53 protein-coding genes, 1 tRNA gene and 1 pseudogene (2 of these 55 only partly in view) are annotated in these 57,671 nt (G+C 57.1%); 17 read left to right on the top strand and 38 right to left on the bottom strand.

Annotation, left to right across the window (positions count from 1 at the left end):
- From ftsH to ruvC, 12 genes are all read right to left on the bottom strand, one after another.
- Window positions 1–1,820, bottom strand: partial view of an ATP-dependent zinc metalloprotease FtsH gene (gene ftsH / locus LKE90_RS03535; RefSeq protein ID WP_291490990.1) — the 5' portion only. Its footprint begins 103 nt before the window's first position; the window shows 1,820 of its 1,923 coding nt (coding positions 1–1,820); it begins with the start codon at window positions 1,818–1,820; its stop codon lies off the left edge, out of view.
- Between the two features lie 134 nt (window positions 1,821–1,954).
- On the bottom strand, window positions 1,955–3,256 hold the full coding sequence (gene tilS / locus LKE90_RS03530; RefSeq protein WP_291490899.1) for a tRNA lysidine(34) synthetase TilS: 1,302 nt from the start codon (window positions 3,254–3,256) through the stop codon (window positions 1,955–1,957).
- Window positions 3,257–3,269: 13 nt separating this feature from the next.
- Window positions 3,270–4,148, bottom strand: a complete 879-nt coding sequence (locus LKE90_RS03525; RefSeq protein WP_291490898.1) for a hypothetical protein — start codon at window positions 4,146–4,148, stop codon at window positions 3,270–3,272.
- Window positions 4,149–4,488: 340 nt separating this feature from the next.
- Window positions 4,489–4,968 (bottom strand): peptidoglycan-associated lipoprotein Pal, encoded by a 480-nt coding sequence (gene pal, locus LKE90_RS03520; protein ID WP_291490897.1) that lies wholly within the window; start codon window positions 4,966–4,968, stop codon window positions 4,489–4,491.
- 251 nt (window positions 4,969–5,219) lie between these two features.
- On the bottom strand, window positions 5,220–6,587 hold the full coding sequence (tolB, locus tag LKE90_RS03515; RefSeq protein ID WP_291490989.1) for a Tol-Pal system protein TolB: 1,368 nt from the start codon (window positions 6,585–6,587) through the stop codon (window positions 5,220–5,222).
- A 27-nt stretch (window positions 6,588–6,614) separates the two neighbouring features.
- Complete coding sequence (locus tag LKE90_RS03510) at window positions 6,615–7,661, bottom strand: energy transducer TonB (protein ID WP_291490896.1); 1,047 nt, start codon at window positions 7,659–7,661, stop codon at window positions 6,615–6,617.
- A gap of 126 nt (window positions 7,662–7,787) precedes the next feature.
- Window positions 7,788–8,234, bottom strand: a complete 447-nt coding sequence (gene tolR / locus LKE90_RS03505) for a protein TolR (protein WP_291490895.1) — start codon at window positions 8,232–8,234, stop codon at window positions 7,788–7,790.
- Window positions 8,235–8,237: 3 nt separating this feature from the next.
- Window positions 8,238–8,960 carry a protein TolQ gene (gene tolQ, locus LKE90_RS03500; protein ID WP_291490893.1) on the bottom strand — a complete coding sequence of 241 codons (723 nt, stop codon included), beginning with the start codon at window positions 8,958–8,960 and terminating at the stop codon, window positions 8,238–8,240.
- 167 nt (window positions 8,961–9,127) lie between these two features.
- A complete protein-coding gene (ybgC, locus tag LKE90_RS03495) occupies window positions 9,128–9,535 on the bottom strand; it encodes a tol-pal system-associated acyl-CoA thioesterase (protein WP_291490892.1) in 408 nt (135 codons plus the stop codon).
- Window positions 9,532–10,596, bottom strand: coding sequence for a Holliday junction branch migration DNA helicase RuvB (gene ruvB, locus LKE90_RS03490; RefSeq protein ID WP_291490891.1), 1,065 nt, complete (start codon window positions 10,594–10,596; stop codon window positions 9,532–9,534). Before ruvB ends, ybgC begins: the two co-directional genes overlap by 4 nt.
- Entirely contained in the window at window positions 10,593–11,210 is a 618-nt protein-coding gene (gene ruvA / locus LKE90_RS03485) for a Holliday junction branch migration protein RuvA (protein WP_291490890.1), read from the bottom strand. Before ruvA ends, ruvB begins: the two co-directional genes overlap by 4 nt.
- Window positions 11,207–11,749, bottom strand: coding sequence for a crossover junction endodeoxyribonuclease RuvC (ruvC, locus tag LKE90_RS03480; RefSeq protein WP_291490889.1), 543 nt, complete (start codon window positions 11,747–11,749; stop codon window positions 11,207–11,209). The genes ruvA and ruvC overlap by 4 nt, the downstream gene beginning before the upstream one ends.
- A gap of 197 nt (window positions 11,750–11,946) precedes the next feature.
- Between ruvC and LKE90_RS03475 the strand changes: the two genes are divergently transcribed.
- Window positions 11,947–13,089: a glycosyltransferase family 2 protein gene (locus tag LKE90_RS03475; protein WP_291490888.1), complete on the top strand. Its 1,143-nt coding sequence runs from the start codon at window positions 11,947–11,949 to the stop codon at window positions 13,087–13,089.
- Between the two features lie 237 nt (window positions 13,090–13,326).
- On the opposite strand, the gene LKE90_RS03470 is transcribed toward LKE90_RS03475, so the two are convergent.
- Window positions 13,327–14,016, bottom strand: a complete 690-nt coding sequence (locus LKE90_RS03470; RefSeq protein WP_291490887.1) for a hypothetical protein — start codon at window positions 14,014–14,016, stop codon at window positions 13,327–13,329.
- Between the two features lie 362 nt (window positions 14,017–14,378).
- Between LKE90_RS03470 and LKE90_RS03465 the strand changes: the two genes are divergently transcribed.
- Entirely contained in the window at window positions 14,379–14,738 is a 360-nt protein-coding gene (locus tag LKE90_RS03465; RefSeq protein WP_291490988.1) for an acyl-CoA thioesterase, read from the top strand.
- A 157-nt stretch (window positions 14,739–14,895) separates the two neighbouring features.
- Complete coding sequence (locus tag LKE90_RS03460; protein ID WP_291490886.1) at window positions 14,896–15,651, top strand: DUF4422 domain-containing protein; 756 nt, start codon at window positions 14,896–14,898, stop codon at window positions 15,649–15,651.
- A gap of 181 nt (window positions 15,652–15,832) precedes the next feature.
- On the opposite strand, the gene LKE90_RS03455 is transcribed toward LKE90_RS03460, so the two are convergent.
- Window positions 15,833–17,020 carry a glycerate kinase gene (locus tag LKE90_RS03455; protein WP_291490884.1) on the bottom strand — a complete coding sequence of 396 codons (1,188 nt, stop codon included), beginning with the start codon at window positions 17,018–17,020 and terminating at the stop codon, window positions 15,833–15,835.
- 200 nt (window positions 17,021–17,220) lie between these two features.
- Here LKE90_RS03455 and LKE90_RS03450 point away from each other — a divergent pair.
- Window positions 17,221–17,466: pseudogene (locus LKE90_RS03450) on the top strand (transposase); the annotation flags it as partial.
- A gap of 53 nt (window positions 17,467–17,519) precedes the next feature.
- Here the strand turns inward: LKE90_RS03450 and LKE90_RS03445 are convergent.
- Both LKE90_RS03445 and LKE90_RS03440 read right to left on the bottom strand, forming a co-directional pair.
- Window positions 17,520–18,590 (bottom strand): acyltransferase family protein, encoded by a 1,071-nt coding sequence (locus LKE90_RS03445; RefSeq protein WP_291490883.1) that lies wholly within the window; start codon window positions 18,588–18,590, stop codon window positions 17,520–17,522.
- 180 nt (window positions 18,591–18,770) lie between these two features.
- On the bottom strand, window positions 18,771–20,288 hold the full coding sequence (locus LKE90_RS03440) for a succinate CoA transferase (RefSeq protein WP_291490882.1): 1,518 nt from the start codon (window positions 20,286–20,288) through the stop codon (window positions 18,771–18,773).
- A gap of 378 nt (window positions 20,289–20,666) precedes the next feature.
- Here LKE90_RS03440 and LKE90_RS03435 point away from each other — a divergent pair, with 378 nt between their 5' ends.
- The 4 genes from LKE90_RS03435 to gltA all read left to right on the top strand — a co-directional run bounded on the left by LKE90_RS03435 (window position 20,667) and on the right by gltA (window position 23,919).
- On the top strand, window positions 20,667–21,416 hold the full coding sequence (locus LKE90_RS03435) for a metallophosphoesterase (protein ID WP_291490881.1): 750 nt from the start codon (window positions 20,667–20,669) through the stop codon (window positions 21,414–21,416).
- Window positions 21,417–21,569: 153 nt separating this feature from the next.
- Window positions 21,570–21,932: a chorismate mutase gene (locus LKE90_RS03430; RefSeq protein WP_291490880.1), complete on the top strand. Its 363-nt coding sequence runs from the start codon at window positions 21,570–21,572 to the stop codon at window positions 21,930–21,932.
- On the top strand, window positions 21,925–22,464 hold the full coding sequence (locus LKE90_RS03425; RefSeq protein WP_291490879.1) for a SixA phosphatase family protein: 540 nt from the start codon (window positions 21,925–21,927) through the stop codon (window positions 22,462–22,464). Before LKE90_RS03430 ends, LKE90_RS03425 begins: the two co-directional genes overlap by 8 nt.
- A 162-nt stretch (window positions 22,465–22,626) precedes the next feature.
- Window positions 22,627–23,919 carry a citrate synthase gene (gene gltA, locus LKE90_RS03420; RefSeq protein ID WP_291490878.1) on the top strand — a complete coding sequence of 431 codons (1,293 nt, stop codon included), beginning with the start codon at window positions 22,627–22,629 and terminating at the stop codon, window positions 23,917–23,919.
- A gap of 305 nt (window positions 23,920–24,224) precedes the next feature.
- On the opposite strand, the gene LKE90_RS03415 is transcribed toward gltA, so the two are convergent.
- Complete coding sequence (locus tag LKE90_RS03415) at window positions 24,225–24,467, bottom strand: hypothetical protein (RefSeq protein ID WP_291490877.1); 243 nt, start codon at window positions 24,465–24,467, stop codon at window positions 24,225–24,227.
- A gap of 289 nt (window positions 24,468–24,756) precedes the next feature.
- Between LKE90_RS03415 and LKE90_RS03410 the strand changes: the two genes are divergently transcribed.
- Window positions 24,757–26,076: a tetratricopeptide repeat protein gene (locus LKE90_RS03410; protein ID WP_291490875.1), complete on the top strand. Its 1,320-nt coding sequence runs from the start codon at window positions 24,757–24,759 to the stop codon at window positions 26,074–26,076.
- A 93-nt stretch (window positions 26,077–26,169) separates the two neighbouring features.
- Here LKE90_RS03410 and LKE90_RS03405 read toward each other — a convergent pair whose 3' ends face one another.
- The 4 genes from LKE90_RS03405 to LKE90_RS03390 form a co-directional block, all read right to left on the bottom strand.
- Window positions 26,170–27,954 carry an HAD-IIIC family phosphatase gene (locus LKE90_RS03405; protein ID WP_291490874.1) on the bottom strand — a complete coding sequence of 595 codons (1,785 nt, stop codon included), beginning with the start codon at window positions 27,952–27,954 and terminating at the stop codon, window positions 26,170–26,172.
- A gap of 35 nt (window positions 27,955–27,989) precedes the next feature.
- Entirely contained in the window at window positions 27,990–28,238 is a 249-nt protein-coding gene (locus tag LKE90_RS03400; RefSeq protein ID WP_291490873.1) for an acyl carrier protein, read from the bottom strand.
- 387 nt (window positions 28,239–28,625) lie between these two features.
- Window positions 28,626–30,923, bottom strand: coding sequence for a type II secretion system secretin GspD (gene gspD, locus LKE90_RS03395; protein WP_291490872.1), 2,298 nt, complete (start codon window positions 30,921–30,923; stop codon window positions 28,626–28,628).
- A 905-nt stretch (window positions 30,924–31,828) separates the two neighbouring features.
- Complete coding sequence (locus tag LKE90_RS03390; protein ID WP_291490871.1) at window positions 31,829–32,740, bottom strand: ELM1/GtrOC1 family putative glycosyltransferase; 912 nt, start codon at window positions 32,738–32,740, stop codon at window positions 31,829–31,831.
- 123 nt (window positions 32,741–32,863) lie between these two features.
- Between LKE90_RS03390 and LKE90_RS03385 the strand changes: the two genes are divergently transcribed.
- Window positions 32,864–33,619 carry an orotate phosphoribosyltransferase gene (locus LKE90_RS03385; protein WP_291490870.1) on the top strand — a complete coding sequence of 252 codons (756 nt, stop codon included), beginning with the start codon at window positions 32,864–32,866 and terminating at the stop codon, window positions 33,617–33,619.
- An 18-nt stretch (window positions 33,620–33,637) separates the two neighbouring features.
- Entirely contained in the window at window positions 33,638–34,519 is an 882-nt protein-coding gene (gene murI / locus LKE90_RS03380) for a glutamate racemase (protein WP_291490869.1), read from the top strand.
- 219 nt (window positions 34,520–34,738) lie between these two features.
- On the opposite strand, the gene LKE90_RS03375 is transcribed toward murI, so the two are convergent.
- The 3 genes from LKE90_RS03375 to LKE90_RS03365 all read right to left on the bottom strand — a co-directional run bounded on the left by LKE90_RS03375 (window position 34,739) and on the right by LKE90_RS03365 (window position 36,969).
- Window positions 34,739–35,224 (bottom strand): hypothetical protein, encoded by a 486-nt coding sequence (locus tag LKE90_RS03375; RefSeq protein ID WP_291490868.1) that lies wholly within the window; start codon window positions 35,222–35,224, stop codon window positions 34,739–34,741.
- Window positions 35,215–35,604: a transglycosylase SLT domain-containing protein gene (locus LKE90_RS03370; RefSeq protein ID WP_291490867.1), complete on the bottom strand. Its 390-nt coding sequence runs from the start codon at window positions 35,602–35,604 to the stop codon at window positions 35,215–35,217. Before LKE90_RS03370 ends, LKE90_RS03375 begins: the two co-directional genes overlap by 10 nt.
- 225 nt (window positions 35,605–35,829) lie before the next feature.
- A complete protein-coding gene (locus LKE90_RS03365; RefSeq protein WP_291490866.1) occupies window positions 35,830–36,969 on the bottom strand; it encodes a polyprenyl synthetase family protein in 1,140 nt (379 codons plus the stop codon).
- Between the two features lie 31 nt (window positions 36,970–37,000).
- On the opposite strand from LKE90_RS03365, the gene LKE90_RS03360 reads away from it, so the two are divergent.
- Both LKE90_RS03360 and LKE90_RS03355 read left to right on the top strand, forming a co-directional pair.
- The gene (locus LKE90_RS03360) at window positions 37,001–37,870 is read left to right on the top strand and encodes a tRNA1(Val) (adenine(37)-N6)-methyltransferase (RefSeq protein WP_291490865.1); all 870 of its coding nucleotides are present in this window, start codon (window positions 37,001–37,003) and stop codon (window positions 37,868–37,870) included.
- Between the two features lie 217 nt (window positions 37,871–38,087).
- Entirely contained in the window at window positions 38,088–38,642 is a 555-nt protein-coding gene (locus LKE90_RS03355) for a Dps family protein (protein ID WP_291490864.1), read from the top strand.
- A gap of 69 nt (window positions 38,643–38,711) precedes the next feature.
- Here LKE90_RS03355 and LKE90_RS03350 read toward each other — a convergent pair whose 3' ends face one another.
- The 4 genes from LKE90_RS03350 to LKE90_RS03335 form a co-directional block, all read right to left on the bottom strand.
- Window positions 38,712–39,317 (bottom strand): hypothetical protein, encoded by a 606-nt coding sequence (locus LKE90_RS03350; protein WP_291490863.1) that lies wholly within the window; start codon window positions 39,315–39,317, stop codon window positions 38,712–38,714.
- 89 nt (window positions 39,318–39,406) lie between these two features.
- Window positions 39,407–39,532: a type B 50S ribosomal protein L36 gene (gene ykgO, locus LKE90_RS03345; RefSeq protein ID WP_003625637.1), complete on the bottom strand. Its 126-nt coding sequence runs from the start codon at window positions 39,530–39,532 to the stop codon at window positions 39,407–39,409.
- 213 nt (window positions 39,533–39,745) lie between these two features.
- On the bottom strand, window positions 39,746–39,982 hold the full coding sequence (locus LKE90_RS03340) for a hypothetical protein (protein WP_291490861.1): 237 nt from the start codon (window positions 39,980–39,982) through the stop codon (window positions 39,746–39,748).
- Between the two features lie 149 nt (window positions 39,983–40,131).
- Window positions 40,132–41,082, bottom strand: a complete 951-nt coding sequence (locus tag LKE90_RS03335; RefSeq protein ID WP_291490860.1) for a hydrogen peroxide-inducible genes activator — start codon at window positions 41,080–41,082, stop codon at window positions 40,132–40,134.
- Window positions 41,083–41,228: 146 nt separating this feature from the next.
- Between LKE90_RS03335 and LKE90_RS03330 the strand changes: the two genes are divergently transcribed.
- From LKE90_RS03330 to LKE90_RS03315, 4 genes are all read left to right on the top strand, one after another.
- On the top strand, window positions 41,229–41,771 hold the full coding sequence (locus tag LKE90_RS03330; RefSeq protein WP_291490859.1) for a peroxiredoxin: 543 nt from the start codon (window positions 41,229–41,231) through the stop codon (window positions 41,769–41,771).
- Between the two features lie 125 nt (window positions 41,772–41,896).
- Window positions 41,897–42,421 carry a carboxymuconolactone decarboxylase family protein gene (locus LKE90_RS03325; RefSeq protein ID WP_291490858.1) on the top strand — a complete coding sequence of 175 codons (525 nt, stop codon included), beginning with the start codon at window positions 41,897–41,899 and terminating at the stop codon, window positions 42,419–42,421.
- 523 nt (window positions 42,422–42,944) lie between these two features.
- A tRNA-Asp gene (locus LKE90_RS03320) sits at window positions 42,945–43,021 on the top strand.
- Between the two features lie 360 nt (window positions 43,022–43,381).
- Window positions 43,382–43,831 (top strand): hypothetical protein, encoded by a 450-nt coding sequence (locus LKE90_RS03315; protein WP_291490857.1) that lies wholly within the window; start codon window positions 43,382–43,384, stop codon window positions 43,829–43,831.
- A 197-nt stretch (window positions 43,832–44,028) separates the two neighbouring features.
- Here the strand turns inward: LKE90_RS03315 and hflX are convergent, their stop codons facing one another.
- The 10 genes from hflX to LKE90_RS03265 all read right to left on the bottom strand — a co-directional run.
- Complete coding sequence (hflX, locus tag LKE90_RS03310) at window positions 44,029–45,369, bottom strand: GTPase HflX (RefSeq protein WP_291490856.1); 1,341 nt, start codon at window positions 45,367–45,369, stop codon at window positions 44,029–44,031.
- Window positions 45,329–45,655, bottom strand: coding sequence for an RNA chaperone Hfq (gene hfq / locus LKE90_RS03305; RefSeq protein ID WP_291490855.1), 327 nt, complete (start codon window positions 45,653–45,655; stop codon window positions 45,329–45,331). Before hfq ends, hflX begins: the two co-directional genes overlap by 41 nt.
- Before the next feature lie 243 nt (window positions 45,656–45,898).
- On the bottom strand, window positions 45,899–47,287 hold the full coding sequence (gene ntrX, locus LKE90_RS03300) for a nitrogen assimilation response regulator NtrX (protein ID WP_291490854.1): 1,389 nt from the start codon (window positions 47,285–47,287) through the stop codon (window positions 45,899–45,901).
- Window positions 47,277–49,532, bottom strand: a complete 2,256-nt coding sequence (locus tag LKE90_RS03295) for a sensor histidine kinase NtrY-like (protein WP_291490853.1) — start codon at window positions 49,530–49,532, stop codon at window positions 47,277–47,279. The genes ntrX and LKE90_RS03295 overlap by 11 nt, the downstream gene beginning before the upstream one ends.
- Window positions 49,533–49,582: 50 nt before the next feature.
- Window positions 49,583–51,064, bottom strand: coding sequence for a nitrogen regulation protein NR(I) (ntrC, locus tag LKE90_RS03290; protein WP_291490851.1), 1,482 nt, complete (start codon window positions 51,062–51,064; stop codon window positions 49,583–49,585).
- Between the two features lie 84 nt (window positions 51,065–51,148).
- Window positions 51,149–52,312, bottom strand: coding sequence for a two-component system sensor histidine kinase NtrB (locus LKE90_RS03285; protein WP_291490850.1), 1,164 nt, complete (start codon window positions 52,310–52,312; stop codon window positions 51,149–51,151).
- A complete protein-coding gene (gene dusB, locus LKE90_RS03280; RefSeq protein WP_407066026.1) occupies window positions 52,309–53,418 on the bottom strand; it encodes a tRNA dihydrouridine synthase DusB in 1,110 nt (369 codons plus the stop codon). The genes LKE90_RS03285 and dusB overlap by 4 nt, the downstream gene beginning before the upstream one ends.
- Window positions 53,419–53,578: 160 nt before the next feature.
- Window positions 53,579–54,175 (bottom strand): scabin-related ADP-ribosyltransferase, encoded by a 597-nt coding sequence (locus LKE90_RS03275; RefSeq protein WP_291490848.1) that lies wholly within the window; start codon window positions 54,173–54,175, stop codon window positions 53,579–53,581.
- Window positions 54,176–54,338: 163 nt separating this feature from the next.
- A complete protein-coding gene (locus tag LKE90_RS03270; protein WP_291490847.1) occupies window positions 54,339–56,939 on the bottom strand; it encodes a cation:proton antiporter in 2,601 nt (866 codons plus the stop codon).
- A 255-nt stretch (window positions 56,940–57,194) separates the two neighbouring features.
- A protein-coding gene (locus LKE90_RS03265; protein ID WP_291490846.1) for a hypothetical protein crosses the window boundary here: on the bottom strand, window positions 57,195–57,671 show its 3' portion. 312 nt of this gene lie beyond the right edge of the window; 477 of the gene's 789 nt are visible here — the last part of the coding sequence; its start codon lies off the right edge, out of view — the gene reads right to left on this strand; its stop codon occupies window positions 57,195–57,197.

The raw sequence follows: 57,671 nt of genomic DNA, 5'->3' as shown, positions 1-57,671 counted from the left end.
ACCACAACCCGTTCGATCGGCTCGCCACGCAGGATCTGGCGGATTTCCTCGCCACTCAGCGTTTCATATTCCAGCAGCGCTTCGGCCAGACGGTGCAGTTCGTCGATATGCTCGATCAGCAGCGTGCGGGCGCGGTCATAAGCCGAATCAATCAGCTTCTTGACCTCCGCGTCGATGGAGCGGGCCGTTTCTTCCGAGATGTTCTTGTTCTGCGTCACCGAGTGACCGAGGAACACTTCCTGACCATTATCGCCGTAAGCGATCATGCCCATCTTGTCGCTCATGCCCCATTCCGTGACCATCCGGCGCGCCTGATCGGTCGCCATCTTGATGTCGCCCGAAGCGCCGCTCGTCACGTTATCCGGGCCAAAGATGATTTCCTCGGCGGCACGCCCGCCCATGGCGAGATCAAGCTCGGCCACGCATTTCGCACGACTTTTGGAATAACGGTCGCCTTCCGGCAGGCTCATCACCATACCAAGGGCACGCCCACGAGGGATGATGGTCGCCTTGTGAACCGGGTCGGTGCCAGCCGTCAGGATCGAGACGAGAGCGTGACCACCTTCATGGTAGGCCGTCATCTTCTTCTCGTCGTCGCTCATGACCAGCGAGCGACGCTCTGTGCCCATCAGCACCTTGTCCTTGGCGTTTTCGAATTCCAGCATCGCGACAGTGCGCTTGCCCTGACGTGCGGCCAGAAGGGCCGCTTCATTGACCAGATTGGCCAGATCAGCGCCGGAGAAACCCGGTGTGCCACGCGCAATGACCTTCGGATCAACGTCAGAAGCCAGCGGCACCTTGCGCATGTGCACACGCAGAATCTGCTCGCGACCGTTCACATCCGGGTTCGGCACCACGACCTGACGGTCAAAGCGACCGGGACGCAGCAGCGCGGGGTCAAGCACGTCAGGACGGTTGGTCGCGGCAATAAGGATCACACCCTCATTGCTCTCGAACCCGTCCATCTCGACCAGCATCTGGTTGAGGGTCTGCTCACGTTCGTCGTTGCCTCCACCGAGACCCGCGCCACGGTGACGACCCACGGCATCGATTTCGTCGATGAAGATGATGCAGGGAGCGGCTTTCTTGCCCTGCTCAAACATGTCGCGGACACGGGACGCACCGACACCCACGAACATTTCCACAAAGTCGGAACCGGAAATGGTGAAGAACGGGACATTCGCCTCGCCCGCGATCGCGCGCGCCAGCAGTGTCTTGCCTGTGCCCGGAGGGCCGACAAGCAGCACTCCCTTGGGAATCTTGCCGCCAAGACGGGTGAACTTCTGCGGGTCTTTCAGAAATTCGACGATTTCTTCCAGTTCACCCTTGGCCTCCTCGATGCCCGCGACATCAGCGAAGGTCACGCGCCCCTGCTTTTCCGTCAGCATCCGAGCCCGGGACTTGCCGAAGCCCATGGCCCGACCGCCGCCCGACTGCATCTGCCGCATCATGAACAGCCAGACCGCACCCACCAGAAGGAACGGGAACCAGTTCAGCACGATCCGCAGGAAGGGGTTGCCTTCAGCCTCAAGCGGCTTGGCGACCACTTCAACACCCTTACCCGTCAGGCGGGACACAAGACCCGTATCCTGCGGCGCATAGGTCTCGAAAGACGTGCCGTTGGTCAGCGTGCCGGAGATATTGTGTTCCTGAATGACAACCGAGCGAACCTCGCCCTTGTCGACATCACCGATGAAGTCGGAATAGGCGATCTGCTGCGCGGCATGCTGCGCCCCTGTGGGCTGGAACATGTTGAACAGGAACAACAGCAGAACAATGATGCAGACCCAGAGGGCGAGGTTACGTCCAAAATTATTGATCACGACATCCGTTCCATACTGTTCCTATATGCGTCCGTTCCTGTGGCGCTGGTCTCATGAGACCGGTTTCACGCGACGAATGCAATCCTGTTCATGCTGACATTGGGTCTTCGCGCCCTGCATGAAAGTGGCGCTCAGGTTAAATATGCGTTCATCCAGAGGAAAGTTGCCGTCACAGGCGATGCCGGAGCGAAATCAAACGACATTTCCGCAAGCAGTTTCTGATCGCCCAATCCCAGATGCGGCACACACAGAAGCTGCCCTTCTTTCCAGAGCGCAGGCAGCGTCGCGGTCAGCGCAGCCGGTAGCCCTGCACGCTCCTTACGGGACAGCCCGAACCCTGCGGCTCCCATCATAAGACCGGAAGGCATGTTCTCTCCAGAGTATCTGAGAACAAACCGCCTGTCCCATGACAGATTCCTGCCAGCGGGAACCAGAGGCTCCATCGCCGCTGTTTCCCGTATGAGCAGCCACTGCTCCCGACGGTCATCACCAGCCTTCCCCCGCAGTAGCCGAACACCTCCGAGTGTGCCCGGGATTTTTTTTTCACGCAGTTTTTCTACCGCAGCCCGAGAGGGCAGATAATCCCCCCCTCCAATGCAGCGAATCAACGCCGCCAGAACGTCCACCGATGGAAGCGCTTCTCCGAGCGCAGCCCATCCCCACGACATCAGACACTGTGTCTTGACCAGTTCATCGACGACCGCCTGTTCCTGCGCCACCCGCTCATCGGCTGCTATTTCCGCCTGCCGCAGCAATCTCTGCTTTTCGGTCGAGCCAAGCTGTTTTCTGACCCTTACCCGTTCAGCGCGTTCATTTTCATTCGAGGGATCGTCACACCAGACAAGCCCCGCCTGCCGGAGCGTGTTGCGAAGGGCCTCACGGGAATAATCCAGCAGGGGCCGGACAATCCGGATATCCGCACGTTCGGACACCCACGCCATGCCCGACAGGCCCACACCGCTTCCACGCTTCTTCCGCATCGCCACGGTTTCCACCTGATCGTCGGCCTGATGCGCGACCAGCAGATCGACCGCCCCAACCCTGCGACAGGCCTCGATCAGCACTTCGTAGCGGGCATCACGCGCCCGCCGCGCCAGAGCCGGTCCATGAGGAAGCGTCCTGACCCTGAGCAGCTCTGCGGGTATGCCCAGTTCGGAGAGGGTTTTCAGAGCGCTTGCGGCTTCATCCGCAAATTCGGGACGAAGCCCGTGATCCACCACAAAGGCTATCAGCCGCTTCCGCCATGACGCAGCAAGCCATGCCAGCGCAATGGAATCACCTCCACCGGAGACTGCCAGAGCAACCGGTGGAGCGTCGGGAGTATCCGGGAGCCAAGGCCCCAGCCAGTCCATGACAGCCTGAAACCCCTCTCGCGAAACCGTCGTCCGACCAGTGAACAGGGAAAAGTTTCGCTCTCCCGGCAGACCGGTCATTGCCGACCTGCTCTCAGGAGCACTCACCCTGCTTGGAGAAATAGGCCGTCGATTTCGCCACACGTTCTGAAGGACTTGGGAATTCGGCTTTCAGTTTCGCCAACGCCTGACACGCTGCCTTCTTGTTTCCAAGACTGATCAGAGCCGAACTGACACCAAGCAACGCGTAGGGCGCCTTCGCTCCTTTCGGAGAAAGCTTGTAGGCGTCGAAATAAGCAACGGTGGAGTCACGATACTGCTTCTGCCCGGCCAGAGATTGTCCAAGCAGATACTGAGCGTCGATCTTCACCGCGCCTTTTCCATGCGCGATTGCTGACTGGGCGCTCTCCTGAGCGGCGCTGTAATCATGCTTCAGCAGGGACGCGTTTCCTGCCTTGAGCGCTGCCTCGGGTGTCTGCGCTTCGTCGCTTGCAGTCGTTGCGTGAGAGGCGGCTGTTGCCTCTTCCTTCTTGCCCGGAGCAGGAGAATCCGCCGCAGCCGCAGCACCTCCGCCATTCTGTGCCGCAAACTGCATGTCGCTCATCTGCTTGGAGAGAGCGGCACTCTGCTCCTTGAGCTGATTGGTCAGTTCTTCAAGCTGTCCACTCATATCACGCTGCTGGGCTTCCAGCGTATTCACCCTGTCCAGAAGCTGGGCGACAAGATCACTGCCTGCCCCGCCGGACTGACTACCGGCAGCGACAGGAGCCGGCAGAGAACCCGATGATCCTGCGCTGTTCTGGACCTGTGACAGTTGCTGACGCAGTTCCATGATCTGGTCCTGCAACGCAATACCTTCCCGGCTCGAAACCTGTGCATGCGCGGCAACCGCCCCGAAGGACAGCAATACGGTGAATCCCATCAGGCACGTCATCCGGAGCGATTTCCGGAACGGGTAAGAAAATCCTGTCATGACAAGTCTTGCGCGGCTGAAGAGCCGTCTCCCTCTGGCGTTGTCCATGCCATTCCGGTTTCTGCATATCGTTCCCGAAACACAGACGACCAGAGGCCGGTGAAGCATCTGTCAGTACAACCAACAGATGATCATCTGTCCCTTTGCTTTAACATGATTCCTCATCCGACTAGCAAGCGGGAGCGATGGAATGAACCAGCCATTCATGCCTGACGCCACTCCCCGCAAAAATGATTTCGTCAGACGGGGTTTTCCGGTCACATCAAAAAGAAAGGCCGGACAGATGCATCGCACCTGTCCGGCCTTTCAAGAGTAACGATATAATCGTTCCAGACAGAAATTACTGAACGGAAGTGATCGCGTTACGGTTCTGTGCCCAGACGTCTTCACCCTCGCCGGTCGCCGTCGGACGGTCCTTGCCGTAGGAGATCGTCGTCAGACGGGAGCTGGCGGAACCCTTTGCAACCAGATAGTCGCGAGCTGCGTTAGCACGACGCTGGCCGAGTGCAAGGTTGTATTCTTCGGTGCCACGATCATCGCAGTTACCAGCGATCTGCACGGCAACCTGCGGATACTTCGCGAGCCAGTCAGCCTGCTTGTTGAGCGTGGCTTTGGCGTCAGCGGAAAGGCCGCTCTGGTTCAGTTCGAAGAAAACGCGGTCGCCCACATTTGCAACGAGATCGGCTTCGCTTCCCGGTACCGGGCCGCTTGGCTGTACAGCAGCACCTGAGCCGGTGTTCGCACCGGTGTTGGCGTGATCATCGGAGCAGCCAGCAAGAAGAGCCGCTACACCGAGCGCACCAAGAAGTTTCAGTCTCATTTATTTTGATCCTAGGATCAGTTCCGTGAATGGAACTTAAGGGGGGATGGAAGAAGTAAAAATGGACCAGTTTCATCTTTTCCAACGCGGGAATACTGCTTCATTACCTGAAGCAGTTCCCTCGTCGGAAAGTCACTGTCCCCTAAGCCACATTGCTGAAGACACGTCAAGCGTCTTCAGCGGCAGGCATATTATTTTGCATGTCCCCCGTGCATGAGAGGCACTCTTTCCCAAACAGGAAGCGTGCCGTCTCAGACGTTCAGAGGTGACCAGGTCGGGCTGGAACCGCCTTCCGGAGTGGGAATGGCGCGCTCATGGAAGCCAGTAATATCAATGGTATGGATGGCCGCCCCCCCGCTGGAGCCTCCACGGGAGAAGGCCAGCACACGACCATTCGGGCAGAAACTGGGGGATTCCACCGTATAACCCTGCGTCATGATACGCTCGCCGGTTCCATCAGGATTCATCACGCCCAGCGAGAACTGTCCGCCGGAAATACGCGTGAAGCCGATCAGATCACCACGTGGCGACCAGACGGAATCGCCGTAGTGACCACTGCCATAGGAAAGACGGCGGGCCGCACCGCCGCTCGCGCTCATGATGTAGAGCGCAGGCGAGCCCCCTCTGTCCGAGTTGAACACGATCTGCGAACCATCCGGGCTGAAGCTCGGACTGACGTTAATCGCACCACCCGATGAAGTAATCTGTCGCTTTGATCCGGACGCAATATTGACCGAATACAGGTCGGAACCACTTCCTTTCGCTACAGGAACAATCAGGGAGTTGCCATCGGATGAATAGTGCGGGCCGAGCGGAACGCCGTTGAAATCGCCAATGATGCGCTGGTGGCCACTGGCGAGATCAAACACATAGATACGTGGAACGGCGGACGCGTAGGAAAGAAATGCAATCTGGTCGCGCACCGGGCTGAACGCGGGCAGCTTGGTCTGTGTGCTGCTCAGGATGCGGCAGTTCGCGCCGTCCTGATCCATGACGGCCAGCCGCATACGGGGCTGATGGGCCGAACCCGAGCGGGAGATAAAGCCGATACGGGTGTCGAAATACCCTTTTTCACCCAGCATACGCTCATAAATGACGTCACCGATGATATGGGCGATCCGACGCCAGTTGGCGGCATTGGTCGTATAGGCCGTCCCCTGAATCTGCTGGCCCGCGAGCACATCCCACAGACGGAACTCGACGCGGATACTGCCACTGCCCGAAAATCCACCCGTGACCGCAGCATGCGCGCCCATCGCCTTGTAGGGTGCGAAGTCCGGTGTGCCGGACATGGCGGAACCCGGCAGAACAGTGAACAGACCCGTGTTGGAAAGATCGTTGGTCACAACCTGCGTGATCTGCTCGCCCACGCCGGGACCGAAAGAAGGAATGACGATGGGAATGGGAGCCGTACGGGCCTGATCGACCGTAATTTCCGCTTCGGGAGCATCGGCGGCCCTTGCGGAAAGAGGCGTGACTGTCAGACCGCCCATCAGGCCCGCGCCCGCCGCCAGTCCGCCACCGAGCAGGGAACGCCGACGCATTCCGTTCGGACCAAAAGCCTCCGCAAGAGCTTCGGCCTCATGATCCGGAAGAAAGCAGTTGGAAATCGAAATCATGGTCATGTGTCCTCTCCAGTCAGCGGCTTATGGCCGGAAGACGAATTTCAGAGTCTGGGTCTGGCCCAGCAGGTTCTTCGGAATAGGCAGTTTTGAACAGGTTGGACTGAGCACCGCTGCACGCGCCCGCTCGGCCAGCGCCCGGTAAGACGAATCTCCGCTCATCTTGGCCTGCGTTTCGGGCGCAAAAGTGACAATGCGCGCCTCGCCTGTCGCATCAACCGTCACAATCAGGTGCGCCACGAACGTCGCATAGTCCTTCGCGGCGGTATCTTCAGTGTAGCAGCGACGGACCTGACCACCGATGGCGCGCTGGTCACCAGCGCTCATCTTGCCGGTGATATCGCCACTCGGCGATCCTCCACCATTCGGCGCGCCTCCCTGACGCGGGTTGGCCTGACCTTTTGGCGCATGCGTCTGCTTGGAATCAGCCCTGAAGGAATCAAGGGTCTCCAGCAGCGAATGCGTGTCAGCCTCAGTCTTCTTGGCCGGATTGGGCTGCGTGATATGCGACGGCAACGCCATATCCGGCAGCTTGTCCGTCGGCTGGGACATCGGCGACGGCGGCGCAACGGCAGAGGATGTCTGCACGGGAGCCTGCAATGACGGAGGGGCCGCAACCTTTGAAGGCGTCGGTTTTGCAGGCGGTGTTGGCGGCGTTTTCTCCGCGTCCGGAGACGGTTCCTCCACCTTGGGCGGAATGGGGGTGTCCGGCAACGGCGGCGCTTCAGTAGGCGGCGGGGGCGGCACGGGCGGCGGAGGCGGCGGAGGAGGAGGCGTCTCTTCCGGCGGCAACGGCTTGGGAGGCGTCGGCGTCTGGGGAGCGTCTACCTTTTCGGGGGCCGGCGCTGGTGCGGGCTTGGAGGAAGGCGTGGCGGATTTGGCCGGCGGACCGGAATCGCTGCTCGCGCCTTCGAACTGCACTTCCACTGGAGGCGGTTCTTTGGGTTCCTCAGGCGGCTTCGGCGTCGGGATCACCAGCAGCATGGCCGCAAGGATGAGGAAATGCAGCGTGCCCGAGGCAATCGTCGAGCGCCGCAGCAGAATTGTTTCGGAACGGCGGGGCCGAACCATGGAGTGTCAGACTCCTGACATCGCACCGCAGCGCGGCAGACCGACGGACCGTTCTTGAGGTCCGTGGCTACCGCACCGGGGCATAGTGAAGAAAAAAGCAGCAGTTTCAGGCATGAGCGACAGAACTCACTGACCTGTGGCAGCAGGCTGCTGCGCCAGCAGGGCGACATGCGTGAAGCCACCAGCCGTGATCTGGCCCATTACCTGCATGACCTTGCCGTAGTCGATATGCGCGTCACCCCGCACAAAGATACGGTGCTCCTGATCATTCTGTGCAGCGGCCTTGAGCTGACTGACCAGTTCATCCGCGGAAACAGGGTTGTCACCGAGATAGATGGAACCGTCCGCCTTGATGGACACGGTGATCGGCTTGGTGTCCGCATTCACCGGCTTGGCGTCGGTTTTCGGCAGATCCACGTTGACGCCGCTGGTCATCATCGGTGACGTGACCATAAAAATGATCAGCAGCACCAGCATGACGTCGACAAGCGGTGTGACGTTGATGTCCGACATCGGACGACCACGACGGCGTGAGCCGCGACGACCGCCCCTTCCTCCGACCGACACGCCCATGACTTACGCCCTTTCCTCGGACTGACGGGACAGGATGGCTGCGAATTCGGTGCCGAAGCCTTCCAGACGATCCTGAAAATGCGTCAGGGAATTGTTGATCACGTTGTAGCCGATCACAGCCGGAATCGCAGTGATAAGACCGATCGCCGTTGCGAACAGCGCCTCGGAGATACCGGGGGCCACAACGCTCAGGTTCGTGTTGTGCATCGCCGCAATCGAGCTGAACGAATGCATGATGCCCCAGACCGTGCCGAACAGACCGATAAACGGTGCGATCGGCCCGATGGTTGCGAGGAAAATCATCCAGCGCTCAAGACGTTCCATCTCACGCGTAATGGTGATGTTCATCGCCCTGTCGACCCGCTCCTGCACGCCGCCATGAACGAGATCCACGCCCGGAATACGGGAGGACCGACGCCACTCGCCCATCGCCGCGCCAAAAATGGCGGCCATCGGATGGGCAGGCTTGGCGCCCTCGTTTTCATACAGATCGTCCAGACTGCCGCCGGACCAGAACTTGTCCTCAAAAGCTGTAGCCTGCCGCTCGACACGACGAAGGGTTACAATCTTGTCGAAGATGATGGCCCAGACCCAGATGCTGCAACCGACAAGGCCGAGCATAACCAGTTTGACGACGAACGACGCCTGCACGAACAGGCCCCACAGCGACAAATTCCCGCCCGCAGCTGCGGCGAGATTTGTTGCGTCTACCGCTGCTTGATCCAAAAAACGCCTCCTGTCCTGAACGGACCTGCTTTTTTCTGCCGCGCGACCGGCTCCCAGCGACAGCCAGAGAAGACAGTGCACTCCCGACTCGCCGAATAGTCGAATCGTCTGGCGATCCTTACTGTCTTCCCGCGGAAAGCAGAAGAGACCTTCCCATCATTCGTGTTTCATTCTTCAAGTCTGGCAAGCAGAGCACGCCACGAAGGCGGAAATCGGGCAGGCCGCCCATCTGCAGCACGGATGCAGGCCAGCCGCACATCCGTATGAACGCAAATCGTGTCATCCTTGATAAAATCCTGCACCAGATGACATGTCGCGGCCGCCTGCGCCTTCAGTCTGGTGCGGACAGTGAAGACATCGTCGAGACGCAGTGGACGGCGATAATCGAGAGTCGCGTTGCGAACCACGAACAGAAGGCCGTGATCGTTCAGCAGGTCCATCGCCGACATGCCTTCCGAACGGATGGCTTCCGTGCGCGCCCGCTCTGCAAAAGCCAGATAGCGCGCATGATAGACGACACCACCCGCATCGGTGTCTTCGTAATAGATTCGGAAGTCGATATTATGAATGGTCATGCTTCGTCTTCTCCGGTCACGTCATCTTCTGCAAGCAGATCGAACTGCGCCATCTGGGCCGATGCCGGTGGTGTCAGCCCGAGATGTCGCCAGCCACGCTCACCCAGCACGCGCCCCCGGCTGGTACGCAGCACCAGCCCCTCCTGAATCAGATACGGCTCGATCACATCCTCCAGCGTGTCTCTCGCTTCGGCTAGAGCCGCCGCCAGTGTTTCCACACCGACCGGACCGCCGTTGTGATAGTCCGCGATCCGCCGCAGATAGCGACGGTCCATGCCGTCAAGACCCAGACCATCCACCTCAAGACGGGTCAGCGCCGCATCAGCCAGTTCAGCGCCGACAGGTTCGCCATCAACATTGCCGACCGACGCGAAATCCCGTACCCGCCGCAAGAGTCGCCCGGCAATACGCGGTGTTCCGCGTGACCGACGGGCAATCTCCATCGCGCCAGCCTCCGTCAACGCAAAACCAAGCTTGCGTGCGCCTCTGGACACGATGAGCTGCAACTCGTCCGGGGTGTAGAACACCAGCCGTAGCGGGATACCGAAACGGTCCCGCAGAGGCGTCGCCAGCAACCCGGCGCGGGTTGTCGCCGCGACCAGCGTGAATGGTGCGAGATCAATCCTTACCGAGCGGGCGGCCGGTCCCTCTCCGATGATCAGATCAAGCTGGAAATCCTCCATCGCCGGATAGAGGATTTCCTCAATGGCGGGTTGCAGGCGATGAATCTCGTCAATGAACAGCACATCACGCGGCTGAAGATTGGTCAGGATAGCCGCCAGATCCCCTGCCCTCTGGATCACTGGCCCGGACGTGGCGCGAAACCCCACACCGAGTTCACGTGAGACAATCTGCGCGAGAGTCGTCTTTCCCAACCCCGGCGGTCCATGCAGCAGAACATGGTCGAGCGCCTCGCCGCGATTACGCGCTGCTTCGATAAAAATAGCCAGATTTTCCCGGCTTGCTTTCTGGCCTGTGAAGTCGGCAAGGGTCTGGGGGCGAAGACCACCTTCCCCCATATCCTCTTCGGTGCGTCCGGGATCGACTGTGCGGTCGTTCATTTCGCCAGATCTTTCAGGGCATCACGGATAACGCCATCCAGCGTCGCATCGGCGCCTTTTTCCGCAATCAGACGCGACACGATCGGCCATGCTTCCGCGCGGCGAAAGCCCAACCCGGCGAGCGCCAGCAGGGCGTCCGCCTCAATGGTTCCACCGACATTACCCTGAGCGATGATCGCGGCTGTCGCTGTGCCGCCCCCGCCACCCGGCATTTTTCCGGCCTTGTCGCGCAATTCGGTCAGCAGACGATCTGCAAGACGCCCTCCCACACCGGGCGCACGGGTCAGACTGGCCTTGTCTGCGCTGGCGATGGCGGAAATCAGTTCGGACGGAGACAGTGTGGAGAGGAGACCGAGCGCCACCTTGGCGCCAACACCCTGAATGGCGGTGAGTGTGCGAAACCATTCGCGCTCGGCCGTGGTTGCGAAACCATAGAGAAGGATGGCGTCTTCACGGACAATGGTTTCGACCAGAACCTTTGCAAGCTCGGGTGGGTTCGGGAGCGCCGAAATCGTGCGGGTGGAGGCAAAGACGAGATAGCCCACACCATTCACGTCGATCACGCAGCGATCATTCTCCACATGGGAAAGCAGACCGGTCAGGGAAGCGATCATCGGCGCGCACCCGCGCCACGGGCAGAAGCGCTCCAGCTCCCTGTTTCCACTCGCAAGGCGCTGGCGCGGTGATGCGCGTGACAGATGGCGACTGCCAGTGCGTCCGACGCGTCATTGCGGGAGATCGAAGCGCTGGGCAGCAGGCGACGCACCATCATTTCAACCTGCTCCTTGGTAGCCGCTCCCGTTCCGACCACAGCGCGCTTGACGGACATCGCCCCATATTCAGCCACTTCCAGACCTTCTAACGCGGGAGCCAGAAGCGCAACCCCACGGGCATATCCAAGCTTCAGGGTCGAGGAACCGTTGCGGTTGACATAGGTTTCTTCCACGGCGGCTTCATTGGGTTTGTGTGTCTGGATCAGGGCCGTCAGCGCATCATAAAGGGCGCACAGCCGGGCGGGCACAGGCTCACTGCTATCGGTTGCGATCACCCCGTCCGCGACGTGAATGAGACGATTGCCGTCAACGTCGATCACACCCCAACCAGTGAAGCGCAATCCGGGATCGATGCCGATGAGGCGGGCTCGTGAAGTCATGTTTGTTCTCTTAGCGTTCTTGCCCCCCGCACGCCAGAGCGTCCCCACGAAAGCGTCATTCGGCCGGGTGGAAAGACCCGGCGGTATGCTGAATATTTATTACCTCCAACCTAACTCACGCTCACAGGAAAGATATCTTTAATAATTTCCATGATAAGCCGGAGTGACTGTCCGGAGCAGGCGAAGGAAAAACAGCGATGGCCCGAGTAAGATGTCTCATGATGCAGCGGGATGAGACACTCCTCCTTGAGGCCTGGTTCCGATATTACGGTTATCTTTTCGGCTTTCAGAATCTCTGTGTTTTTGACAACAACTCGACTGATCCGGCTGTCATTGAAACCCTCAGAACATATGAACGCGCAGGCGCGGATATTCACTGGGGGCATAATCGCCCGGAGGATTTTCTCGGTCGCCACGAACATTTCAAAAATGTCATTCGTCACTGGGATTCTGGAGGGCAGTATGATTTTGTTCTCCCCGTCGACTGTGATGAATTTCTTGCCGTTTTTACGGAGGACGGCCTGAGTTGCGCCAGAACAGCCATCCACGGAGCCTTTGACGCCCTGCTCGGTGACAAGCGCACATTCGAGATTCAGTCGATGCTGTTCAATGTGCCTTCAAGACCGGGATATTTTCGACCCGAACCGCATATCCGGACTTTCCTTGCGGCAGAGACTCTGGACGACATGGACTTTGGCTTCCAGAGTTGCTCGTCGAGAATCTCCCATGGGCGGCGGATTACGGATTTCACTTTCCTTCACATGCACAACAAGCCTTTTTCCAATCTGCTGCAACATGCGCGTTATAAGCTGGAAAAGGCCGTCCCCCTCGATAACCCCAAAATTCTGACAGGCTACAATGGACCGGAAGCCCGTCTGATCCGGTATCTGGGCATGAAAGAGGATGATTATCTCAGGCAGTTTGATAACGGGGTCTTTCTGCGATTTCAGGGGCTGGCCGACCTCATGCCAGCCTTGGGAATCGCCTCCCAATACCTGACAGAAAAGGCCTCCGGAAAACCCGGCATACCAGATCAAACTGATTTTATTGATGTGACCAAAGGCAGGATTACAAAAACGACTTATTTTGATCCTGCGATTTACCTCCAGCTCAATGCCGATGTGGGAGCCGCAGGTTTTCCGCCCTTGCGCCATTACATCTCACATGGCCGGGATGAAGGACGCCCTGTCATGGAAACCATCTCTGGAGGTGTGATCGCAGAGGCCGCCCTTCCGGACAGCCTGATCCTGAGCACACCCAGAAAAAAGCAGGCGCAATCAAAGAAAGCCTCTGCCAGAGGACAGACCAGACAGCCCCGCAGGAAACCCGCCGCATCCTGAAGACAGAAGCGCCAATCCTGTAACCATCTTTCCTTACGGTGCCACGCCTATACTTCCGGTCCCATACAAGCCTCGAACAGAACGGTGATTTCCGCTTTCTTCAGAGGCATGACAGGCCGTGATTCCTATCAGGATGACAAAGACCGTAATCAGCCTTGTCATCCTGTGCAGCACGGAGACACTGAGAGAACTGTCCGCTTTCCCGGCAAGAAAAACGGTTTTTCTCCTCATGCCGGATTACTGGCCGGCAGAAGCAGGCGCGGAAGGCTGCGACGGAGCACTGGGAGAAACCGGTGCGCCAGCCTGCTGCTGAACCGATATGTTGGGTGCGACCACACGATTAAGAACAGTGAACGACACTGATTCCATCGTCGTGACATCAATCTTGTCGTCTTTTTTCAACTGGGCGAGCATCGGCTGGAATATTTTCTGCTTCACCACGACTTCACGCTGCGTTCCGGCTGAATCGATGACCGTCAAGGTGTGCGCATCCGCGTCGGCTGAGACAACACTGACACGCCGACGCCTGAAGGTCACAAGCGTACCGTGCGGATGACGATTCGCGTAACCACGGGCGGTGGACGTGGTGGACTGCGGCACCGGGCTGTCGGGAGCCGCAAGCGTTGCATCCAGCGTCTTGAGCGCACGAATGCTCAGTCGGTCTCCCACATCCAGATGGGGCAGAGCATGACGCTTCAAAGGCACATCAAGCGTGAACAGATCACCATCTTCAGCACGCAGCAGGATTTCTCCCGTATCGCTGTCAACGGTTTCAACCGTAGCAATCGTACTATCTGTGGCAGTAATCACGCTTTGCGCTGCCGCAGGTTCGGCCACAAGAGCGGTGACTGCACATCCAGACATCATGGCGGCAAGGGCTACGGCACGGCAGGACCTGACCGGACGAAAAAATGTCGAGGGTTTCATGGTGTCAAGACGCCTTCAATATTCATATCACACAACGTTACAGGCAATGATTACCCTATGCCATTCCTGATTGCACAACTGTCGCAATTTGAGAACCAACAGCAACCCGTCCAGCAGGAAGGCGCTTGTCCGCCTGCAATATTCCTGAACACCATCACGAACAGGACACAACCCCGACTTTTCAGACGCGGCCTGTTGCACATCTCCCCCACAAAAGGCTTATGGTTTATCTCACAGCAGTAAAGTCGCTCTCCCGGCTATCGGGGCGCCGCATTACTACTCTGACACGACGAAGGATCATTCTTGTGCCGACAAGTTCTCCCTACCCTCCCGAAGTGATCCCGACGATCCGTGTTGTAGCCATGCCGACCGACACCAATCCCGCCGGAGACGTTTTTGGAGGCTGGCTTGTCTCCCAGATGGACCTCGCCGCTGGAACCGCTGCGGCTTTTCGTGCCAAAGGCCGTTGCGTCACCGTGGCGATCGACAGCTTCATTTTTCATGAACCGGTCGCCGTCGGCGATGAGGTCAGCATCTACACCAAGATCACCCAGACAGGCTCGACCTCAATTATCGTCCATGTCGAGACTTGGCGCAGAGCCCGCAACACCAACGAACGTCGCAGAGTGACGCAGGGCAAATTCACTTTTGTTGCGCTGGATGAAAACCGCAAGCCTCGTCGCCTGCCACCAGAAGCCGGATTTGATACAATCACGGACTAATAAGACAGACCTGTGATTTTCAGGGAGCAGACCCACTCAAATCCGGTCGGCTGTCCATATATTCATACGCTCTGCGGTTATGATTTATTCATCCATATTTCTTATGCATAGTCATGTCATTGCAGATTCGAAGTTAAGGACTTAGAAGGGTTAAAGAGTGAATATTAAAATATATATTGCAACACATAAAGAATTCAAACCGCCATTTGATAAAAACTACGTTCCCATTCAAGGAGGAAAAGCGATTGCAAAAACGACAACCTCTTATCAGGGCGACGATGTTGGTGACAATATTTCCGATCTGAACAAGAATTTCTGTGAATTGACCGTATTATACTGGGCCTGGAAAAACGATATTTCGTCCGATTTTATCGGACTCGTTCACTACAGAAGATATTTTTCCAAGATTAAGTATGGAATTGATCAATACGTAGCAGACCACAACGGAAACAACTTCACTCTCACTGACGATAAAGAGATTGCAGCTTCACATGATTTCAGTGAACTTGAGGGTCATACGGATCTGATCCTGCCTGTACGCCCCCATGTCGGGCAGATTCTTCAGAATTATGGCGCCAGTCATCATGTTGAAGACCTTTATTTAGTGCGCGAAGTGATCAAAAAAATCTACCCTGACTATGTAGATGCTTATGATTACACCATGCAGAGTGTAACACACATGTACAACTGCAATATGATGATCACCAGAAGAGAAATATTTGCAGAATATTGCGAATGGCTTTTCAAAATTCTTTTTGTGATGAAAGACATGACCTTCTACAGAAACTACGATGATTACCAGCAACGCATTTTTGGTTTTATATCAGAGAGGCTCTGCAATGTCTGGTTGCTCAGGAACCGCCACAGATTCTGCATTGGTGAGCGCCACATGGTCGTTGTCGACAGCCCATGACATGAATTTCTGACAGATATATATTCTGTCAGTTACAAATTCCGCTGAAAACAAAGCCTCTATTTTTCTGCATCACGCTTTCGGGTTGGGATTGAATGCCCCAACCTCTCATGCGGGTTGCGAAACCCCAGACTGCCAGCCGCCTGCATCCGGGAAGAGATATCCTTGCATCAGATTTCGTTCAGCGACCCAACGCCTCTGCCTGATCTGACTTCTCTTTCAAAACCATGCCGAGCCTGAGTGTAGCCGCTACGTTACGCGCCGCACGGATCAGATTGGGACGAGCCTCGGCAAGAGCTTCGACAAGTGTGCATGGTCGGGAAACCGATGCGAAAACAGCCGCGATCCCCACCTGATGCACCTTTTCGACATCTATTCCCAATGACCCGCCAAACGCGATAACCGGCTTTCCCAGACGCTCTGCCAGAGCCGCCACGCCCGCCGGCGTTTTCCCCCTAATAGTCTGACCGTCAATGCGTCCTTCGCCCGTGATAACCAGATCGGCAGAGCCCAGCTTTTCTTCCAGCTCAAGTATCTCGCTTACAATCTCAAAACCCGGCCTCAACCGGGCATTCAGAAAAGCAAGCGTTCCCGCTCCGGCTCCTCCTGCCGCACCGGCGCCGGGGATATCAGCGACCTTCTTTCCCAGATCCTCTTCCAGACGACAGGCATATACAGCCAGAGCAGCATCCAAGGCCGCGACAAGTTCGTCCGAAGCTCCTTTTTGAGGCCCAAACACGGCGGAAGCCCCTTCTGCACCAAGCAGAGGGTTGTCCACGTCACAGGCAATCTCCACCGTGCATTCGGCCAACCGCGGTTCAAAGTCCGATAGATCAATGCGTGCAAGTCGACTCAGGGCCAGCCCACCCGCCTCAAGCTCGCGCCCCTGCCCGTCCAGCAAACGTGCGCCGAGCGCCTGCGCCAGACCGGCCGCTCCATCATTCGTGGCGCTCCCACCAAGACCAATAATGAAATGCCGACATCCCTCATCCAGAGCATGTCGAATGAGATCACCTACACCTCGGGTCGTGGTTCGTCCTGGGTCACGCTGATCGGGAGACAGCATTTCAAGTCCGGCAGCCGCAGCCATCTCGATCACGGCGATGCGTCCGTCTCCCGTGATGCCATAGAAGGAATTGACGGGCGCGCCGAGCGGGCCGGTAACCGACACCTCCACCAATTTACCGTTTGTAGCGGCAACAAGAGCCGAGACGGTACCCTCGCCACCATCAGCCGCTGGACAGGCGACAAACTCCGCATCGGGGAATATGTCCTGAAAACCAGTCTGGATAGACTCGGCCACCGCGATTGCAGTGAGGCTTTCCTTGAAGGAATCGCAGACGATAGCGATTTTTATTCGATTTTGCATGAGAATATTTTAGCGCATTTTGGCTACACAATCCAAATAGCACAATGGACATTTCGATAAACTCTATAAGAAAGAAAATATTACGACGTGTCGTCAGTCAAGCAGTATGATCGCTGACACGAACTGAAATTCGGTTCATTTTCTTGTGTCAAAAACGTTTCACCGAGGCGAGTATCTGGTCTGCTGATTTGACCCGCCGATATAACCGCCTGAAGTTGATGAACAAGACGACTTATCTGGATTTCATCGTCGAGATCATCCGCCGCCACGACGGAGCAAAGGGCTTCGAGGTCCTGCCACGACGATGGGTGGTCGAGAGGACTTTTTGCTGGATGACCCGCTGGCGACGACTCGGGCGTGATTACGAGCGCCGCGTCGACGTGTCACAGGCCACGATCTTCGCCGCCATGGGCACCAATCTCATGCGCAGAAATGCTCACTCGTGATTTTCCAAACAGGCTCTAACTGACGACACGCCATAAAATTAAATAAAAAACAGTCATAACAATTTTTCCTTCACCAGCCTCTGAAGTGGGGCCTCTATTAAATAAAAACTACAAAAAGAGAAAAAATATATAACAGCAATTGAAAACAAAATAGATAATACATTATTAATGTAATGGATTATTCCAAAATAAGATATAAACCACAAAATTGGGAAGTGAAGCAAATAAACAGAAAAACTAAATTTTCCGAAATTAGTTATAATTCTATTAGATAAAATATACTTAGATAAAATTGTTTTTTTACAGAATGAAAAGACAATAAATCCCGCCATAAAAATTTTTGCAAAATCTTGATAATAAAACGATAGAAGGATATCATCCTTTAAATTACTGTAAATAATATTTCTAAATACAGAAACCGGAAAAAATATTAAAAATATAAATAATATAGACATAGACTGAAAATAAAGAAATATTTTTTTATTTAAAATATTAGAAAAGAAATCAGCATTCATTCCCAAAAAAACACCAAACAAAAAGATATGCAACTTTGAAAATACAAACACTCCAGGAAGCTTTTGCCGTATTAAAAAAATCCCAATAAGTAAGGGAACAAGACACACTGCACAGCTTAATCGAGTATGTTTTTTTTGCGATAAAAAAAACCATACGCCTATAAACAAAACATAGAACTGAAACTCCGGCCCAATTGACCAAAAAACACTCGCGGACCCAAAAAAAAGAAAACTTCTAACCAATTGATAGATATCAATTTTATAGACAAAATCATGACTGCACATTTCAAAAGCAAAAAAACTAGATAGAATTGTTATATAATAAAGAGGGACAATTCTAGCTACACGTGCAACAAGATAAGCTCTGACAGATTTTAATGTAAATTCCTTTCCTATATAAATATAACCCATCAAAAATCCACTCAAAACAAAGAATAAAAGAACACCATAATTACCAACAGCAAACAAAACACCAGTATTCATGGAAAAATCAGAGGCACTCATATGCCCATAAACAACCATAAACGCAGCAAGACCCCGAAGCCCATCCAATGCCTGAATATGATTTACCTTTCTTGATTTATTTTCATGATCAGGAAAAGTATCCATTTTATCTGCTACCTGCATTAATTCGCTCAAAATTTACAGAAAACGTTGACGGAATATCTTTGTTTTCTTGAGCAGAAAAATACTGGCTAAATCGCCAATGGCAATACTCAAAACAGAAGCAATCGAAAAAGGGCGTCCTTACGGAACGCCCTTTTCACTTTCAATAGAAAGCAGTGCGCTTCAGCCCGGCAGCATGGAGCCGGTTTCCACAAAACGCTCATGCCAGGAGAGCGCTTCCTTAAGCAGATGAGGCGTATGCTTGCCGAAGGAGTCCTTCAGAGCGCGGGTCAGATAATCTTCCAGCATCGGCCGGTATGTCGGATGCGCGCAGTTGCGGATCACCACTTCAGCACGCTGCACCGGACCCAGACCACGCATATCGGCCAGCCCCTGCTCCGTCACGATGATCTGGCTGTCCTGCATGATGTGATCCACATGCGCCGCCATCGGAACGATTGCCGAAATGTGACCATCTTTAGCCGTGGACGGCGTCAGGAAGATCGACAGGTAGGAGTTACGGGCGAAGTCGCCTGACCCACCGATGCCGTTCATCATTTTCGAGCCCATGACACGGGTCGAATTGATGTTGCCGTAGATATCGGCCTCCAGCATGCCGTTCATGGCGATACAGCCAAGACGACGGATGACTTCAGCGTTGTTGCTGACATCCTGCTGGCGGAGAATGATCTTCTCACGGAAGAAGGAAATACGGCTGTTGATTTCCTCAACGGCGTCGGGGCTGAGAGAGAACGACGTCGCGGACGCGATCTTCATCCGACCATTGTCCAGCATACGCAGCATGCCGTCCTGAATGACCTCGGAGTAGCCCATCAGATTCTCGAACGGTCCCTCGTTGAGACCATCGAGAACCGCATTGGCCACATTGCCGACCCCTGACTGCAACGGCAGCAGATTCGCTGGCAGACGGCCAACCTTCACTTCATGCTCGAAAAACTCAAGCAGATGCCCGGCAATAGCCTTTGCCGAATCGTCGGGCTTGGCGAACGGCGCGTTCCGGTCGGGCTCGCTGCTACGGACAATCGCGGCAATCTTGCCGGGATCGACCCGCAGGAATGTCTCTCCAATGCGACCATCCGCGCTCGTGAGCGGAATGATGTCGCGGGGCGCCATGCCGCTGATATTGCCCCGGAACACGTCGTGCATGCCCTCAAGACCTTCGGGCTGCCAGTCATTGACCTCGATGATGACCTTTTCGGCCAGATCCATGAACGTCTGCGAATTGCCGACCGACGATGTCGGAACGATACCACCATCTTCGCGAATCGCGGTCGCCTCGATCACGGCGAAATCGAACTTGCCGTAATTGCCCTGCATGGCGCGGGGAGCGACCAGTCCGAGATGCGTATCGAAATACTCGGTTTCACCGGAATTGATGTTGTTGCGCATCGCTGCGTCGGTGTTGAACGGCGAGCGGTAGGAAACGCCATGCACCTTCGCGAGAGCGCCATCCATCTGAGGCCCCGTGGATGCGCCCGTCACAAGACGAACCTTGAGTTCCTCACCTTTCGCCGTCGCCGCGGCGATCCGGTCAGCCAGCGCCATGGGGATGGCCTTCGGATAGGCAGCGCCGGTGAAACCGCTGGTTCCCAGAGTGGCGCCGTTGCCGATCATGGCGGCTGCGGCTTCCGCCGGCATTTCCTTGGCGCGCAACGCCTGGTTACGGATACGATCAGTCATAAAGCGTTCCAGTTCCAGCTTCGATTCAATGGACCGGCCCCGCAGCCGCGTCCCACTCGGGAATCGTCTACATCGAGCCACCTGATCCGGGAGCGGGAGCGGTCCTCTGACTGTTTCTTGTTTTCTGTGCAGAAAACCATCTCAAGTCCTCCCCGAAATCATTCGGTTTCCCATCTACGCTCAATTCGTCGGAAAACGCGTCTCACATGAATGTGCGTAGCCCCTGTTTACCCCTCTTATCCGATCGAATTTTCGTGAGGTCAGTACGCCACAAAAGTCGGGACCGCGTTATAAAAGGCAATAAATAATGAAATGCCCCCTTCGCTCACGAGAAAAATTGGCCAAATATGACAGAGTGATGTCGCAAGCGAGCACGCCATGTATGACCAGAGAGACTTACAGCACCGTATCGCCGGTCGACGCATTCGCGTCGTAGGAGACGTGCATGGTGATCTGGATGCGTTCCGCCACGCCGCCGCAACCGATCGCTTCATCATCCAGTTGGGCGACCTGGTCGATTACGGTCCCGACAGCGCCGGCACGCTCCGACTGATGGCTGACATCATCCAGAAAGAAAGAGGCCTTTTCCTTCTGGGAAATCATGACCGCAAGCTGGGACGCGCCCTCATGGGCCGAAAGCTGCGACGCGATCCTCCTCTGGAAGCAACACTGGAGCAGATTCATGAACCAAGAAACGCGGATATCCGGGAAGCCCTGCTCCCGCTTCTGAAAGACGCCCCCACATGGCTGCGGATCGGCCGCAGGATATTTGTCCATGCGGCTTTTCATACCGGCATGCTGGAAGAAACCGCGCCCTCCGGTCTGGATAATGTCTCACCTCTGCTCTCACGCGCCCTTTTCGGTGAGGTAACGGGAAAAACCCAGCCTGACGGTTATCCGGAACGCCGCCTGAACTGGGTGGACCATATCCCCATGGGACACACTGTTTACTGCGGCCATGATCGACGTTCCACGGACGGAAGGCCTTGGGTGAAGCATGGACGTGCTGGCGGAGCCGCGGTTTTTGTCGATACAGGGGCAGGAAAAGGCGGCCATCTGGCATGGATTGATCTGCCTGATGAAGTCCGTGACATCCCCGACTATCCCCCACCGTCATCGTTTTTCTGAGACGTGATTTTATCACAAACCCGCAGACGGCCCGTTGCCCTGTTCTCTCTGCTCGCGGCATGATGACACAGCCGATTCTCAATCGTCCCGACCAGCCACGTCTTCCGGCGTCAAGGAAGGTCCGGGACACATGACACAACAGGACCAAATGGCGTGACTTCTGCCTCCTCTGACACGACTCCTTCCACCGACAGTCTCAGCCGACAGAATGCCGAGCTGGCGGCGCTCCGTCAGAGCATCGACAATATCGACATGGCGCTCGTGGCGATTCTGGCCGAGCGGTTCCGCTGCACGCAGGCCGTCGGCGAATTGAAAGCCCGCTACCGGATGCCGCCAGCCGATCCGTCGAGAGAGAAGCGCCAGATCACTCGGCTCAGGCAACTGGCGAAGGACGCCAAGCTGGACCCTGACTTTGCCGAGAAATTCCTGAATTTCATCATCAGCGAAGTCATCCGGCATCATGAGGCCATTGCCAGACAGACGGACGCCACTGTGGGATCTGTCAGCAATGATTAAACCGGTCGCCCATCGCCTCCTGCTGCTCAGACATTGCGAGGCCGCACCACCCGAAGGTGGTGACATGAGCACGAAAGCCGATCTCGCACGTCCGCTGACAGATGTCGGTCATCGCATGGCAAGACAACGCGGGGAGAGCATGCGCCGGGCGGGTCTCGTCCCGGATCTGGTGCTGTGCAGTCCGGCCATGCGGACCCGCCAGACCTATGCCGGGCTGCTTCCGTTCGGACGCAACGCCCGGCCCGAAATCCGCATCGAGCCGACCCTGTATCTCGCGGCCCCCGACGAGCTGCTCGCGCGTCTCCGGGCAACGCCGGATTCTGTGCATACGATTCTATTGGTGGGCCACAATCCGGGGCTCCCGGCCCTCGCCCGCTACCTGAATGGCGTGGAGGTTGCTCTCGAGTCTGATTTCGAACTCGGAACGCTTGCGACCTTCAATGTCGAGGTGGAGGAGCGGGAAACCATAGCTCTGGCATGGAAATCTCTGGGGCCGAAAACCGCGTGGATGGAATCGTTCTCGCAAAATTGAGCGGAAATCCGGCGATAAAACCATGCCTCGCAACAAGGTGACCTGATTGCAGGGTTCCGATTTCGCTCGTGATCGGAGACATTCATTTTTGACGCCACCGTCTGTCAGACGTGTGGCAAGATCGTTTCAGAAGTAGCGCCATCGAGCGCGTCGGAGGAAGCTGTGACGGGTACAACTGCCAGCATCAAAATCGGAGACAAGTCGGCGGAACTGCCGGTTCTCAAGGGCATTCTGGGGCCGGATGTCGTCGATATTCGTCGTCTGACCCATGATACGGGCGTTTTCACGTTCGACCCTGGCTATGGCGAGACCGCCTCTTGCGAAAGCAAGATTACCTTCATTGATGGTGACAAGGGCATCCTGCTGCATCGGGGTTACCCTATCGAACAGCTCGCTGAGCACGCGTCCTATCCGGAAGTGGTTTACCTGCTTCTCAACGGGGAACTGCCCAACAAGCAGCAGCATGATTCCTTCGTGAACACCCTCACGAATCATACCCTGCTGCATGAGCAGATTCGCAACTTCTTCAACGGCTACCGCCGTGACGCCCACCCGATGGCGATCCTGTGCGGCACGGTCGGCGCCCTGTCCGCCTTCTATCCGGACGCCAACGACATCTCCAGAAAAGAGAGTCGTGACCTTTCGGCCATGCGTCTGATCGCCAAAATCCCGACGATTGCCGCATGGGCTTACAAATACACGGTTGGCGAGCCGTTCGTTTATCCGCGCAACGATCTGAACTACGCCGAGAATTTTCTCTCGATGATGTTCGCCCGCCCCTCCGAGCCCTACAAGGTGAACCCGGTTCTGGCGCGCGCCATGAACCGTATTCTCATCCTCCATGCCGATCACGAGCAGAACGCCTCGACCTCGACAGTGCGTCTGGCCGGCTCAACCGGCGCCAACCCGTTCGCCTGTATCGCCGCCGGCATCGCGGCTCTGTGGGGACCGGCTCATGGCGGCGCCAATGAAGCCGTGCTGAAAATGCTGGCCAGCATCGGCTCCAAGGACAACATCCCTGACTTCATCTCCAAGGTGAAAGACAAGAACAGCGGCGTGAAGCTCATGGGCTTCGGACATCGCGTCTACAAGAATTTCGACCCACGCGCGAAAATCATGCAGGCGACCTGTCATGAAGTGCTGTCGGAACTCGGCATCAAGGATGATCCGGAACTCGATCTGGCCGTTGAGCTGGAAAATATCGCTCTCAGCGACGACTATTTCGTGCAGCGCAAGCTCTATCCGAATGTCGATTTCTATTCCGGCATCATCCTGAAGGCGATGGGCATTCCCACCAGCATGTTCACCGTGCTGTTCGCGGTCGCCCGCACCACAGGCTGGATCAGCCAGTGGAAGGAAATGATCGAGGAACCCGGGCAGCGTATCAGCCGTCCCCGTCAGCTCTACACCGGTTATGCAGAACGCGGTTTTGTCGAACTGGACAAGCGCGGCTGAAAGACCCTGATGACCGAAAAAAGGAGGCCACCCGAAAGGTGGCCTCCTTTTTTATTGCGATTACGTCTTGCACGGAAAGCGGGGCGAACAGCCAGTCTCCTCGCTGAAATGAGCCTGAACAGCGTTACGCATTCATGTCGGCGGAGATGACATCAAGGGATGTCTGGAGGCTTTCCGAACCACAGGAAAGCTCAATGAGCGTTTCCCCAAACAGGCAAATGCTCTTCAACCAGACCGGTACAACCGTGATCTGGTCGGCTGGAAAGAACGGGTTGCAATGACACTACCAAACAGGAAAATGCGGCCTATTTTACGACGCAGTCACAGCCTTCTGTCGGTTCATTGCTTTTCTTTACGACATGATGATCAATCCACTCGGAGACCAGACGCCTTGCTTCATTGAGGGACGATTCCGGATGGTGGATGCGGTAGAGAGTCGTGCAGGCATTGAAGGCGGAAACATCATTTGTTCCGACCAGCTTCAGCTCCTGATAAGCCGTGATCACAGCCCTTTCGCAGTTTCTCGCTATCCGACTGCTATCGACCACTTTGTTTATCCTTAGAATTGATAATCATTTGCAACTCGATGATTATATCTTATGCCTTTCGTCTCCGCAAGGAAATGGCTCACCCTCCAGCATCACGTTTAACTCACGTTATGTATCAACTCGTCCGAATCTGTTGTTACAATCCTGTACCAACATGGATTTCATCACGCATCATTGCCTGACGCCGCCTGCCGATACCACTCAGTTTTGTAGTGGTCTGCCCCGGCTTGTCCCATTTACCTTTTGAAACCATGTCAGGCAGTGTGCGGGCCGTTGGGGAGAAACTCTCGTGTCAGAAGATATTCCTGTTTCCGAGGAAGATAAATCGTCAGGATTCCGTGCGGCGATGGAACTCATGGAGGATGGCGATTACGAAGAAGCGTGCGATATATTTGAGAGCCTTGCAAAAAGTTTTCCTGATGATCGGGGAATCTGGTGGCAGTATTTGTCTGCCCTGCAACATGCCCGTCTGACGCAGAAAGCGGATGAATGTACAGAGTTCTGTTACAGGGCATTCGCTGACGATGTCGGCTTCACACTGGGCTGGACACGCGCCTTTGACGCCCGAGCCGACTGGGATGAATGTATCCGGCGACGCAATGCCGTGCTCAGACAGCATGATCCACGTGCGGATTTATCCTACCTGCCGGTTGTAACCGAGATTTTTCTCCCTCTCGTCGAGAAGAAGGAATTCGGTGCGATCAGAGCCGTTCTCGCCAGATACTGGGATGTGCTGACACGGTTCGATCAGTGTGGCGCGGCGCTCTACTTCGCTCTTGAAACAATCGGCGATTTTGAGCGCCAGATTGAGCTTTGCAACATCTTCCTCAAACGCTGTGATCCCGGGAACCCGGTTCTTGATGGCATCAATTATGCCAATCTCCGTGTCATCGCCGAATCAGCTCTCTGGAATCGGAAGAGGCTGTCTTGCAGCGGAAACACGACACAAATCCTGTCCCTCGGACAGAACTGCCTACCCTACTCAATAGCAAATCGCTGGGGTCTGCTGAAATATATCGGCGACCCAGACGCCATAACGATTTTCGATCTTGGCGCTTTCGGACGGAACTCAGCCGCAGAAGCTCTGCTTAGTGATTTTGAGAGCTTTCGAAATCCGGAAAACTATTATGAAAGCCAGGACCCGGCCGGCGCTCCAAGAATGATGCATCGTCCCAGCGGCGTTCATTTTGGCCACGAGCGCGGTCGCACGCTCATCGGCGCTGACCACAAGAATTTCTTCTCTCTGATCAACAAGAAGATAGATGCCTTTCAGGATATGTGGCGCAGGAGCAACTGCCTGCTTGTCTACGCCATAGCGGGTGAGTGCGACCTGCCTGAATTTGTCCACAGCATGGAAAAAATCCTTGAAAAGAACGCTTCACGACTTCTCGTTCTGAACTGCAACCGTCAGGTTCAGGAATGTCCGGAATCCCGGAATGTCACCTATTTCCACATCCCGTTTCCGTTCGACTACACTTGGAACGAAATCACCAATTTCACGAGAGATGAAGGGCTTGCCTTCGATATCCGGATCACAGCAGCTATCAAAAACGAACTTGACCGGATGGACAGGAAACAAGACGCTATCACCTGGTTGTCATACGTCTGACAATCAGGACAGCACTGAAAACTGCATACATGGCAGTATAAAAAAGGCCTCAGAGCGAAATCACCCTGAGGCCTTTCTCCATTTCAGAAAGCTTTATGCAGAAACCGGTGTCACATAAGTCTCCAGCGGCTCTGTTACACCAGCCAGTTCCAGAACCCACTGTTCATCGCCGTCGCGCGCGAAGCCGAGACGTTCATACAGGTCTGCCACAACACTATTCTTGGCGGTCGCCTTGAAACGTCCCACAATCCGGTGGACATTCTTTTCCTGAGCGATCCGGATCAACTCATTCATGATGAACTGCTCGAAAGTGCGGGAGAAGACGCGGCAGCTCATCGTCCATTCGGCAATATCGAGATCATCGTTCTGCTTCTGAGCAATCAGAACCGAAACCAGACCATGATCGCCGAACTTGTCCTTCAGGGAGCAGGCCAGAACGACATTGCCGTCATCCGTCATGAAATCACGGACAGTCTGCTCGTCAAATCGCTGTGTCAGAAGGTTGAACTGGTTGGTTTTCTGCCCCAGTTGCACGACACGCTCGATCTGACCTTCCGAAGGACGGACGGCCTGCCCGGCCATGTCCAGACTGCGGAGGTAGGACGGCAGATCAGACGCATCATCCTGCTCGGCAAGCGCCGCCGCACGCATGGCGTAAGCCTCCGTCCTGGCAAAATCGTCGCGGCTGTATTTCTGGAACTGGAACCAGTAGCCCTGCTCGACCTGCGCGATGAAGTCAGCCGGATCACCATCCAGATGGACGGTGCTGACTTGCGGAAGCTCCTGCCGGACAAGCGTGCATTCAGCCGGATTGTCATCAACGAACACCAGCGCGTCGAGACCGATATTCAACTGCTTGGCGATCTTGCGCAGGCCGTTGGCCTTGTCGTCCCATGACGCTTCGAAAGCAGCGAAATCGCCGACCTTGAGAATGCTGCCCGGCTTGTCAAAACCGGTCTTCGCAATGTCAGGATTGTTCTTGCTGCACACGGCGAGAATGATCCCGCGATCGGCAAGAAGCTTCACATAGCTCTGGAAGGCCGCATAAGCCTCGGATACGGCATCACCGCTACCGATCTTGATACCGTCCACACCATCATCGCCGATCACGCCACCCCAGAGCGTGTTGTCGAGATCGAGAACCAGAGCCTTTTTCGCCGTGTTCAGAGCGCCGCGCAAAGCAGAGCGGAACAGAGGAACGTAAGCAGGCAGAGCGCTGTTTTCGATCGGCAGCTTGGCGCTGTACCAGCTTCTGGGGGCAAAGGCTGCGCCATTGCCGTATTCCAGCGCAAAGCGACCGAAATCAATGATCTGCACACCGAATGTCTCGGCGGCCCACAATCTTCTGAGAAGCTGCTGAAGCTGATTGGTATAGGATGACGGCAGATACTGCTCGGCGATGCCGGTCAGACGGAACTGCGGCGGCGGCGGAAAATGGTGAATGATCTTCGCGCCACAATTCTGGCTGATGCGTCGCCACATCGACAGGATTTCATTCGCCTTCCTGTCGATGAGAGTGGAGACGTCTTCCTCGCTTGTGCTGGCCGGAATATCCGCCACCAGACTGCGCCAGTCCGAAACGATGACCGCGATATCCGGTTTGATGCTGTAAAACTCGGAAGCCGGGTTCAGCACATCCTGCATGAAGGAGCCATACAGAGACTGCGTGATATGCGGACGGACCTTCTCCTGCACGCAGCCGATGGCAATCGCCCGCGCCAGCATGTCGGTGGTTGTCGTGCCCATGATATGGACTTTGAGATTGCGGAATTCTTCCGCCTCCCCAAACGGCCATGCCCCCGCGACAATGCGCGTGCCGGTGGACAGAATGTCACCAAGACCGGGAATCGTTTTTGCAGAAAGAGGCAAATCAGACACAGACAACTCCTAACGCTGGACAGACCGGAAACTGATCAGCCGACTTTTTCGGTAACCAGCGTCTCAAGCGCTGCAAAGCTTTTCGTCTGACCGATCAGGTCCAGTCCAAGCTTGATCCCGAACTCTTCTTCAGCAAGCGTAAAGAGTGACAGTGTCGCCAGAGAGTCCCACGCTTCAGTGTTGTCCATTGTTGCCTCAGGGATTTCCTCAGCACTCTTTCCCGGCAGAATGGTATTGAAGACACGAACAAGACGCTTGCGAATACGCTCAGGGGTCATGCTCATCGAAACTCTCCGTTATTTTTCTGTTACTGGCTTTATGGAACCAGTAGTACGACGATCGTGCTGCTATTTATCTTACACCTAAATGCGCGAATTCAAAGGCACCCGCCTCTGCCCCTTCCCGTAAACCAGTACGACATCGTCTGATTTAAGACGGAAATATTTCCTGTTTGATAAGCGGCAGGACAACCACCCTCACCGCCCGCACATCTCACCTCCGCCAGCAGTTTACCCACGTCCGCATGACACATCAGCCAGGTGTCTCATCTGACGGATGGTGAGCAGAAACCCCGCATACTGTCGACTTTACACCGCATCCTTACGAAGCAAGCGGTTTTTCACACCGGCTCGGCAGTATTGGCCATCGGATGAAATCGCCCGTTTACTTTATCAGTCATTCAGTCCGACAGCCCGCAGAACACGGTGATTGGGATTTGAAGACCCTGACAGCGGGGTCTTGTCGAGTTCAGGTTGCAGCATCGCCGCGTGCGGCAGCAGTTCGCGCATATCCTGAGTGAGCTTCGCCGCGTCTGTCTGACTGTGAATGACATGCGGAGTGATCAGCACCAGAAGCTCCGTTCGGGAGCGCGTATTGGTCTGGCTGCCCGCCAGAGCCCCCAGAAGCGGGATATCCTTGACCCACGGCATACCCTGATTTCCGGTCTGCCGGTTATCCGTGATCATGCCTGCGAGACCAACGGTTTGACCGTCAGCAATCTCCACACGGGATTTCACCTGACGTTCGGAAAAGGTCGGACTATTGATGGAGCCGCTTCCCGTCGAAGTTGTTGACGACGATACCTGACTGACCTGTTGCGATACATCGAGCGTTACCAGATCGCCGTTGCTGACATGTGGCGTGATCTGAAGAATGACGCCCGTCGGTTGGTAGTTGATGGAATTCGTGATTGTCGAGTTGGAGGTCAGAACGCCCGTGGTCGAGCCGGTCAGATACGGCACCAGATCACCGACCATCAGCGAGGCGGACTGGTTATCCATCACCATCAGTTCCGGCGAGGACAGAACCTGAACCTTGGTGATTCCCTGAAGAATATTGATGACGAAAGGCGCGCCACCCTGACTGCTTCCCCCGAGCACGAAGCCGGGAAACGAGCTGCTCAACTGGGACGAGGTCAGGGTTGAGGAGATACTCTGCGTCGCGTTGCTCAGGATGCCGTTCACACCGCCTGATTTGAAAAAGAACTGTGTTCCATACTGAAGTTTGTCATTCAGCGTGACTTCCGCGACCGTGGCGTCGATCCTTACCTGAAGCGGAATAATGTCTATCTTGTGCAGCATGGCAATCACGTCGCCGGTTTCTTCCGGCGTGCCGTAAACAAGTATCGAATTATTCTGTAAATCAGGGATGATTTTCACGGTCTCATGAGAGCCTTCACCGCTCCCCTGATTACCAAGACCACCAAGCAGAGGATTGTTGGAAATGCCGTCATCCTGCTGCTGGGAGGACTGGCCACCGCTGCTCCCTGACGTTCCGTCACCCTGACTGCTGGAAGAACCGCTGCTCCCGGATGAGAGCGCGCTCAGTCCCTGCTGCTGGCTGCTGTCCCCCAGAGAAGAACCGGAACTCGAATTGCTGCCGCCGGACATGCCGTTCTGGCTCATCGCGTTACCCATCTGGCCAACCGATGAATTCTGCGTCGTCGGACGCGCCGTCACGTGGCTTGGGGTAAACGCCTGTTGCAGCACGTAGGCCACATCATTGGCCCGCTCATTCTGGAGATAATAGACATTCCAGACGCGAGCCGTTTTGTACCGGCGAGCCTCCACCAGACGATAGAGCCTTTGTATATCGGCAATCTGTCGTTCGGTGTGCGCCACGACGAGAACACTGTCGATGCGCGACATCGGCACGATCTGAAGCTGCCCAGACAGCGCACCGTTCTTTCCCGCATCGAGCGCTGTCTGCAAAGCATGAGACAGTTCCTGTGCATTTCCCGATATGGATGGGAGAAGCGCGTAGGACATGCCGGACAGAATATCCGTATCAAAACTTCTGACGAGATCAGCAAGAGACTGGCGGCTGGCCGGATCACCGCTGACGATGATCACGTTCGAGCCGCTGGAAGCGGCAATGTGCCCGCCATTCTGTTCGAATGGTTTCAGTACCTTGGCCAGATTTTCCGCAGAGGTGTATTTCAGGGCAATCGCAATCTGCCCCTGCTCGGCGCTGCCACCCGGCCCGCCACCAGACCTGCCTCCGGCGAGAGGCACGACACGATAAAGGCCATTATCCTGCACGACAGTTGCACTGGCGCCAGCCAGAATATCTTTCAGCACAGGAAGCAGCTGGTCGCGTCTGATCGGTTTCGTCACCCGCAACGTGATGGTGCCCTGCACGCCGGGATCAATCGTATAATTCACGCCCATCAGGTCGCCAAGAATCTGATCGACCACTGCCCTGACATCTGTTCCAGCGAAATTCAGGGTAATATCCCCTCCGTCACTCTGTCCGGCTGACACCAGCCCGCTTGAGGAGTGACGGCCATACGACGCCAGCGCTTTTGAACCTGTCGTGACGCTGATCTGGCCGTTTGTCCGTTCCGGCGCGTTCATCGACACGACCGACCCCGGCAGGGGTGTCACAACGGGTTCGTTTTCCTGACATCCCGTAAGGGACAGCAGACCCAGCACTCCGGCCGCCAGAGACAGATTATGGTGATGTTTCATAGGGATTCCCGGGCAGACCAAAGCAGATACGAATCAAAAAGATTCATATATTTCATGATATTTTTTAGACACATCAAACACGGAATCTCCGTTCCGTCGAAGCATTCCCGTATGATGGGCTGACGCCCCGGTGAGTTCCGGCTTCATGCTCTCTTTTCACAGTTCCGAAATCATGAAATCCCTGCCCCGCCTGCTGTCCGTCCTGCTGAAGATCACCGTCAGAAACTGAAAAATTTAAGCGTTTGTCTTGCCATATCAGATCGCTGACCGGCTTCGTGACAACGCAATTCCGATGGACTTCAGCCGACATCTCACCCGCAATCACAGAAAATATTCCATTGACGAGAGGAGACTGTCGATCGGAGAGATCATCTTTCAAGGCAGCGCTCACAACCGAAACGTCCGTTTTTGCCGCCATGACGAAAACTCTGAGTAGTCCGCTATGTCATTCATCGAATACTCATGGAGGATGCCGTTTCAAACACTAACGTCAGCACCACTTCCAGTGACTCCCTCAAGCACGAGATCGGCCCTCATCGGAGCAAATTGCAGGGAGTGAGTTCACCCACATACGGCCCGGGCCATGTCGGGCGTTGATACCAGCTTTGCCATTCCAGACCAGAGCCGAACAAGGCAATCGCGGCGCAATCGGACGATATACATCAAAATTTAACAGAAACCTGCTTTCAGCCGAAATCAGGACGTCCGAACCGTCCGTCCTCTCAGGCTGGAATGTTAACCGCTGTGATGGATGTCGAGTATCTTCTAATAGAAGGTCAGGCGCGGCATCGCCATGATGACGGACGTTACCGATAAAAACGTGTATGCCCATCACACCTGCAATGGGCCATCAATAAGAACGCGACAGATATATCGAGCGTCTGCACACACCCGCGCCACAAGGTTTACAGTCCGAATCTCTGCCTGATGAAGGCAGCGGCCCGGCCGGTTTCGTCAAGCGCTTCCCGAGGCCACGGAGAGAAATCACTGTCAAATATCCGGGCGTTTCCCCGTTCCAGCAGAACACGCGCCAGACTGTTATATCCGCCAAAACGACCGGGAACATGCCCCAGAAACAGCGGAAGAACACTCGCCGCAGCCTCCACCAACACGGACACCCGTGTCCCGTAGATAATCACGGCATCCGCGCAGGCCGTAAATCCCAACCCGGGATTGTCGTCAGGCTCACCATGCCGCCAGACCAGCTTGATGCACGAGCCAAGCCCCTCGGCAAAGGCATTGGCAAAAGCTGTTAAGACACCTTCGCCAATCGTGACCATTACGGAACCTCCGAACAGCCTCATACTCAGTTCGATCTGACGGGCGGCCAGCATGGCGTCGGCAACCGAATCACTCCACCCGGTTTCAAGCCACACCGCAATTCTCGGTCTTGGCAGATGCTCCAGCCTCTCCCGCCAGAGCCGTTCGGCGCGCTCATAAAGCGCCGGGGAGACAACGCTCAGCGGCCCCAGAACCGGAAAGACGCGACGGCTCTTCCTCTTCGACACATGCCAGCCCGAAAGAATCACCTCGTCAAAAACGCGGCTGCCCGCCAGAGCTACGGACCGAATGCCGCAACAGTGCACAACCGGCACCTTCAGTTTTCTGTGCAGGGAAAGCCCCGCCATTCCAGCGGAAAACCCGGCCGTCAGAACAAGTCCCGGCGTCGGGGACTCCCCCTCGACAAAGGCCGTCTCCCGCAAGCGCCTGAAAGAGCATCCGAGACGACCAGCAAGCGCATGAGCCGGTCCACACCCGCCCGGCTGAGCTGATTCAATCACCCATACAGGCACGGGCGGCGACGGCGCATCCGTCATGGCGTGTGTCGAGGCTGGTCCACTGGGCAGGTCAGCAGGTTTTCAGCCGTCAGTGATGGATTTTCCGCCTGTGTGCGGCTATGCCACGTCGACGCAGGCGAATGCGCGCGATGGGAAAGGGACATGAAGCACATGATCGGACAGGAATCGGTTCTCGGCAATGATGCCTCTGCGTGGGACCGGGATGCAGCCCTTACAACCGCACGGCTTCTTCTGGAAATCAAGGCGGTCAATTTTCGTCCCGAAGAGCCCTACACGCTGACTTCCGGCTGGAAGTCGCCCGTTTACATCGACTGCCGCCGCATCATCTTTTTCCCTCGCGCCCGGGCAAAAATCGTGGAACTCGGTGTCGAGAAAATCGGCCGTCACGTGGGTTATGAAAGCATCGACGCCGTGGTCGGCGGGGAAACCGCAGGTATCCCTTTCGCAGCATGGTTTGCTGACCGCATGATGACGCCGATGGCCTATATCCGCAAAAAGCCGAAAGGATTTGGCCGTAACGCCCAGATCGAAGGCGATGTGCCGGAAGGCATGCGTACTCTTCTTGTTGAAGACCTGACGACCGACGGCGCATCAAAAATCGGTTTCGCCAAGGCTCTGCGCAATGCTGGCGCGATTGTCGATCATACCTTCGTGGTATTTTTCTACGGCGTGTTCCCCGGCGCTCACAAGACACTCTCGGAAATGGGCATCACCCTGCATTCCCTCTGCACCTGGTGGGATGTGCTCGAAGCCTGCGCCGAGCGTCCGTATTTCTCGGAAGGCGCCGCCGCCGAAGTGCGTCGCTTCCTAGAAGACCCATGCGCATGGTCCGCCAAGCATGGTGGCGTCGGCAGCCTTGAAGAAGCTCTGGCCCTGAAGACCGCCCGCGATTCCTGACGGCGACGCCCCAGTGTCATGAACGTGTCGGCTTTCACGCCAGATCAACCCGCAACCGGAGAGAGTGTCTCGCCCTCTCCGGCCAAAGGCCGTATTCTGGCGTTCGATTCCGGCATTGGCGGCCTTGGCATCGTGGCGGCGCTCCGTCGTCGTCTGCCTGAAGCCAGTATCAGCTATATCGCGGACACAGCCCTGTTTCCCTATGGAGAGCAGGAAGACGCGGCGCTCTGCGCCCATATCGTAGCCCTGCTGAAAGACGCGATCGACACAGCCCATCCCGATGTCGTTGTCGTCGCCTGCAATACCGCCAGCACACTGGCGCTCGGCGCGCTACGCGAAGCCTGCCCGGACACCCCGTTTGTCGGATGCGTTCCAGCCATCCGTTGGGCTGCGCGCATCAGTCAAAGCCGTGTGATCGGGCTGCTCGCCACCAAAGCGACCGTACGCCGCCCGTATGTGGAATCACTACGCTGCCAGTTTGCCCCCGATTGCACACTCATCGCCCACGGCGCACGCCATCTGGCCGATTATGCGGAAGAAGCTTTCAGGGGAAAGCCGCCCGCCCCGCATCTGATCGAGCAGGAAGTCGCCGGGCTGTTCGGTCAGCCTGATGGAGACCGGATTGATGCGGTCGCACTGGGCTGCACGCATTACACATTCCTGCATGAAGCCCTGCGTGCTGCCTCGCCGGACCACGTTGTCTGGCTTGATCCGGCTGATGCGGTCGCCCGTCAGACTGTCACTGTTCTGGAAGCCATGGAAACGTCCCCCTCCCTGCACGATGCAGAAGAGCATCTCTGGTTCACGGCGTCTCCGGTGGATGTCATAGAATTGGAGGCGCATCTGCGCCCGTTCGGTTATGCTCACGCGGAACAGTGGACAACTGGCCAGAGTTTTTAACGCGGTAGGAACGGCATGCAGCTTTCTGCTGCTGTTTTCTCCGGATCAATGGCCCGCCATTCCCGCTTCCGAAATACCACCCGCCCCTGCCGCGCAGATCATCTTATAATTCGATCCTGATCTGCACTGCGTCCCTTCTGTTCACCGCGCACATCGCGCCTGTGACACAGATTATGGATAGTCTCGTGACGCCAGCCGAGCAGACCGGCACGCCTTAACTCATGGCTTTTGCGTCATCGGCTCCGTCTGAAGAAGATGAAATGCCTTGCCGTCAAAATCGTAGAAATATTTTCCATGCCCAGTTTCGTTCAGGCTTCCTGTGACAACAAGCAGAGTACTGTCGCGTCGCCATGAAAGAGGTTCCGTGACATCCAAAGGCCAGTCAGAGACGGTGAAAGGCAGCATCGTCACGGCACCCGTTACGACATTGATGGCGCCTCCCATCACGCATCCAGCGCCGCATCCCCAGGTCGTCAGAACGAAATGTCCGGCAAAATTGACGGGATCGTGCATCGCGTCGCGCAGCATCGTCGCAAACTGACGCTCCTCTTTCGAGCGTATCTTCAGTGACGGACGATGAACCGGTTCTCCGGTTTTGGCCGGATGATCAACAAAGGATATCGAAGACGCATGCAAGGCATCCGGCGCAACAAAAAGAGCAAGACACATCACCCGCAGGGCAAGATTCCGGATTTTCAATACCATTTGTGTTTCATCCAGAATTCTTTGGCGGCTTCCGCCGTTTTATAGCGGGCATAGATGTAGCGTATTCCGCCCTGACACTCTTCAATCGGGTTTCCAAACGAGCTTTCACCATTCGGGTTTAAGTAATATTGCGCTTTCAGAAGCTGGAATAACCCGCGCGCTGTCGATGTCCCGTTTCTTGTATCCACTGCGCCTCCGGATTCCTGCGCCATGATCCAGAGAAGGTCATTGAAGTCGGATGAATTTTTTCCTTCAAGTATCATGGCCTGCCGTAAAGCCGACTGAACGGCAACAGGCACCATGTTCGGATTTTTTTCTATCCAGGGGTGCTTCGAGGGTTTTTGGGGCAATGTATGATGATGGAGCGCATAGGCTGACATCTCGAATCTCCACGGAACATCAAAATCCGGCAATCCCGGTTCCGGCTCTGGCTGAATGACCGGCCTGTCCTGCCAAACTGAATCGCTGTTTCACCGCCGATAAAAACAACGGTGACAGTGCTGGTTTTTCCGACAACGCCCCGCACGCTTAACGGCTTCAATCCACCTGCTTGCAGCAGCGTCCATCAGAACCCTGATGATTATGCGTTATGGCAAGCGTTCTGCCTATCGCGCACGGTCCACCGTGTAGATCGCAACATCTTTCAGCAACTGACGCAGCGGCTCCATATCGGCATTGGCGGATCGACATGCCTCGGACACCTGATCCAGAGCGACACTTGCGGCCTCAGCATAGTCGCGGGCCTTGGCCATGGTCACGTCGATGGCGTTTGTCTTCGCAATCAGGCCAAGCGCACGCTCAAGGTCACCGTCCTGCTGCTCTTCGTTGTTCTCGATCGTCCGCTTCCAGAAAGCCTGCTCTTCGCTGTCTCCGGCGTGATAGGCGGCCAGAACCGGCAGAGTGACCTTTCCTTCGTAGAAATCGTCGCCCACCGTCTTGCCCAGCACAGCCTGATCAGCGGCGTAATCAAGAGCGTCATCGACAAGCTGAAACGCCATGCCGAGATTAGCACCATATTGACGGATGGCTTCTCTCGTCTGGTCATCTGCTTTCGCGACGACCGCGCCTGTTTCGCAGGCTGCGGCGAACAGGGCCGCCGTCTTGCCGTAGATGACCTGAAGGTAGCGATCGACCGTCGTGGTCAGATCGTTCTGCGTGGTCATCTGCATGACCTCGCCTTCCGCCAGCGTCGCGGATGCGGCGGAGAGGATAGCCATGACCGGCAGGGAGCCGTCGGCTGTCAGAATCTGGAAGGCGCGGGCAAAAAGAAAGTCGCCCACAAGCACGGAGGCCTTGTTGCCGAACACGGCGTTGGCGCTGGCCAGACCACGGCGAAGCTGGCTGTTATCGACCACATCATCATGCAGCAGCGTCGCCGTATGGATGAACTCCACACAGGCCGCCACGCCTACATGGCGCATGTCGTCACCGTGCTCCCGATATCCGGTCACGCGAGCCGCTGCGAGCACCAGCAGCGGCCGGAGCCGCTTGCCGCCCGCCGCCACCAGATGGGCTGCCAGTTGCGGGATCAGCGGCACGTCGCTCTGCATCCGCGCCACGATTTCCCTGTTGCAGGCCATCATGTCATCGGCGAGATAATCAGCCAGAGCTTTCAGGACGTTTTCACTGTTCCGAGGTTTCACGGCATCATCCACACGTATGCTGTCGCCAGACTTCTTTTCGGGCTGGTCGGCATTCGGGCTTGCGGTGCCCTCCGTATTCGGCAGATTGACTGCAACGTGCAAATGACTTTCTCCCGAAAAAGGGACCCTAGTAGTGCAACCATATGAGCGGCGCTCCGGAGACGGTCAAGTTGTCCGCCCCGCAACACCCTCCCTTTCCGACCTGCCCGAGACCACGAAGGGCACTCTTTTGGATGGGCGTATTGTCTATCATCAGTTCCGGCATGGCTACCGGACCGGCCTTGAACCCGTCCTGATGGCAGCTCTCATTCCGGCGCGCCCGGGCGACCGCGTGATGGAGGCTGGATGCGGCGCTGGTGCTGGTCTGCTGTGCCTTTCGGCCCGCGTGGAGAATCTTGCCCTCACCGGATTTGAAATCGACCCGGCAACGGCGTCTCTGGCCCGTATCAATCTCGTCCTCAACACCCGCAACGATACTGAGATCATTACGGGAGATATTTGCCACGCGGGCCAGATCTCACGTGACGCCCCGGAAGCATCCCCTTTCCGATTCGATCATATTTTCGCCAATCCTCCATGGCACCGGGAGGACGCGACGGCCTCCCCAGAACCCCGGCGGGACAAGGCGCGACGGGCCAGAAAAGACACCCTGCACCGCTGGATTTCCACCTTTGCCGGTTTGTTGAGGGAAAAAGGTTCGCTGACGCTGGCGATTCCCGGCACCCGACTGGCTGAAACCCTCGCCGCCTGCGAAAAAGTGCGGATCGGCAGCGCCGAAATCATCCCTCTCTGGCCTCATGAGGGTGAAGAAGCCCGGATCGTGCTGATTCGCGCCCGTCGTGGCGGCCAGGCCGGCTCAAGGATTCTGCCGGGGTTAGTCCTGCACAAGGATGATGGCAGTTTCACTCCTGCCGCAGAGGCGATCCTGAGAAACGGACTTCCCCTTTACGCCGAGTCCTTCAGGAGTCCGAAACGAGTCTCAGGCCCTCACAAAGACCTGTGAACTCCTGTTTCTTCAGAGGAACAGCGTCGCATCACGTGTTTTACGAAACACTCTCTTAACTTGACATCGCCCGCCATTGAGCGGCTGCATACTGACCGTGCAGCCGCTGATGGCTCTGTCCCGCTCGCTCCCGGCCCCGACGCCATTCTGGAATATGGAATGGCCACTTCAGCAGGCCGGACCAGCCAAGAGGGAAAAATCAAAGGGGAACATACCGATGAGCAAATCATCTGCTTCCAGCAAGATCGCACAGGCCGGTACCGCCGAGGTCCAGCATTATCTGCGCACACCCACGGACCTGCCCAGCGAAGGCGTGGAAAACATCTCCGCCGCTCTCCGCGCACTGCTTGCCGACGTCTTCGCCCTCTATCTGAAAACGAAGAATTTCCACTGGCACATGAGCGGTCGCCACTTTCGCGATCTGCATCTGATGCTGGATGATCAGGGCGCTGAACTGCTCGCCATGACGGATCCTCTGGCGGAACGCGCCCGCCGGATCGGTGGCCTCACGCTTCATTCGATTGGCGAGATCGGTCGCCTCCAGCGCGTCAAGGACAATGATGCCGTCTATGTCGATGCGCCCGACATGATCGCCGAGCTCTGTGAGGACAACAAGAAGCTGGTTGCCTCCATGCGCGAAGTGCACGGCCTGACGGACGAGGTGGGCGACTGCGCCACGACAAGTCTGCTGGAAAACTGGATCGACGAAAGCGAAAAGCGGACGTGGTTCCTGTTTGAAGTCACACGCACCACGTTTGGCGCGAATAGCTGAGCGAAAAGAGGCCTGAAGCCCTCAAGCGAGCGTCTTCAGGCCCGCCCGCTTTCCATTAGAACCGTCAGATCAGGTTGGCCGTCCGAAAGCCTTCAGTTGCAGCTTTTCAAACCTCTTCGCTGCTCCCGGCAACTGGGGATCAAGCTCCATCACACGTTGCCACGCTTTCAAGGCCGCCTGCCCGTCTCCGGCAACATCCTCTGCCGCTGTGAGCAACTGCCAGCTTACGGCGTCGCTTCCATCATGCTGAAGCGCGACACCAAGGTCACTGATCGCGCCACCGGGATCACCGCCCAAAATCCGCGCCTGCGCCCGCAGCCGCCACAGGACGGCAACGTCATTCTGCAAAGACAGCGCCGCGCCGAAATCCTCGACAGCATCACCGGGCTTCTCGCTCGCCAGTTCACGCGCTGCCCGCCGCATGAGGAGTCTCGTCGCGGGCCTGATGGATTGCGTACGGAGTTCCTCAAGCTGCCCCCGCAGCAATGCAGCTTCCGTAGGATTTTTTGACGCCGCAAGCTGGGCAACAAGCGCGGCTTTTTTGGTCTCACTCGAAAGCTTCTGCGGCGAGGAGGATGTCGTGGAGGGAGCCTTACCCGCGACGGCAGGCTCGGCCTGAGCGGGCGCTACGGTCAGAAGGACAGCCAGAGCGGAAGAAAGAGAAATTCTGTTCATACAACGAAAAAACCCGCCTTTTGGGTCCGTTTCCAGAGCCAGCGGGCGGGTTTTCCTGTGCATGGGATTTATCAGATCGATCTTGAGGATCAGCCCTGACGTGCCTTCATGCGCGGGTTCTTCTTGTTGATGACGTAGACGCGACCGCGACGACGCACAACGCGGCAGTCCTTGTCGCGGACTTTTGCCGACTTGAGGCTGTTTCTGATCTTCATAACTCGTCTCTTCTATCCGTCTGCGGTCGGGTCCGCATGAAAAAGTTGCCGGGACATACGCAGCCAAAGCTGAAAAGTCAATGCAATGAGCCGTTCCGTCTCATCATTTCAGCCCTCTTCCCGGCTTTCGGGTCATAATCATAGAGAGGGGGCCGTCTCTCCCCAATGGCTGTCGGCATGATGCAGAAGCGCTCGTCGCTCTCACTGGCAAGGTCAGTCCCGGTCAGGACCATTAATATCTTTATCATCACTCAGAAAACGATCCAGAACCGCCACCTTCATGGGTTTGACCTTACGTTCCAGATCGCGGTCGTAGCGCCGGTCATTCGGTTCCGCGCCACGCTGGGCCTTGCGCGTGTAAAGCGACATGAAAGTGCTGATCGTAGCGACTCTCAGCCCTTGGCGCTCATCCTTGTTTGGACGGCGTTTCGAAGGGTTGCCAGCAGGCAAATTGTTTCCGTTTTTGCTCAAGCTGTCTGTGTTCGCCATACGCATATCGAGGACAACAAAGGCGCACTTAGATATCTATATTTTGAGACATTCCGAATCAACCTCTCACAGTCTGCTGGAGCAACCAGCGCTCAGCCCTGAGCCGGACATCATCTCTCCTCTTCCAGCAAAACGGCATCCGTTCCGCTGGGGGCCAGCTTTTTCAATGCGCGAGCCAGAACCCGGAAATCCTCCGTACGAGGCGATTTCAGCCGCCAGCCTAGTCCGATTGTGCGCCAGGCCGGACCACCCGTCACCGGACGCGCCACCACACCCGTACTGTCGAGAATGCCCGAAGCCACCGCCAGTTCCGGTAGAAGCCCGACGCCAAGGTCCTCTCCGATCATGCGGACCAGAGTATGCAGGGCCGACGCCGTGTGTGCCGATTCAGGCTCGTTCCCCGTCCAGTTCCGCTCCTGACGACAGACATCCACCGTCTGCTCCCGCAGGCAGTGGCCATCTTGCAGCAACACCATCCGCTCATCCCCGAGCATATCAAGCGGCACGGAGGAAAGCTTCGCCAGAGCATGTTTTTTGGGCAAAGCCAGAACAAACGGGTCTCGCCAGAGCGGAATCGTCTCCAGCCCCTCGCACAGGCACGGCATGGCCAGAAGCATGGCGTCCAGACGACCCATCGCTATTTTTTCCAGCAACCGCTCCGTCATATCTTCCGTAATGATGAGCCGTATCTGCGGAAACCATTCCTTCACGAGGGGAATGAGGCGCGGCAGGATGAAGGGACCGATTGTCGGGATCACACCCAGTCTGACCGGCCCTGTCATCGGCTCACGCGATGCCTGCGCGATCTGGGCAATCCCCTCCAGAAGCTCCAGCGCCGCGCGCGCGCGACGCACCACTTCTTCACCCAGCAGCGTAAAGACCACGCGCTTGCCCACCTCCCGATCCAGCAGGCTGGCGTCGAGTTGCCGTTCCAGCGCCAGAATGCCGGCGGACAGGGTGGACTGCGTCACGGCGCAGGCCGAGGCGGCCCTTCCGAAATGCCGCAGCTCAGCCAGAGCCAGCAGATAACGGAGTTGCTGGGGCGAAGGCAGGATCATCATGGGCGGCACTCCGCTCGATCGATTTCATCAATCGTATTATGATAAATTATTCATTGGCATGATTGCCACAGCATGGCCATAGATATGTCCAGCGGCGCGCCAGACCGACGCCCGCAGCAAGACCGAAACATGCAAGGAGCATTCCGATGCTGACCGTTGGCGACAAGTTTCCTTCCTTCGACCTGACCTCCGTTCCGGGTGGCCCGGAAGGCCTGACCGGCAAGTTCGTCCAGATTTCCGACACGACGGACGCAGGCAAGTGGAAGGTCGTCTTCTTCTGGCCGAAAGACTTCACCTTCGTCTGTCCGACCGAGATCGTGGCGTTCGGCAAGCTTGCGAAAGACTTCGCAGACCGTGACGCCGTCGTTTACGGCGTGTCGATCGACAGCGAGTTCGTTCACCTGAACTGGCGTCTGCACCACGAGGACCTCAAGAAGCTTGAGATCCCGATGCTGGCCGACATCAAGCGTGAGCTGTCCGATGCGCTTGGCGTGATCGCAGCGGGTCCGGGCGTTGCCCTGCGCGCCACGTTCATCGTCGATCCTCAGGGCATCATCCGCCACGTGTCGGTCAACGATCTGTCGGTCGGTCGTAACCCGCAGGAAGTCCTGCGCGTTCTCGACGGTCTCCAGAGCGACGAGCTGTGCCCGTGCAACTGGAAACAGGGCGACGACTTCCTGAAGGTCTGATCCTTCCCGAAGTCCGGGACGCTGCGGAGCGCGGCTTCGCCTGCTCCGCAGCGTCTCTTCCTACTGATTTTATTCTGCAAGTCTCGGGACCATGTCCTGCCCCTCATGAAATAGAGTGAAGCATCATGTCGATCGAAGCCCTGAAAGAGCGCCTGCCCGATTACGCAAAAGACCTGCGTCTCAATCTCGGCAGCCTTGCTTCCGACATCACGCTGAACGAACAGCAGCTTGCCGGCACCTTCGTCGCCACCGCCATCGCTTCCCGCAATGAGGAAGTGACCAAGGCCATCATCGCAGAATTCGGCGCGAAGCTTAGCCCAGAAGCACTGGACGCGGCCAAGGCGGCCGCCGCGATCATGGGCATGAACAATATCTACTATCGCTTCACCCATATGGTGGGCGGTGACTACACCCAGATGCCCGCCAAGCTGCGTATGAGCGTGATTGCCCGCCCCGGTGTGGATAAAGTGGATTTCGAACTCTGGTCCCTCGCCGTTTCCGCCATCAATGGTTGCGAGATGTGCGTGAAGAGTCATGAACATGCCGTGCGTGAAGGTGGTCTGAGCAGCGAGCAGGTCCAGACGTCCGTCCGTATTGCCGCGACCATTCATGGCGTGGCCGTTACGTTGCAGGCCGAACCAGCCGCCTGAAAAACATCTGAAAACACCGGCTGTCCTCACAGGACGCAGCAAGGGCATCAGTGCGACGCACGGTGCCCTTTTTCATTCCGGGGCTACCATTACTCCAGAGACAGCCTGCTCAAGACACTCCTGACTTTTAGCGTGGGCGGCATACCCTTCCCCGCAGAGAAATACGCTGGCGACCGACAGCATGCATCGTCGGGTTCTGCCTGCCCGGCAACAGTCTGAATTTTCTGATCAAGGCATGCTCACGGAACGTCCGGCGTCTCTTCTGCCTTCCGTGAAGGGCTCGATGCCACTCCTGACGTCACGATGATCTCTCGAACCGGTCGGAATCGCCACAGGGAGCAGACGACATCTTCTGTCTGCTGAACACCGGCCCGGAACATCCAGTCCAACCGCCCTATCATGCCCCGCAACTCTCTGATTTTCCTGAAAATGACAGTTTTTTCAAAAGGGGGGTTGCAAGTCCTGAAAACGTCATTATAAAGCCGCTCAACGACGACGCGAAACGCGGCATCGTTCGAAAAAAGCGGGTGTAGCTCAGTTGGTTAGAGCGCCGGCCTGTCACGCCGGAGGTCGCGGGTTCGAGCCCCGTCACTCGCGCCACTTTCTCAAAACATAAAAAGAAAGTGGCGCGGTTGCACCTTATCAGGGCGCCAACCCAAAACTCACTCTGATGAGTTCTGTTTCCCGAAATAATCATTCATATCATCGGAAAACAGAAATTTAGCCCACAGGGCTTCTTCCCTTACACATATCGCTATCAACCCGATTGAAGCGCTTCCTTCGTCCGTCCTTTTTACGACGTCGCACATGATGAGAAACCCAGAGCAGGCAGCAGACTCTCAAGCCACGATTCGCGGCGAACATGCAAAACCGAGCGGAAAAACATGTGCCATCAAATAAACATATGCGTTATATTTTCTTGAACGATTGCTTTTGGACGCATTATCCGGGGATCAATTCATGGCCTTCCGTCTGGAACGCGTAAATTATGACATCAATAGCCCCAACGAAGCCGTCAGAACATGTCTGCAAAAGAAAAAACAGATGTCGGCAGCGGTTGGACAAGGTGGCTTTAACGGCATCGGCAAGGAATCGTGCTGCGCCTATGTCAGTTGGGGAAATAACAACAGAATCTGTTCTGCCATCGGCGTTAGTCGGAACAGGTCGCTTTTCTGTAAAAGTGGACAGTTCTCTACTGCTTATATCCATGGCGAACTCGACGCTATTGTTCAGGCCATAGAAGAGAACAACGCCCTCCCCCATTTTCACCAAATTTACATTGAAATGTCGCCCTGCCCAAAATGCACGGCGGCGCTAAATAATTTATTGCCTGACAATCAGGTTGTATATTTCTCATTCGATTATCAGACTGAACGTGAATTATGGGCGGCAGCCGCCAGAAGGCTGTAAGCGGCCCAGAGTATTTCTCCTGATCATGATCTGAGGGAACGAAGAAGCTCCCAGTTCAAGGCTGGGGCTGCTTACAGTCGCTTCTCCTGACGGGAGAAGCCTGCTCCGTCAGAAATGTCTCATGAGACACAGCCAATAAATCAAGAAATAGGTTTCTTACGGTCTTCCGGACAGCCGGAAACAGACCGTAGGACTTCTCAGCTTTCCACTCTGCGGACCGCTCCTCCGAACTGTCCATCGAACCGCGCACGATCAGCCTCGCGCAGCCGCACCAGCACGTCCATCTGTGTTTCGTGATCGTCCCGCGTGACAACCTCACCATGCTGATACAGCCACGCCAGAGCCTCTCCAGCTTCAACGGGAATGCTGTAGCGCAGCAGCTCCATGGCATGCACCATGTGAGCGTCAATGGCCGCCATAAGCTCCGGCAGACCATCTCCCGTTATGGCCGAGATGGGCACGGCTGTACCGTGATGTTCCACATGCTCGGGGCCACCCAGCAGATCCGCCTTGTTGAGGACTTCAATCACACGGGACCGCCATTCCTGATCCAGCATGCCATCCCGTTCCATACCGGACAGAACGGAGATCACGTCAGTCCGCTGCGCTGCCGTGTCAGGATGCGCGATATCCCGCACATGCAGGATGATGTCGGCCTCGGCCACCTCTTCCAGAGTGGCGCGGAATGCCGCAATCAGCTCCGTCGGCAGTTCACTGATAAAGCCCACCGTGTCGGACAGGATCACCTGTCGTCCTGACGGCAGGCGGATCGCCCGCATCGTCGGATCCAGTGTGGCGAAGAGCTGATCCTGAGCGTAGACGGACGCGCCGGTCAGAGCATTGAACAGCGTCGATTTACCCGCATTGGTGTAACCCACCAGCGCCACGATCGGAAACGGCACACGCCTGCGTGCGCTCCGATGCAGGCCACGGGTCCGGCGCACCTGCTCCAGTTCACGCTTGAGGCGAACGATACGGTCGCCAATGATCCGCCGGTCGGCCTCGATCTGGGTCTCGCCCGGACCACCAAGGAAGCCGAAACCACCGCGCTGACGCTCCAGATGGGTCCACAGGCGGACAAGACGCGATCTCTGATATTCCAGATGCGCCAGTTCGACCTGAAGGCTACCTTCCCGCGTCGCGGCCCTTGCGCCGAAAATATCGAGAATCAACCCGGTCCGATCGATCACCTTGCAGCCGAGCGCCTTTTCAAGATTGCGCTGCTGACCGGGAGACAGTTTGGCGTCGATGACGACGACCTTGATCTTTTTTTCAGCCACCGCCTCACGCAGGGATTCCACCTGCCCTGTCCCGAGCAGGGTCGCAGGCCTCCGCGCCCTGAGAAGCAGGACGGCTTTCAGCACAACAACCAGACCGATGGAAGATGTCAGGCCGACAGCCTCGTCCAGTCTGGCTTCGGCAGCCCGGACATCCTGATCACGGTCAGGCTTTTCCCAAGGGAGGATAACGGCCGCGCGTGTGGCGGGAGATGCTGTTTCAGTAGGTATCGTCGACAAGAGTTTCGTCGCTCTCCACATGAAGAAGATGTTGCTGATTTGCTTCCGTCTCGACGGACACACCAGCCTTGCCGGAAGCGGTTTCGACAATATTGACCGGGGCAAGAGGCATGACGGTGCTGATGGCGTGTTTGTAGACCAGCTGGGTGTGACCGTCCCTGCGGAGCAGGATCACGCTGTCGTCAAACCAGGTAATGACTCCCTGAAGCTTGACGCCATTGACGAGAAAGATCGTAACCGGCGCTTTTCCCCGTCTGACATGACCGAGAAATACGTCCTGGACGTTCTGAGGCGGTGTCTTTGCCACGATCGGAGTCCTGTTCTTCTTTGTTCTTGTTGCCCGGTATGATTCGAGGCTTACCTCTGTCATTACGCTTACAAACGTGAAGCTCAAAGGCCAGAGCTCTCATCCAGACATAAATTTGACGACAAAATTGCCGTAATCAATGCGGATGACATGCCTGTTTACCTGCAATCCGTCCAGCCCTCTGGATAGATTGCAGGTAAGTCAGCATACGGGACAGGTAGAAAAATCAGTAACAGGGCGGGTTTATACGCTCGTCCTGTCTTCAGCCGTTACACCAAGCTGCTTCAGCTTCCGGTGCAGGGCGCTGCGCTCCATTCCAACAAACCCCGCCGTTCTGCTGATGTTTCCGCCAAAGCGCAGAAGCTGGGCCTGTAGATACTGCGTTTCGAAAAGATCGCGCGCCTCGCGCAGCGGAAGACTCATGACATCCGCGTTCGAATCGAACTTCAGAAGCGCAGGGGCACCTTCGCTGATGGTCGAAGGCAGCATATCGGCCCGGATAGGATCATTGCCGGTCCCCGGCATCATGATCAGCAGGCGCTCCATCAGATTACGCAGCTCACGCGCATTGCCAGGCCAGTCATAGGCCTGTAGCGCCGCCATGGCGTCCACGCTCAGCTCCGGTACAGGGAGCCCTGCCGTCTCGGCTGCACGTCGCAGAAACAGGCGCGCCAGTTCGGGAATATCTTCCCTGCGTTCACGCAGACTCGGAATACGCAGCGGCACCACCGCAAGGCGGTAATAGAGATCCTCACGAAACCGCCCGTTTCCGATCTCGGCCTGAAGATCACGATTCGTGGATGAAATGACGCGGATATGCACCTTGATCCGTGTCGAACCGCCGATACGCTCGAAGCTCTGGTCCTGTAGCGCCCGCACGATCTTGCCCTGCGTCTCGATCGGCATGTCGGAGACTTCATCCAGCAGCAGCGTGCCGCCATGTGCACGCTCAAGCACGCCAATTCGTCTGGGAATGCCTTCGACGCCTTCCAGCCCGAACAGTTCTTCCTCAAAACGGCTCGGGGCGAGCGTCGCGCAGTTCAGGGCGATGAACGGTCCCTCCGCGCGCCGGGATCGCGCATGGATCATCCGGGCCGCGACTTCCTTGCCCGCCCCCGGCGCGCCGGTGATGAGCACGCGAGAGCCGGTCGGCGCGACCCGCTCAATCTGGGACCGCACGGCGGAGATGGCCACGCTCTCACCGAACAGCGTGCTCTCCGGTCCTGCGCGCAGACGCAGTTCCGCATTCTCACGCTCCAGACGGGACGCCTCGATGGCGCGTCTGACAATGACGAGAAGACGGTCGGACTGGAACGGTTTTTCGATGAAATCGTAGGCGCCGTGCTGGAGGGCCGCGACCGCTGTTTCGATCGTGCCATGACCCGAGATCATGACCACCGGCACGCTGGCGTCCTCGGCCTGCATGGTCTTGAGAATCTCAAGACCGTCCAGTTTCGAGCCCTGAAGCCAGATATCCTGAATCACAAGAGAGGGTCTGCGTGCTCTGAAAGCCGCCAGCGCAGAGTCGGAGTCTCCGGCAACACGAGTTTCATATCCTTCGTCATGAAGGATACCCTCGATCAGCATGCGGATATCCGGTTCGTCGTCGACGATCAGGACTTCATACGCCATGGTTCTCTTTCTGTGTTCCAGCCTTGAGTGGCAAAATCAGAGTAGCCTCAGTGCCTTCCGCATCCGGACGGTCCCTCAGCTCAATCGTTCCTTCATGGTCTTCCATGATTTTCTTGACAATGGCCAGCCCCAGCCCGGTCCCTTTCGGCTTGTGCGTGACGTAAGGTTCGGTCAGACGATCCCGATCCTCACGCGGCAGACCGATTCCATCATCCGTGACGACGATGTGCACCCTGCCATCCTGCTCTGTCACATCAAGACGGATCATGCCGATCGAACCTGTCACTTCCGAGGCAGATTCGTCTGTTTTTTCAGAATCCACATCAACCGTGCGCCCCGTCATGGCGATGGCGTCCGCCGCGTTCTGAAGCAGGTTCGTGAGTGTCTGGCCAATCTGCCTGCGATCACAGGAGAGCAGAGGCCCTCCACCCTGTAGCAGGTGAACGTCATAGCGGATTTCCGGATGCGCTCCCTGCTGTAGAATCAGCGCGTCCCGGATGATGCTGGACAGGTTTTCCTGCGCCATGCGCGGCTGCGGCATTCTTGCAAAGGCCGAGAATTCGTCCACCATCCGCCCGATATCGCCCACCTGACGAACAATTGTATCGGCGCACTGCTGAAACGTCTCCGGATCAGAAGTGATCTCGCGCAGAAAGCGGCGTTTCAGCCGTTCCGCGGCAAGCTGAATCGGCGTGAGCGGATTCTTGATCTCGTGCGCGATGCGCCGGGCGACATCCGCCCATGCCGCCTTGCGCTGGGCTGACTGGAGCGCCGTGATGTCGTCGAATGTGACGACATACCCCGCCACCACATTGTTCCGCATTTCCGCGGCGGCGCGCACGAACAGCACGCGGCGGCTGCCCGGCACGCCAATCTGCACTTCCTGCGTCTGGACGCGGCCATCGCCAGACTGGAGCGCGTTCAGCACGGGCTCGAACTCCGGTACGACCGTCACAAGAGAGTGCCCCACACACTCAGTCAGATCCTTGCCCAGAAGGTCGCAGGCCACACGGTTGGGCAGTTCGATATGCGCCAGCCCGTCCAGACCGATGACACCCGCCGAGACGCCCGAAAGCACGGCCTCGGTGAACCGTCGCCGTTCGTTGATCTGCTCGTAGGCGTCCATAAGCTGCGAACGCTGGCTCGCAAGCTCATCCGTCATGAGGTTGAAGGCATGCGAGAGACTGCGGATTTCGTCATCCCGTCCCTCTTCCGGCACACGCACGGACAGATCGCCCTCACTGACGCGGTGTGACGCATCCATGAGCAGTCCGAGAGGGCGCGCGATCTGCCGGGCCAGCGTCAGCCCCATCAGCGCGGCCGCCAGCATCACGAGCAGCGTCACCAATGCGAAGATGATCACGAAGATGATCTGAATCTTCGTGCGGTTATTGTCCAGCCGCTTGTAATCCGCCACAACCTTTTCAGTCTTGCGCATATGACCGAGGATTTCCGGATCGACCGGCCGCGTGATGACCAGCATCATCTCCGGCGTTTCACCGAGCGCCACGACGGCCCGCACGACCTTCTCATCGGGGCTGTCATAGATCGCCACGTCATTGGTGCGGGCCATCATGGTGGCCGCAGGCGGTGGCAGCGGCTGGTCATAGCCCGAGCGGCTGAGCAGGCCACCCGCCGCGATCACCTTGTTGGTGATCGGGTCATAGACCACGGCTTCCGTCAGACCACGGATGGTCGCCTGACTGTCCAGCATCTGACCCAGCGTTTCCGGATCATGCAGCAGGTCGGTGCCGTTGCTCTGAAGCTCGTTTTCCGCGCTGACCAGAAAGTTGGCAAGCGAGAAAGCTTCCGTGCGGATGTTGGCGTTATGCTCGGTCAGATAGCCACGCGACGCCTGCAGGGCTTCGTTCAGGGCTGTATTGACCCGGTCAGAAAACCAGATCTGGATGCCGTAATCGAAGAAGATCGTGGCGAAGATACCCACCACGATTGTAGGCGCGACGGCCACCAGTCCGAACAGCGCGACCAGACGGACATGCAGCCGGGCTCCCGCCGTTCCGTCGCGCTGACGCTCATTGATCAGACGTCTGACCCACAGGCCGCTTGTCACCGCCAGAAGCAGCAGCGTCGCACCACCAAGAATGAAGATGCCGTTCTGCAGGATCGGATGATGCGCCAGCGCCGCGCCGCCGGACAGCACCACGAACATCGCGAACACCAGCAGGAGCGCCAACGGGACCAGAGTGATGGTCACGCTCCGCATTTCCAGCGCGCGCCTCAGCATACGGGGCGGCCCGCCATGACGCCCATATCGGTTTTCTGTCGCATGATGTGTCAGACCGCCTCCCGACCGGAAGACCCTTTGGTCACGGGGATTTCAAGATCCTTGATACGTTTGCGCAGGGTGTTCCTGTTGACGCCCAGCATGGCGGCGGCCCGGATCTGGTTTCCCCGCGTCGCATCCAGCGTCAATCTGATGAGAGGGCGTTCGATCTCGGCGATCACCCGCTCATGCAAGGCTGTGGGCGGCACGCCGTTCTCTTCGGCAGCCGTGAAATATTTCCGCAGATGACGCTCGACGACGACGGAGAAAGGCTCTTCTTCCTCATCATGCGCCACCACGGACAGCGGACGCTGTCGGCTGGCTTCCGACAGTTCGGCCTCTATCACTGCGCCACTGATCACATCGTGCGGGTAAAGCACGGAAATCCGGCGCATCAGATTCTCAAGCTCACGCACATTCCCCGGCCAGCGCCAGGCCTGAAGACGCATGATCGCATCGTCGGTCAGGCTCCTGGGCGCCTGCCCTTCCTCATTGCACTGACTGAGAAAGTGCCTGGCCAGCAAGGGAATATCCTCAGTCCTCTCCCGCAGCGGGGGAATGCGGATCGGCACGACATTCAGACGATAAAACAGGTCTTCCCGGAACGAGCCGTCCCGTATGGCCTGATGCAGATCACGGTGCGTGGAGGCGATGATCCGCACATTTGACCGGATCGGCTGCCGCCCTCCTGCCGTCGTGAACTCGCCTTCCTGAAGAACCCGCAGCACCCGGGTCTGGGCTTCCGGCGACATGTCGCCGACTTCGTCAAGGAACAGGGTTCCACCCGCCGCCTGCTCGAAACGGCCCGAAGAGCGCGTCCCGGCGAGACCATTGGCGCTGCGCTCCTGTCCGAACAGTTCGGCTTCAATCTGCTCACGTGGGATGGCGGCGACATTCACGGCCACGAAGGGGCCGGTCCGCCGCTGTCCGTAATCATGGAGCGCCTTTGCGACCAGTTCCTTGCCTGTGCCGCTTTCACCCGTGATCATCACCGTCAGGTCGGACGTCGTGAGGCGGGCGATCATTCGGTAGATGTCCTGCATTGCCGCCGAGCGGCCTGTCAGCGGCATCGGCTCCTCTGCGGAAGAGGGCGCGGACTGGGACGCGGCTCCGGCGAGCATCTGTTGCGGCGTGCTCACGGCACGGTCAACGACTGACAGCAGTTCCGTCAGATCAAAGGGTTTCGGCAGATATTCGAAAGCCCCCCGCTGCGTCGCCTTGACGGCCGTGACCAGCGTGGACTGGGCGCTCATGACCAGAATACGCAGGTCCGGACGCGCCTTTCTGATCCGCGGCACGAGGTCCAGACCATTTTCATCCGGCATCATGACATCCGTGATGACCAGATTACCCTCGCCTTCCTCGATCCACTGCCACAGGGTCGCGGCGCTGGCTGTCGTGCGGACCTGATACCCGGCGCGGCCCAGAGCCTGACTGAGAACCGTCCGGATCGAGCGATCGTCGTCAGCAACCAGAATCGTGGGCAACGGCATGCGGGTCTTTTACCACCATCGATAAACTGCGCTCGATAATGAGCGGATTTTGCAGGAAAACAAGCGGCTCCCCTTTCAGGGTCGTCACGACATGCCGCCACCCTCGTCCCTGACCACAGGCAGATGAAGACTGACCTCCGTACAGCCGGGTCGACTTTCGACTTCGATGACTCCACCGTGATCGTTGATGATCTTGCCAGCAAGCGCCAGTCCTAGCCCAGAACCGGATGTCTTGGTGGTGAGGAACGGCTCGAACAAATGCGGACGAATGGCCTCGGCAATGCCCGGTCCCGTATCACGGACCGTCACCAGAAGCGGAAGATGACGCCTGCGGTCCGAACCCGGCACGGCGAGACGCAATCCCTGACGGTACGCGGTGATCAGCGTGATCTGTCCCGGCTCGCCCGTATCAAGAATGGCTTCCGCCGCATTCTTGATCAGGTTGAGCAGCACCTGAATCAGTTCGTCCCTGTTGCCCCAGACCGGGGGCAGCGAGGGATCATACTGCTCGACGATCGGAATCCCCTTCGCCACGCCGTTCTCGGCCAACGCCCGCACATGCTCCAGCACCCGATGAATATTGACCGGACGACGCCCTTCAGGATTTTCGCTGAACATTTCCATGCGGTCGACCAGCGCCCGGATACGGTCGGCCTCATCACGAATGAGGACAGCGAGTTCCCTGTCATTCTCGGCAACGGAGCTTTCCAGCAACTGCGCGGCGCCACGGATGCCCGACAGCGGATTCTTCACCTCATGCGCGAGGATCGCCGCCATGCCTGACACGCTCCGCGCCGCGGAGCGGAAGGCGAGCTGACGATCAAGAACCTTGGTCGAAGAGGCGTTCTGAATCAGCAGAAGCACCTGCCCGGGAAACTCGGCGACAGCAGCGCCCTGCACGGTCACCCCGTCATAATGAAAGCGAGGCGAACTGATCACCACCCCATGTTCGGTGACCGTATTGCCGGTCTGCCGCACCTGATGAAGCAGGATAAACAGGGGATGATCGGCAGGCAGCAGATCAGACAGCGTCTCCTGCCTGAGCAGGGAACGGGAGCGTGCGAAGAAGCTCTCCGCCTCGGAATTGACGAAGAGAATGTGGTCCTGCTGACCAACCAGAACGACCGGGGTGGGCAGAGTTTCGAGCAGGAGCGCCGCGTCCGGCACCCGATCTTCGCCGCCATCACGGCTGGCCGTGCCTGACGCTTTTCGCAGTGAGGAAGCAGCTCTACCCAAGGCGTTCTTCATGCCGCCTGAAGTGTGTCGGCCTCACTCCCCGCTTCCCCCGTATGATTGCCGTCGCCACGCGAGCGGTGCGGTGCACGGACAGCGCCTGCCGCGATCTGCCGGTCATAGAACGCGTTGATCGCGTCAATCACTTCGACGGCCGTATCCATGCGGTTTACGGAAGCCCGGAAGCCTGCCGACTCAGGCAGCCCCGCCGAGTACCAGGAGACGTGCTTGCGGGCGAGCCTCAGGCCGGGATGCTCACCGAAATGGCGCAGCATCGAATCATAGTGCTCCAGAACAACAGCGCGTTCCGTTTCAAGGTCAGGATCGGCCGGGGTTTCACCCGTGCGCAGCGCTTCCGCCACCTGCCCGAGGAACCACGGACGACCGTACGCGCCGCGTCCGATCATCACGCCATCGGCTCCCGAGAGGGCAAGCGCCTGCCGTGCGTCGTCAACCGTGACGATATCGCCGTTCACAATCACCGGCAGACGGACCGCTTCCTTCACCTTACGGACAAAGGCCCAGTCGGCGGAACCGTTATAGAACTGCTGCCGGGTCCGTCCATGCACCGTGATCATGCGGATGCCGCAGTCCTGCGCGATACGGGCGAGATTGGGCGCGTTCAGATGATCATGATCCCAGCCCATGCGCATCTTGAGCGTAACCGGCACATCGACCGCTTTCACCGTCGCTTCAAGCAGACGTCCCGCCGCGATTTCATCACGCATCAGGGCTGAACCCGCCATCTGACCGACAGCGACTTTCTTCACCGGGCAGCCAAAATTGATGTCGATGATGTCCGCGCCCTTGCCGACCGCAATGCGGGCCGCCTCGCCCATCGCATCAGGATCGCACCCGGCCAACTGGATCGAGTTTGGTCCGGCGGCATCGGCGACCTCGGCCATGCGGAGCGTCGCTTCGTTTTCCCGGACCATCGCCCAGGAGGCGATCATCTCCGAGACCACCAGACCCGCGCCAAAGCGGCGGGCGAGCCTGCGGAACGGCACATCCGTCACCCCCGCCATCGGTGCGAGAATGACGGGTGCATCCAGCACGACGCCACCAAGATCGATCGGTCCCGGACTCTGCGCCCCGGCCCTGTTTATTTCTGCCATACCCATGATGCCGCCAACCTAACTGTGTGGCTGCGTGAATTCAACAGAATCCCGGCACCGATAACACTGACCTCGACAGGAGGATCAGAACATCTTTCCCGACCTGCGGATTTCACTGCTCAATCGCATTGCTGATTCCGGCATCAGAAAAGCAGAGCACGTTTACTCAAGAGAGTCCTCTCATTATCTTTTCCAAATCATAAAACACATTGTTTATGGTTATTTTATCTTGCCCTGTATATTTTTTATTTGGTGTTATTGAATTTATGGAAACTTCGTTTTCGCCATTTATTTTGGCAATTTTATATTCTATGCAATTAAAAATTATATTTGGATCAATGCCACCTTTAACAGCCACTTCTCTTTGCTGCACATACAGGTTTGGACCAACAGAATTACTTGATTCCTTGGGCATCACATCTTGGCCATACCCGTTTTTTTCTGTTCTCCTTAACTCTTCCGGAATCTCAAAGGTCTCATGATCAGTGAACCTTATCTTTTCAGGTTCCCATATCGGCCGATCATCGGGAATAACAATAGTGTATATATACACAAGTGATTCCTGTTTTCCCGCACCGGGTCTTCTTGCAAATCCCAATACGCTTTGCCAGCTTCTGGTCGTGCTTATAAAAGGTCCATGCTCATTGAACTGGGCATAACGTCCCAGCCCCAGTCCAGAGTTGTGATCGTTGTAAAGCTGAAAACCCTCTTCGAAGATTTCACCTGGGGGCCTTCCATCAGCGCGATAAACCAGTTCTGCCATGACATCAGGCTCCGTGTGTGAATGTTTTCTTTAACCATATGTTAACACACGAAAATCTTACCGATCAACGTGATTTTGCAAACCCATATAAACTGCCTGCGTACATTCAACGCCAGATCAGGATTCAGTGGCGATATGTCTCGCCACCGCCGCGCCAGACACCCTATTCTCTGGAAGAGGAAAGGTACTTCATCGCGCCCTGCCCCTGCGTCCCACGGTCAAGTTCCGTCGCGCCAACCATGCTGAGCGTGCTTGTTTCTGTCCGCTCATTGAGCTTTGCAACGTCATCGAGGTTTCGCCTGACAATCGGATATTCTTCGACCAGCCGACGAAACCGGGCCGCCGGAATGGCGAGCATGTGGCCGAAACGAACCGTACGAACCGTTCCGGGCATCGGGCCATTCTCAATCGCTTCACGTGCGCCGATGATATCGCCCGCGCCATAATCGACATCACGTTCGCTGACATGCATTTCCGCACGCCCTGCGCTCACAAAAAACACTGTATGCGCCTTGCGTCCCCGTTTCAGCAGGGTTTCACCGACCGAGGGAAAACGGAGAGAGGCCGTCTGTGCGAGGTCATGCAGGGCCACGGCGGGCAACCCCTTGAAGATCATCGCGCCGCGCAGACGCGTCTCGATGTTGTTGCGGAGGTTGAAGGTCATCCGCCGGTCGAGGCGCACGCGCCGCCGGTCCACATCCTTCTGGAGTTCCCGCGACAGTTCATCGCTGATCAGCGATTCCGCATGAAGCGTATCAATTTCCTGCGCTTCCAGACGAATGACGATCTGCCTGAAAATGCGGGTCTCTAGCGCTTCGGAATAGCCGGGATAATGCAGGCGCAGGGCCAGCAGCGCCTCGTCCAGCATCTTGCGTTGACGCGAAAGGGTTTCCGCCACGATCTCACTGACACGCGTGCCGAGCGTGGGCTCCATCATGTCTCTCAGGAAACGGGCCAGCGCCAGAGAAACCAGATGGCTGACCATCAGCATCTCGAACCGTTCGGCCATCGCCGCCATGAGCGGCTTGTCATAATGGAACCTGTTGTGAATGGCCTGCGCCATCCGGAACCGGACTGAAGGTTTGAGACGTCTCCGAAGCGCCTTCACATAACCAAAACGCCCCTCCAGCCGGGCTCCATCCGCCATGGAGTCCGAAGTCCGGAGCAGCGTTTCCATCACGCGACGCGACAGGCCCTGAATACGGAACAGGTCAAGCAGGATGGACCGCTCCTGATTGGCGACCGTAATCAGGGCCAGCGTAACCCGCTGGCGATCGCCGAGCGCCGTATCGAACGTGTTGGCTGACCGCTCCTCATGGCTGCGAACCTCCAGCGCGTCGATCACCGATCGGGTGGCGTCCGTCGAGAAACCCAGCTCTTCGCCGGTTTCCTTCGCCCGTTCCGCCACCTTTTCGAGAGAGATGCTCAGCACCTGATGCCGCAAGGCCTGATCCATCGGCGACAACTGATCAAGCTTGAGAAACAGGACGACAGATTTGAGCGTCGTTCCATTGACCAGAAGCGTAATCAACACGAAGCCGGTGGCAATGATACCGATGAAGTGCGCGACGGGCGTCGAAACCTGCGGGTTTTCCGTAACAGCCAGCGCCAGCGCCAGAGTGATGGCCCCACGCAGGCCACCCCACACCATTGTCACCTTGAAAGGCGTCGGAACCGGCGGCGCCAGACGCGTCCATGCCAGCACGGGCAACAGGCCGAACACCACAGCGCCACGGGCGACCAGTCCTGCGGCACTCGCGATGAGAATCAGCACGACGTCCCAGCGGGTCATGCCGACCAGCAAGCGCGGAATCAGCATCGAGGCGAGCACAAACACGAGCGACCCGGCCCAGAACACAAGCTGCTGCCAGAGTTCGTTGAGGAACTGCCAGGTCTGCGGGCGGAAGGTCGAAGGCCCATAGACCGAAAGCGTCAGACCGGCGGCGGCTGTGGCAACCACGCCGGATACGCCAATCACTTCGTCGCACAGAATATAGACGATGTAAGGCAGGGCGACCGTCATCGTCGTCTCTGCCGCCGGCGCGTTGCCGAGCGCGGTGATGATATAGAGCATCATTCGTGCTCCGATGACGCCGATGGCGATCGCGCCGGAGAACGAAATAACGAACGATAAAGCCGCACTACCGATATGAATCGACTGATGCGACGTAACAGCCGCCAGCAGAACCGCGAAAATGGCGATGGCGGCGGCGTCGTTGAGAAGCGCCTCGCCTTCCACCAGACGGGTCAGACGGGATGACGCGCCGATATCCCGGAAAATCCCCGCGACCGCGGACGGGTCGGTGGTCGCCACGATTGAGCCGAGCAGCAGGCAGACGATGAGCGGCATCTGGGCGAACGGAAACAGGGCGAACCCGATGGTCGCAGTGGAGACGAGCACCGCGACGACAGCCAGAAGCAGAACCGTCGCCGCCTCGTCCGCCAGTCGCCTGACATCAATGACGAGCGCGCCCTGAAAGACCAGAACAGGCAGGAAGACCAGCAGGAAGACCTCACTGCTGACGGGAAAATCGAGGAAGGTTTCAGCCACCCCGTTCAGGGCGGTTCCCGCGACGCTGGGGATTTTACCGGTATAGGTGCTGCGGATGATCAGATCCGCGCCACCACCAATGATGATTCCGACAAGAGCCAGAAGCACGGTTTCTGACACTTCGAAGCGCCGGGCGACAGGCTGCACCGCACTCACAACAACCAACAGCAGCGCAATTGCCAGCAAAACTGCCGCCAGGCCCGTCACTTCCATCAAATTCCCCTTCAGCGCGGCGGTCGCGCGCCGGTTCTCAATCCTGTCTCAGCAGACATACCTCAGAACGGTCTTCCGTGCCGGGAGCATGTCCTTATTGCGGAACATTTCGGGCAACCATATGGCGCGCCACCCCAAAACCATAAAATATCCCGGAAAGACCCCGGGATGTTGCGGCCCCTGACAGCGCATCCTCGTGACCACCCCAAACAGCCGGAACCCATACCCGCTGCATGCCCTATCACAGATAATGTATCAGCGGGTGGAGGCGGCAGAAATCTTCTTGCCGGACGGCAAACCCGATGCAGTCGGCACACAGGCCGGGAGCGGCTGTGGCGTCTGAACCGCGACAGGCGCGGCCATCGGCGCAACCACGAGCACTGACCCCGTTTTTACCGCAGCCGGTGCAACGGGAGCGGCTGCGGCCTCATGCCCGACCGCCCCGGACGCAACGACAGCAGACCCGCCCGTCGCAATATTGACCGGCTTTGCTGACGGCACAGGTTGGCCGGGGTAGTAGACAGGCCCCTTGTAAGCGCCGCCAATCTGGGAAGCATTCAGGAGATCGACCTTGTCGTCGCCATTGGCGTCACCAGCCAGAGCTGTCTTTCCGGGGGGAGTGACCGGCACATTATTCCCGATCATGACAGGCTGGGCGCGGGGAACAGGATGGCCCGCATAATAGACCGGCCCCTTGTAAGTCGCGCTAACCTGCGCGTCATTGAGCCGGTC

The sequence above is a fragment of the Acetobacter sp. genome, assembly GCF_022483985.1.
GTDB lineage: Bacteria > Pseudomonadota > Alphaproteobacteria > Acetobacterales > Acetobacteraceae > Acetobacter.
The sequence above is the reverse complement of the archived record's forward strand: the minus strand, read 5'-3'. Positions and strand labels throughout refer to the sequence as shown.

Coding starts and splice junctions, on each gene's coding strand:
- tilS (WP_291490899.1), bottom strand. CDS start 3,256: ATGACCGGTCTGCCGGGAGAGCGAAACTTTTCCCTGTTCACTGGTCGG.
- LKE90_RS03525 (WP_291490898.1), bottom strand. CDS start 4,148: ATGACAGGATTTTCTTACCCGTTCCGGAAATCGCTCCGGATGACGTGC.
- pal (WP_291490897.1), bottom strand. CDS start 4,968: ATGAGACTGAAACTTCTTGGTGCGCTCGGTGTAGCGGCTCTTCTTGCT.
- tolB (WP_291490989.1), bottom strand. CDS start 6,587: ATGATTTCGATTTCCAACTGCTTTCTTCCGGATCATGAGGCCGAAGCT.
- LKE90_RS03510 (WP_291490896.1), bottom strand. CDS start 7,661: ATGGTTCGGCCCCGCCGTTCCGAAACAATTCTGCTGCGGCGCTCGACG.
- tolR (WP_291490895.1), bottom strand. CDS start 8,234: ATGGGCGTGTCGGTCGGAGGAAGGGGCGGTCGTCGCGGCTCACGCCGT.
- ybgC (WP_291490892.1), bottom strand. CDS start 9,535: ATGACCATTCATAATATCGACTTCCGAATCTATTACGAAGACACCGAT.
- ruvB (WP_291490891.1), bottom strand. CDS start 10,596: ATGAACGACCGCACAGTCGATCCCGGACGCACCGAAGAGGATATGGGG.
- ruvA (WP_291490890.1), bottom strand. CDS start 11,210: ATGATCGCTTCCCTGACCGGTCTGCTTTCCCATGTGGAGAATGATCGC.
- ruvC (WP_291490889.1), bottom strand. CDS start 11,749: ATGACTTCACGAGCCCGCCTCATCGGCATCGATCCCGGATTGCGCTTC.
- LKE90_RS03475 (WP_291490888.1), top strand. CDS start 11,947: ATGGCCCGAGTAAGATGTCTCATGATGCAGCGGGATGAGACACTCCTC.
- LKE90_RS03470 (WP_291490887.1), bottom strand. CDS start 14,016: ATGAAACCCTCGACATTTTTTCGTCCGGTCAGGTCCTGCCGTGCCGTA.
- LKE90_RS03465 (WP_291490988.1), top strand. CDS start 14,379: ATGCCGACCGACACCAATCCCGCCGGAGACGTTTTTGGAGGCTGGCTT.
- LKE90_RS03455 (WP_291490884.1), bottom strand. CDS start 17,020: ATGCAAAATCGAATAAAAATCGCTATCGTCTGCGATTCCTTCAAGGAA.
- LKE90_RS03445 (WP_291490883.1), bottom strand. CDS start 18,590: ATGGATACTTTTCCTGATCATGAAAATAAATCAAGAAAGGTAAATCAT.
- LKE90_RS03440 (WP_291490882.1), bottom strand. CDS start 20,288: ATGACTGATCGTATCCGTAACCAGGCGTTGCGCGCCAAGGAAATGCCG.
- LKE90_RS03435 (WP_291490881.1), top strand. CDS start 20,667: ATGTATGACCAGAGAGACTTACAGCACCGTATCGCCGGTCGACGCATT.
- LKE90_RS03425 (WP_291490879.1), top strand. CDS start 21,925: ATGATTAAACCGGTCGCCCATCGCCTCCTGCTGCTCAGACATTGCGAG.
- LKE90_RS03400 (WP_291490873.1), bottom strand. CDS start 28,238: ATGAGCATGACCCCTGAGCGTATTCGCAAGCGTCTTGTTCGTGTCTTC.
- gspD (WP_291490872.1), bottom strand. CDS start 30,923: ATGAAACATCACCATAATCTGTCTCTGGCGGCCGGAGTGCTGGGTCTG.
- LKE90_RS03390 (WP_291490871.1), bottom strand. CDS start 32,740: ATGACGGATGCGCCGTCGCCGCCCGTGCCTGTATGGGTGATTGAATCA.
- LKE90_RS03385 (WP_291490870.1), top strand. CDS start 32,864: ATGAAGCACATGATCGGACAGGAATCGGTTCTCGGCAATGATGCCTCT.
- murI (WP_291490869.1), top strand. CDS start 33,638: ATGAACGTGTCGGCTTTCACGCCAGATCAACCCGCAACCGGAGAGAGT.
- LKE90_RS03375 (WP_291490868.1), bottom strand. CDS start 35,224: ATGGTATTGAAAATCCGGAATCTTGCCCTGCGGGTGATGTGTCTTGCT.
- LKE90_RS03370 (WP_291490867.1), bottom strand. CDS start 35,604: ATGTCAGCCTATGCGCTCCATCATCATACATTGCCCCAAAAACCCTCG.
- LKE90_RS03355 (WP_291490864.1), top strand. CDS start 38,088: ATGAGCAAATCATCTGCTTCCAGCAAGATCGCACAGGCCGGTACCGCC.
- LKE90_RS03350 (WP_291490863.1), bottom strand. CDS start 39,317: ATGAACAGAATTTCTCTTTCTTCCGCTCTGGCTGTCCTTCTGACCGTA.
- ykgO (WP_003625637.1), bottom strand. CDS start 39,532: ATGAAGATCAGAAACAGCCTCAAGTCGGCAAAAGTCCGCGACAAGGAC.
- LKE90_RS03335 (WP_291490860.1), bottom strand. CDS start 41,082: ATGATGATCCTGCCTTCGCCCCAGCAACTCCGTTATCTGCTGGCTCTG.
- LKE90_RS03330 (WP_291490859.1), top strand. CDS start 41,229: ATGCTGACCGTTGGCGACAAGTTTCCTTCCTTCGACCTGACCTCCGTT.
- LKE90_RS03325 (WP_291490858.1), top strand. CDS start 41,897: ATGTCGATCGAAGCCCTGAAAGAGCGCCTGCCCGATTACGCAAAAGAC.
- LKE90_RS03315 (WP_291490857.1), top strand. CDS start 43,382: ATGGCCTTCCGTCTGGAACGCGTAAATTATGACATCAATAGCCCCAAC.
- hflX (WP_291490856.1), bottom strand. CDS start 45,369: ATGTGGAGAGCGACGAAACTCTTGTCGACGATACCTACTGAAACAGCA.
- ntrX (WP_291490854.1), bottom strand. CDS start 47,287: ATGGCGTATGAAGTCCTGATCGTCGACGACGAACCGGATATCCGCATG.
- LKE90_RS03295 (WP_291490853.1), bottom strand. CDS start 49,532: ATGCTGAGGCGCGCGCTGGAAATGCGGAGCGTGACCATCACTCTGGTC.
- ntrC (WP_291490851.1), bottom strand. CDS start 51,064: ATGCCGTTGCCCACGATTCTGGTTGCTGACGACGATCGCTCGATCCGG.
- LKE90_RS03285 (WP_291490850.1), bottom strand. CDS start 52,312: ATGAAGAACGCCTTGGGTAGAGCTGCTTCCTCACTGCGAAAAGCGTCA.
- dusB (WP_407066026.1), bottom strand. CDS start 53,418: ATGGGTATGGCAGAAATAAACAGGGCCGGGGCGCAGAGTCCGGGACCG.
- LKE90_RS03275 (WP_291490848.1), bottom strand. CDS start 54,175: ATGGCAGAACTGGTTTATCGCGCTGATGGAAGGCCCCCAGGTGAAATC.
- LKE90_RS03270 (WP_291490847.1), bottom strand. CDS start 56,939: ATGGAAGTGACGGGCCTGGCGGCAGTTTTGCTGGCAATTGCGCTGCTG.